Annotated in this window: 56 protein-coding genes (2 of these 56 cut by a window edge); 29 read left to right on the top strand and 27 right to left on the bottom strand. The window is 64.4% G+C overall.

Translation table 11 applies throughout. The features are described 5' to 3' along the window. From aroB to pilM, 6 genes are all read right to left on the bottom strand, one after another. A protein-coding gene (gene aroB, locus AC2CGW_RS20340; protein WP_186708690.1) for a 3-dehydroquinate synthase crosses the window boundary here: on the bottom strand, positions 1 to 526 show its beginning. It extends 572 nt beyond the left edge of the window; 526 of the gene's 1,098 nt are visible here — the first part of the coding sequence; the start codon lies at positions 524 to 526; the stop codon falls past the left edge of the window. A gap of 97 nt (positions 527 to 623) precedes the next feature. After that, positions 624 to 1,142: a shikimate kinase AroK gene (aroK, locus tag AC2CGW_RS20335; protein WP_186665619.1), complete on the bottom strand. Its 519-nt coding sequence runs from the start codon at positions 1,140 to 1,142 to the stop codon at positions 624 to 626. A 4-nt stretch (positions 1,143 to 1,146) separates the two neighbouring features. After that, the gene (locus AC2CGW_RS20330) at positions 1,147 to 2,385 is read right to left on the bottom strand and encodes a type IV pilus secretin PilQ (RefSeq protein WP_484574513.1); all 1,239 of its coding nucleotides are present in this window, start codon (positions 2,383 to 2,385) and stop codon (positions 1,147 to 1,149) included. Further along, positions 2,339 to 3,349: a pilus assembly protein PilP gene (locus tag AC2CGW_RS20325; protein ID WP_411383456.1), complete on the bottom strand. Its 1,011-nt coding sequence runs from the start codon at positions 3,347 to 3,349 to the stop codon at positions 2,339 to 2,341. Before AC2CGW_RS20325 ends, AC2CGW_RS20330 begins: the two co-directional genes overlap by 47 nt. A gap of 2 nt (positions 3,350 to 3,351) precedes the next feature. Continuing rightward, positions 3,352 to 3,885, bottom strand: a complete 534-nt coding sequence (locus AC2CGW_RS20320; protein WP_186665617.1) for a PilN domain-containing protein — start codon at positions 3,883 to 3,885, stop codon at positions 3,352 to 3,354. Continuing rightward, positions 3,882 to 4,757, bottom strand: coding sequence for a type IV pilus biogenesis protein PilM (pilM, locus tag AC2CGW_RS20315; protein WP_186721475.1), 876 nt, complete (start codon positions 4,755 to 4,757; stop codon positions 3,882 to 3,884). The genes AC2CGW_RS20320 and pilM overlap by 4 nt, the downstream gene beginning before the upstream one ends. A 173-nt stretch (positions 4,758 to 4,930) precedes the next feature. On the opposite strand from pilM, the gene AC2CGW_RS20310 reads away from it, so the two are divergent. After that, positions 4,931 to 7,381, top strand: a complete 2,451-nt coding sequence (locus AC2CGW_RS20310) for a penicillin-binding protein 1A (protein WP_411384515.1) — start codon at positions 4,931 to 4,933, stop codon at positions 7,379 to 7,381. Between the two features lie 129 nt (positions 7,382 to 7,510). Here AC2CGW_RS20310 and AC2CGW_RS20305 read toward each other — a convergent pair whose 3' ends face one another. From AC2CGW_RS20305 to rpmE, 3 genes are all read right to left on the bottom strand, one after another. Next, positions 7,511 to 8,779, bottom strand: coding sequence for a malic enzyme-like NAD(P)-binding protein (locus AC2CGW_RS20305; RefSeq protein WP_186665614.1), 1,269 nt, complete (start codon positions 8,777 to 8,779; stop codon positions 7,511 to 7,513). A gap of 175 nt (positions 8,780 to 8,954) precedes the next feature. Beyond that, positions 8,955 to 9,782 carry a thermonuclease family protein gene (locus AC2CGW_RS20300; RefSeq protein ID WP_186665613.1) on the bottom strand — a complete coding sequence of 276 codons (828 nt, stop codon included), beginning with the start codon at positions 9,780 to 9,782 and terminating at the stop codon, positions 8,955 to 8,957. 2 nt (positions 9,783 to 9,784) lie between these two features. Continuing rightward, entirely contained in the window at positions 9,785 to 10,000 is a 216-nt protein-coding gene (gene rpmE, locus AC2CGW_RS20295; RefSeq protein ID WP_186665611.1) for a 50S ribosomal protein L31, read from the bottom strand. Between the two features lie 167 nt (positions 10,001 to 10,167). On the opposite strand from rpmE, the gene AC2CGW_RS20290 reads away from it, so the two are divergent. The 3 genes from AC2CGW_RS20290 (at position 10,168) to AC2CGW_RS20280 (ending at position 14,965) form a co-directional block, all read left to right on the top strand. Next, the gene (locus tag AC2CGW_RS20290) at positions 10,168 to 12,387 is read left to right on the top strand and encodes a primosomal protein N' (RefSeq protein WP_186665610.1); all 2,220 of its coding nucleotides are present in this window, start codon (positions 10,168 to 10,170) and stop codon (positions 12,385 to 12,387) included. 132 nt (positions 12,388 to 12,519) lie between these two features. Continuing rightward, positions 12,520 to 14,256: an arginine--tRNA ligase gene (gene argS, locus AC2CGW_RS20285; protein WP_186665609.1), complete on the top strand. Its 1,737-nt coding sequence runs from the start codon at positions 12,520 to 12,522 to the stop codon at positions 14,254 to 14,256. A 1-nt stretch (position 14,257) separates the two neighbouring features. Next, on the top strand, positions 14,258 to 14,965 hold the full coding sequence (locus AC2CGW_RS20280) for an SPOR domain-containing protein (RefSeq protein ID WP_288376469.1): 708 nt from the start codon (positions 14,258 to 14,260) through the stop codon (positions 14,963 to 14,965). A gap of 47 nt (positions 14,966 to 15,012) precedes the next feature. On the opposite strand, the gene AC2CGW_RS20275 is transcribed toward AC2CGW_RS20280, so the two are convergent. After that, on the bottom strand, positions 15,013 to 15,432 hold the full coding sequence (locus AC2CGW_RS20275) for an NINE protein (protein ID WP_288376468.1): 420 nt from the start codon (positions 15,430 to 15,432) through the stop codon (positions 15,013 to 15,015). Between the two features lie 168 nt (positions 15,433 to 15,600). Here AC2CGW_RS20275 and AC2CGW_RS20270 point away from each other — a divergent pair, with 168 nt between their 5' ends. Then, positions 15,601 to 16,233, top strand: coding sequence for a C40 family peptidase (locus tag AC2CGW_RS20270; protein ID WP_186665606.1), 633 nt, complete (start codon positions 15,601 to 15,603; stop codon positions 16,231 to 16,233). Between the two features lie 82 nt (positions 16,234 to 16,315). Here the strand turns inward: AC2CGW_RS20270 and AC2CGW_RS20265 are convergent, their stop codons facing one another. Further along, complete coding sequence (locus tag AC2CGW_RS20265; protein WP_186665605.1) at positions 16,316 to 17,317, bottom strand: type IV pilus twitching motility protein PilT; 1,002 nt, start codon at positions 17,315 to 17,317, stop codon at positions 16,316 to 16,318. A gap of 65 nt (positions 17,318 to 17,382) precedes the next feature. On the opposite strand from AC2CGW_RS20265, the gene AC2CGW_RS20260 reads away from it, so the two are divergent. The 9 genes from AC2CGW_RS20260 (at position 17,383) to AC2CGW_RS20220 (ending at position 23,946) form a co-directional block, all read left to right on the top strand. Continuing rightward, positions 17,383 to 18,069, top strand: coding sequence for a YggS family pyridoxal phosphate-dependent enzyme (locus AC2CGW_RS20260; protein ID WP_186665603.1), 687 nt, complete (start codon positions 17,383 to 17,385; stop codon positions 18,067 to 18,069). 38 nt (positions 18,070 to 18,107) lie between these two features. Beyond that, a complete protein-coding gene (gene proC / locus AC2CGW_RS20255; protein ID WP_288376466.1) occupies positions 18,108 to 18,926 on the top strand; it encodes a pyrroline-5-carboxylate reductase in 819 nt (272 codons plus the stop codon). A 10-nt stretch (positions 18,927 to 18,936) separates the two neighbouring features. Then, the gene (locus AC2CGW_RS20250; protein WP_288376464.1) at positions 18,937 to 19,527 is read left to right on the top strand and encodes a YggT family protein; all 591 of its coding nucleotides are present in this window, start codon (positions 18,937 to 18,939) and stop codon (positions 19,525 to 19,527) included. A gap of 88 nt (positions 19,528 to 19,615) precedes the next feature. Next, a complete protein-coding gene (gene metX / locus AC2CGW_RS20245) occupies positions 19,616 to 20,755 on the top strand; it encodes a homoserine O-succinyltransferase MetX (protein WP_186665597.1) in 1,140 nt (379 codons plus the stop codon). Positions 20,756 to 20,762: 7 nt separating this feature from the next. Beyond that, positions 20,763 to 21,383 carry a methionine biosynthesis protein MetW gene (metW, locus tag AC2CGW_RS20240; protein WP_186665596.1) on the top strand — a complete coding sequence of 207 codons (621 nt, stop codon included), beginning with the start codon at positions 20,763 to 20,765 and terminating at the stop codon, positions 21,381 to 21,383. 24 nt (positions 21,384 to 21,407) lie between these two features. Further along, entirely contained in the window at positions 21,408 to 21,842 is a 435-nt protein-coding gene (locus AC2CGW_RS20235; protein ID WP_186665594.1) for a DUF4426 domain-containing protein, read from the top strand. Continuing rightward, positions 21,839 to 22,435, top strand: a complete 597-nt coding sequence (gene rdgB, locus AC2CGW_RS20230; RefSeq protein ID WP_186665592.1) for an RdgB/HAM1 family non-canonical purine NTP pyrophosphatase — start codon at positions 21,839 to 21,841, stop codon at positions 22,433 to 22,435. The genes AC2CGW_RS20235 and rdgB overlap by 4 nt, the downstream gene beginning before the upstream one ends. After that, positions 22,432 to 23,610, top strand: a complete 1,179-nt coding sequence (gene hemW, locus AC2CGW_RS20225) for a radical SAM family heme chaperone HemW (RefSeq protein WP_186721486.1) — start codon at positions 22,432 to 22,434, stop codon at positions 23,608 to 23,610. The genes rdgB and hemW overlap by 4 nt, the downstream gene beginning before the upstream one ends. A 9-nt stretch (positions 23,611 to 23,619) precedes the next feature. Then, positions 23,620 to 23,946, top strand: coding sequence for a DUF3392 family protein (locus tag AC2CGW_RS20220; protein ID WP_054891168.1), 327 nt, complete (start codon positions 23,620 to 23,622; stop codon positions 23,944 to 23,946). A 42-nt stretch (positions 23,947 to 23,988) separates the two neighbouring features. Here the strand turns inward: AC2CGW_RS20220 and trmB are convergent, their stop codons facing one another. The 4 genes from trmB to AC2CGW_RS20200 form a co-directional block, all read right to left on the bottom strand. Next, positions 23,989 to 24,711 carry a tRNA (guanosine(46)-N7)-methyltransferase TrmB gene (gene trmB, locus AC2CGW_RS20215; RefSeq protein ID WP_186665587.1) on the bottom strand — a complete coding sequence of 241 codons (723 nt, stop codon included), beginning with the start codon at positions 24,709 to 24,711 and terminating at the stop codon, positions 23,989 to 23,991. A gap of 9 nt (positions 24,712 to 24,720) precedes the next feature. Beyond that, the gene (locus AC2CGW_RS20210) at positions 24,721 to 25,533 is read right to left on the bottom strand and encodes a thiazole synthase (RefSeq protein ID WP_186665585.1); all 813 of its coding nucleotides are present in this window, start codon (positions 25,531 to 25,533) and stop codon (positions 24,721 to 24,723) included. Between the two features lie 53 nt (positions 25,534 to 25,586). After that, on the bottom strand, positions 25,587 to 25,787 hold the full coding sequence (gene thiS / locus AC2CGW_RS20205; protein ID WP_186721488.1) for a sulfur carrier protein ThiS: 201 nt from the start codon (positions 25,785 to 25,787) through the stop codon (positions 25,587 to 25,589). Positions 25,788 to 25,889: 102 nt separating this feature from the next. Then, the gene (locus AC2CGW_RS20200; RefSeq protein WP_054891165.1) at positions 25,890 to 26,261 is read right to left on the bottom strand and encodes a DUF423 domain-containing protein; all 372 of its coding nucleotides are present in this window, start codon (positions 26,259 to 26,261) and stop codon (positions 25,890 to 25,892) included. 64 nt (positions 26,262 to 26,325) lie between these two features. On the opposite strand from AC2CGW_RS20200, the gene mtgA reads away from it, so the two are divergent. Next, positions 26,326 to 27,036, top strand: a complete 711-nt coding sequence (gene mtgA / locus AC2CGW_RS20195; RefSeq protein WP_186665584.1) for a monofunctional biosynthetic peptidoglycan transglycosylase — start codon at positions 26,326 to 26,328, stop codon at positions 27,034 to 27,036. A gap of 79 nt (positions 27,037 to 27,115) precedes the next feature. Here the strand turns inward: mtgA and rpoH are convergent, their stop codons facing one another. From rpoH to ftsY, 4 genes are all read right to left on the bottom strand, one after another. Further along, on the bottom strand, positions 27,116 to 27,970 hold the full coding sequence (rpoH, locus tag AC2CGW_RS20190; protein WP_186665582.1) for an RNA polymerase sigma factor RpoH: 855 nt from the start codon (positions 27,968 to 27,970) through the stop codon (positions 27,116 to 27,118). 110 nt (positions 27,971 to 28,080) lie between these two features. Next, complete coding sequence (ftsX, locus tag AC2CGW_RS20185) at positions 28,081 to 29,106, bottom strand: permease-like cell division protein FtsX (RefSeq protein WP_186721490.1); 1,026 nt, start codon at positions 29,104 to 29,106, stop codon at positions 28,081 to 28,083. After that, positions 29,103 to 29,774, bottom strand: a complete 672-nt coding sequence (ftsE, locus tag AC2CGW_RS20180; protein ID WP_484574488.1) for a cell division ATP-binding protein FtsE — start codon at positions 29,772 to 29,774, stop codon at positions 29,103 to 29,105. The genes ftsX and ftsE overlap by 4 nt, the downstream gene beginning before the upstream one ends. Further along, on the bottom strand, positions 29,771 to 31,216 hold the full coding sequence (gene ftsY / locus AC2CGW_RS20175) for a signal recognition particle-docking protein FtsY (RefSeq protein WP_484574487.1): 1,446 nt from the start codon (positions 31,214 to 31,216) through the stop codon (positions 29,771 to 29,773). Before ftsY ends, ftsE begins: the two co-directional genes overlap by 4 nt. A 230-nt stretch (positions 31,217 to 31,446) precedes the next feature. On the opposite strand from ftsY, the gene AC2CGW_RS20170 reads away from it, so the two are divergent. From AC2CGW_RS20170 to AC2CGW_RS20145, 6 genes are all read left to right on the top strand, one after another. Beyond that, positions 31,447 to 32,802, top strand: coding sequence for a M16 family metallopeptidase (locus AC2CGW_RS20170; RefSeq protein WP_054891160.1), 1,356 nt, complete (start codon positions 31,447 to 31,449; stop codon positions 32,800 to 32,802). Then, positions 32,795 to 34,294, top strand: coding sequence for a M16 family metallopeptidase (locus AC2CGW_RS20165; RefSeq protein WP_288376452.1), 1,500 nt, complete (start codon positions 32,795 to 32,797; stop codon positions 34,292 to 34,294). Before AC2CGW_RS20170 ends, AC2CGW_RS20165 begins: the two co-directional genes overlap by 8 nt. Next, positions 34,294 to 34,887: a 16S rRNA (guanine(966)-N(2))-methyltransferase RsmD gene (rsmD, locus tag AC2CGW_RS20160; protein WP_186665570.1), complete on the top strand. Its 594-nt coding sequence runs from the start codon at positions 34,294 to 34,296 to the stop codon at positions 34,885 to 34,887. The genes AC2CGW_RS20165 and rsmD overlap by 1 nt, the downstream gene beginning before the upstream one ends. 77 nt (positions 34,888 to 34,964) lie before the next feature. After that, on the top strand, positions 34,965 to 36,269 hold the full coding sequence (locus AC2CGW_RS20155; protein ID WP_484574486.1) for a M16 family metallopeptidase: 1,305 nt from the start codon (positions 34,965 to 34,967) through the stop codon (positions 36,267 to 36,269). After that, on the top strand, positions 36,262 to 37,599 hold the full coding sequence (locus AC2CGW_RS20150; protein WP_484574485.1) for a M16 family metallopeptidase: 1,338 nt from the start codon (positions 36,262 to 36,264) through the stop codon (positions 37,597 to 37,599). Before AC2CGW_RS20155 ends, AC2CGW_RS20150 begins: the two co-directional genes overlap by 8 nt. A 58-nt stretch (positions 37,600 to 37,657) precedes the next feature. Further along, positions 37,658 to 38,650 carry a hydrolase gene (locus AC2CGW_RS20145; protein WP_186665565.1) on the top strand — a complete coding sequence of 331 codons (993 nt, stop codon included), beginning with the start codon at positions 37,658 to 37,660 and terminating at the stop codon, positions 38,648 to 38,650. 12 nt (positions 38,651 to 38,662) lie between these two features. Here AC2CGW_RS20145 and AC2CGW_RS20140 read toward each other — a convergent pair whose 3' ends face one another. After that, complete coding sequence (locus tag AC2CGW_RS20140) at positions 38,663 to 39,517, bottom strand: sulfurtransferase (protein WP_186711559.1); 855 nt, start codon at positions 39,515 to 39,517, stop codon at positions 38,663 to 38,665. A gap of 34 nt (positions 39,518 to 39,551) precedes the next feature. Then, positions 39,552 to 40,217 carry a TetR/AcrR family transcriptional regulator gene (locus AC2CGW_RS20135; protein ID WP_186666097.1) on the bottom strand — a complete coding sequence of 222 codons (666 nt, stop codon included), beginning with the start codon at positions 40,215 to 40,217 and terminating at the stop codon, positions 39,552 to 39,554. A 139-nt stretch (positions 40,218 to 40,356) separates the two neighbouring features. On the opposite strand from AC2CGW_RS20135, the gene AC2CGW_RS20130 reads away from it, so the two are divergent. From AC2CGW_RS20130 to ggt, 4 genes are all read left to right on the top strand, one after another. Then, complete coding sequence (locus AC2CGW_RS20130) at positions 40,357 to 41,787, top strand: coniferyl aldehyde dehydrogenase (protein ID WP_484574484.1); 1,431 nt, start codon at positions 40,357 to 40,359, stop codon at positions 41,785 to 41,787. A 129-nt stretch (positions 41,788 to 41,916) separates the two neighbouring features. Continuing rightward, positions 41,917 to 42,396 carry a pantetheine-phosphate adenylyltransferase gene (coaD, locus tag AC2CGW_RS20125; protein WP_063541647.1) on the top strand — a complete coding sequence of 160 codons (480 nt, stop codon included), beginning with the start codon at positions 41,917 to 41,919 and terminating at the stop codon, positions 42,394 to 42,396. A gap of 155 nt (positions 42,397 to 42,551) precedes the next feature. Beyond that, a complete protein-coding gene (locus AC2CGW_RS20120; RefSeq protein WP_011531711.1) occupies positions 42,552 to 42,803 on the top strand; it encodes a YfhL family 4Fe-4S dicluster ferredoxin in 252 nt (83 codons plus the stop codon). Then, positions 42,803 to 44,485: a gamma-glutamyltransferase gene (gene ggt / locus AC2CGW_RS20115; RefSeq protein WP_484574483.1), complete on the top strand. Its 1,683-nt coding sequence runs from the start codon at positions 42,803 to 42,805 to the stop codon at positions 44,483 to 44,485. Before AC2CGW_RS20120 ends, ggt begins: the two co-directional genes overlap by 1 nt. Positions 44,486 to 44,530: 45 nt before the next feature. Here the strand turns inward: ggt and mutM are convergent, their stop codons facing one another. Both mutM and AC2CGW_RS20105 read right to left on the bottom strand, forming a co-directional pair. Then, a complete protein-coding gene (gene mutM / locus AC2CGW_RS20110) occupies positions 44,531 to 45,343 on the bottom strand; it encodes a bifunctional DNA-formamidopyrimidine glycosylase/DNA-(apurinic or apyrimidinic site) lyase (RefSeq protein ID WP_063541651.1) in 813 nt (270 codons plus the stop codon). 3 nt (positions 45,344 to 45,346) lie between these two features. Beyond that, positions 45,347 to 46,165 (bottom strand): HDOD domain-containing protein, encoded by an 819-nt coding sequence (locus tag AC2CGW_RS20105; RefSeq protein WP_186666095.1) that lies wholly within the window; start codon positions 46,163 to 46,165, stop codon positions 45,347 to 45,349. A gap of 231 nt (positions 46,166 to 46,396) precedes the next feature. Between AC2CGW_RS20105 and AC2CGW_RS20100 the strand changes: the two genes are divergently transcribed. After that, a complete protein-coding gene (locus tag AC2CGW_RS20100; protein WP_186665558.1) occupies positions 46,397 to 47,593 on the top strand; it encodes a class I SAM-dependent rRNA methyltransferase in 1,197 nt (398 codons plus the stop codon). 20 nt (positions 47,594 to 47,613) lie between these two features. Here the strand turns inward: AC2CGW_RS20100 and AC2CGW_RS20095 are convergent, their stop codons facing one another. After that, positions 47,614 to 47,778, bottom strand: a complete 165-nt coding sequence (locus AC2CGW_RS20095) for a hypothetical protein (protein ID WP_484574482.1) — start codon at positions 47,776 to 47,778, stop codon at positions 47,614 to 47,616. 116 nt (positions 47,779 to 47,894) lie between these two features. Beyond that, positions 47,895 to 48,233 carry a hypothetical protein gene (locus AC2CGW_RS20090; protein ID WP_186711554.1) on the bottom strand — a complete coding sequence of 113 codons (339 nt, stop codon included), beginning with the start codon at positions 48,231 to 48,233 and terminating at the stop codon, positions 47,895 to 47,897. Between AC2CGW_RS20090 and ilvD the strand changes: the two genes are divergently transcribed. Then, positions 48,232 to 50,073, top strand: a complete 1,842-nt coding sequence (gene ilvD, locus AC2CGW_RS20085) for a dihydroxy-acid dehydratase (protein WP_054891146.1) — start codon at positions 48,232 to 48,234, stop codon at positions 50,071 to 50,073. The two genes, AC2CGW_RS20090 and ilvD, sit on opposite strands and share 2 nt — an antisense overlap. 194 nt (positions 50,074 to 50,267) lie before the next feature. Here ilvD and AC2CGW_RS20080 read toward each other — a convergent pair whose 3' ends face one another. Next, positions 50,268 to 51,323: an HAD family hydrolase gene (locus AC2CGW_RS20080; protein WP_202883555.1), complete on the bottom strand. Its 1,056-nt coding sequence runs from the start codon at positions 51,321 to 51,323 to the stop codon at positions 50,268 to 50,270. A 243-nt stretch (positions 51,324 to 51,566) separates the two neighbouring features. Here AC2CGW_RS20080 and AC2CGW_RS20075 point away from each other — a divergent pair, with 243 nt between their 5' ends. Further along, positions 51,567 to 52,958, top strand: a complete 1,392-nt coding sequence (locus AC2CGW_RS20075; RefSeq protein ID WP_484574481.1) for an L-cystine transporter — start codon at positions 51,567 to 51,569, stop codon at positions 52,956 to 52,958. A gap of 56 nt (positions 52,959 to 53,014) precedes the next feature. Here AC2CGW_RS20075 and AC2CGW_RS20070 read toward each other — a convergent pair whose 3' ends face one another. Next, entirely contained in the window at positions 53,015 to 53,530 is a 516-nt protein-coding gene (locus tag AC2CGW_RS20070; RefSeq protein WP_186665550.1) for a dihydrofolate reductase, read from the bottom strand. Between the two features lie 54 nt (positions 53,531 to 53,584). Between AC2CGW_RS20070 and AC2CGW_RS20065 the strand changes: the two genes are divergently transcribed. Beyond that, on the top strand, positions 53,585 to 54,946 hold the 5' portion of the coding sequence (locus AC2CGW_RS20065) for a DUF2868 domain-containing protein (protein WP_186721943.1). It continues 30 nt past the right edge of the window; 1,362 of the gene's 1,392 nt are visible here — the first part of the coding sequence; the start codon lies at positions 53,585 to 53,587; the stop codon falls past the right edge of the window.

Here is a 54,946-nt window from a genome sequence, read left to right as displayed (position 1 = left end):
GCTCGCGGGGTGGCAGGGTACGCAGGCTGGTGGTGTCGATCAGCACCGCGTTGGGCTGATAGAAGGCACCGACCATGTTCTTGCCCAGCGGGTGGTTGATGCCGGTCTTGCCACCAACGGACGAATCCACCTGGGACAGCAGCGTGGTCGGCACCTGGATGAAGTCGACACCTCGCTGGTAACAGGCCGCGGCAAATCCAGCCATGTCGCCGATCACTCCGCCGCCCAGCGCGACCACAGTGGTGCGCCGATCATGGCGGGCCGTGAGCAGGGCATCGAAAATCAGCTGAAGGGTTTCCCAGTTCTTGTGGGCTTCGCCGTCAGGCAGCACCACTGGTAGCACCGACCAGGCGCCGAGCGTCTTGCTCAGCCGCTCGAGATACAGGGGCGCGACGGTTTCGTTGGAGACGATGGCGACCTGCCGTCCGGCAATGTGCGGCGCCAGCAGCTCGGGCTGGTCCAGCAGGCCCTCGCCAATGTAGATCGGATAGCTACGTTCGCCCAGATCGACCTTCAATGTCTGCATGTATCCCCACAATATGCTTTGGCGCGGCCTTGCCTGAGCGGCCAGCGCGGTAACGTTCAACGTCGCCCCGGCGTTGGTCGCCGAGGATAGTCCCGGCTCAGCGGGGCGGCAACTGCTGCAAACGCTCGAGAATATCGAGCACGACCATGCGCGGTGGCCGTTCGTCGGTTTCCACCACGAGGTCGGCGATCTCGCGATAGAGCGGGTCGCGGGTTTCCAGCAATGCACGAAGCGTGGCTTCCGGGTTGGCGGTCCGCAGCAGTGGGCGGTTGCGATCACGCGCAGTGCGGCCAACCTGCTGTTCCACCGAAGCATGCAGGTAGATGACACGCCCGCCCTTGTACAACGCCTGGCGATTGGCTTCGCGCATCACCGCGCCGCCACCGGTTGCGACAACCACGCCGTCGAGCTCGCAGAGCTCGGCAATCATCGCCTGCTCACGATCACGGAAGCCCGGCTCGCCTTCCTTGTCGAAGATCCACGGGATGTTGGCGCCGGTTCGCAGCTCGATTTCCTTGTCGGAATCCTTGAACAGCAGGCGCAGCTCTTTGGCCAAAAGGCGCCCGATGGTGCTCTTACCGGCGCCCATGGGCCCTACAAGTATCAAATTTCGCACAGAATCAACGACTCACAGCTATCGCCCGGTCACCCATGATACGCGGAGTCAGGAAGACCAGCAGCTCAGATTTTTTCTCTTGTAATGCATCGCGTCGAAACAGCCGTCCAACATACGGCAGATCGCCAAGAAATGGCACCTTGTCCACCACATTGTTATGCGACGTCGAGTACACGCCACCAATCACAATCGTCTCGCCATCGGCCACTCGCACCTTGGCGTTGACCTCGTTCTTGCGGATCGGCGGCACATCGTTGAGGGCATTGAGGTAGTCCGGCTCGTCCTTGGTCACCCGCACCGCCATGATGACCTTGCCATCCGGGGTGATCTGCGGCGTGACCTCCAGTGACAGCGATGCCTCGCGGAATGCCACCGAGGTTGCACCGCTCTTGCTCGACTGCTGGTACGGCACTTCGGTGCCCTTGAGGATCCGCGCGGTTTCCTTGTCGGCAGTGACCACCTTGGGCTGGGAGATGATCTCGCCATTGCCGCTTTTCTCCATGGCACTGAGCTCCAGGTCAAGCAGCACATCGCCACGCACCAGCCCCACTCCTACGCCAGAGGTCGCCCCCTGCGCGCCGAGATCGACAAACAGCTCACCGGCGGGCCGCCCTGGCATACCACCCAGCCCTGCTCCCCAGCGAATCCCGAGCACGTTCTCATAATCGACGTTGGCCTCGACGATCCGGGCCTCGATCATTACCTGGCGCACCGGCACATCCAGGTGCGCCACCAGTTGCCGCAACTCGGCCAGGCGCGCGGCAGACTGGGTGGCGATCAGGGTGTTGGTCCGCGAGTCCACGCTCAAGCTGCCGCGCCCTGCTGCGGGGTCGTCATCCGCCAGGCTTTCCAGCAACAGTTTCGCCAGGTCGGCCGCATCGGCGTGATGGATCGGCAGCAACTCCCGACGCAGCGGCTGCAACTGCGCCTCGAGTGCCTGGTCGATGCGCGCCTCGCGCGACTGCTCGGCGAGCTCGGCAGCGGGCGCGACCAATAGCACGTTGCCCTCCTCGCGCCTGGCCAGCCCCCGGCTGCGCAACACCAGGTCCAGCGCCTGGTCCCAAGGCACCTCGTGCAGCCGCAGGGTGACATTGCCCCGCACCGTGTCACTGGCCACCAGGTTGATGCCGGCATAATCGGCTAGCACCTGCAGTACCGCACGGACCTCGACGTCCTGGAAGTTCAGCGAAAGCGGCTCACCTTTGTACAGGGGCTCCGCCATTGCCCGTAGCGCCAGCAGCATCGCCATGATGCCGATCAACAGTCTCTTCACGTTCGCTCCTTGCGCCTGTGCGCCTGCTTAACGTCAGGTAGCTCGAATGCTGTTGCCACTCGCCACCATTGAACAGCCGCTCGCTGATCTCGACCTGATCCTGGTCGACCTGTATCACTTCACCCTCTTCACGACCCAGGCGGTCCCCCTTGGCAACCCGGTAAACACGCCCGGCCCAGCGCACCAGCGCCTGGGTTTGCCCTGCGCGGGACAGGCTGCCAACCATCTCCAACTGCTCCAGTGGCACCCCCGCCAAACCCTCCGCATGCCGACGCGACGACCAGGGTGCAAACGGGTCCAGCTCCGGCGCCCGACCGATCGGACCCGCGGGCTCATCGGCCAGCGAAGCGGGCACCGGCAACGTCTCGCCGGCATGAAATGCCTGCACTGACACTTGAAGCTGCAATAGCCCCGGCCGGTCTGCTGCAGGCTCCAGTTGCAAACGGGTCACCTGCAGCAGGCGCAACTGCCCCAGCCACTCGCCCAGCCAGGGACGCAGGGCGGCATAGCGCCCACTCACCTGCATCTGCAAGGGCACCTGGCGGTAACCCTGCGCCTCGACGCCTTCTTCCACGTCGAGGCGCTCGAAAACCAGGCCGTAGGTGCGTCCCGAAACCGCCAACTGGTCGAGCAGATCGCTCATGCTCTCGCCACCCGACAATCGCCAGCGCGCATCCCGCAGCCGCTTCTCCTCGCTGGCCAGCGCCGCCTCGGCGTCATCCAGCGCCAGGACCTGTTGCTCCCGCGCCTGCAACAGCCGCCGCTGCTCGACTTCACTCGCCACGCCTTGACGGTAGGCTGCGCGCACCTCCTGCAGACGAAGCTGATAGCCGCAGGCCAGGACCAGCAACACACCAGCGGCCACGACCGCGCCCCTGTACATACGCGAGCGCCCGGCCATCTCGTGCCAGCCCAGCACCTCTGCAATGCGCATGCTCAGGAGGCCACCACCCGGGCAACGAGTAAAAATGCGTCGCCACCCGCGCGCGCGATGACGTGCTTGAGCTCAAGGTCCAGGAGTACCGGCGAGCGCTGCAGGTCGCGCATGAACTGGGCCAGCACAGCAGCAGAAACCGCCAGGCCATTGACCTGCAGACGATCGCCCTGCACGTCCAGGCGGGTCAGTTGCATCCCTTGCGGCATCGCCAGCTCGATCTCGATCAACAGCTGCGGCACGCCGTGCTGCGACGAGCGCAGCCCACCCAGCGCATCCACCTGACTACGCAGGCCCGCGTGCGCCTCGCGCAGTTGCTCGAGACGTGCCACTTGCCCATCCAGCCACTGCAACTGCTGCTGACGCTGCACACCGGCAGCGGCTTGCTGCTTCAGGCGCAGATGGGCGAACCGATCGACCAGCATGACCACGACAAAAGCTGCGAACAGACTGCCCAGAAACACCAGCTGGAAGTTGCGCAGCGCCACCAGACGCTGGCGCTCACGCCAGGGCAGGAGATTCAGGCGCAGGTTCATTGCGCACCTCCCAGGGCGAGGCTGAGGGGCAGGACCAGGGCACTGCAGTGGTCTGGCAGCGAACCCGCGTGGACACCCTGCGGGCAAACCTGCTCACAGGGGAACCCGAAATGCCGCGCCAGCGACCGCACGCAAGCATCCGTCGCCGCCCCGCCGCCGACCATCAACCCGGCAGTCAGCTCGAAGGGGCGATCCCCCTCCAGCAAGCTCTCGACGCGCGTCAGAAATTCGGTCGTCCCTACGCCAGGCTCGATCCTCTGCGCCTTGCGCCAAGGCATGGGGCCATCGGGCCAGCCATGCAGGGTCAGACTGTCGGCCTCGACCTGCAGCAGTGGCCGACAGTACTCCACGGCCTGCAAACGACGCAGCGCCAGGCCGTCCAGCTCGACGACAACCACCTCCAGGCCTGCCGCCTCGAATGGCTGCAACAGAGGCTCCAGAAAGCTCTGGCGAGCGGCCCCGACCAGTACATCGAGCATGTCCGGTGCCTGCTGCGAAGTACCAAGCACCTGAAAGTCCAGGGCCAGATCGTCAATCGGGAACGGGAAAAGCCGCTCGGCATCAGCCAGCAGACGCGCCTCTCGTTCGGACTCCGCCAGCGCGGCGGGCAACTGGCCCACCTTGCAGATCACCTGCGAGCCGGGCACGGCCAGCGCAACCCGTCTAGACCGGCTACCACAACGATGCCACGCCTGACGCAGGGCCATCGCCTGCACTTCGGTATCGACACCGCCCCGCTGGATCGGCTCGACCGCCCAGGCAGTCAGCTCATGGCGCCCTCGTCGCCGCTGTAATTCAACAATCCTCACCGAATCGGAGGCAATTTCCACCCCCAATACTGAACCGGCATCCCTGCCAAAGCGTCCAAGCATCGCTGCTCCTTTTCATGACCGTGGCAAACCCTTGCCATCCGGGGCGATTGCGCCCCTTGCCCCGACCGACCGATGACCCGGCGGGGCGAAAATGCTTATAATGCCCAGCGTTTTTCCCCGGCCGCCGGGCCTGCGTGCACTCCACTTCTCAACCTGGACACCCAAAAGCCTTGATACGCCTGCTGAAGTTCTTCTGGTGGTCTTTCGTCGCCGTCATCTGCGCGCTCGTGCTCGGTCTGAGTGGTGCGTTTCTGTATCTTAGTCCCAGCCTGCCTTCGGTCGACTCGCTCAGAAGCATCCAGTTGCAGATCCCCCTGAGGGTGTACAGCAGCGACGGCAAACTGATTGCCGAGTTTGGCGAAATGCGCCGCTCGCCGATCCGTTTTGCGGAAATTCCCCCACAGTTCATCCAGGCGCTTCTGTCAGCCGAAGACGACAATTTCCTCAATCACTACGGGGTCGATCCGAGCAGCCTGATGCGCGCCGCGACCCAGTTGGTGAAATCCGGTCATATCCAGACCGGCGGCAGCACCATCACCATGCAGGTGGCGAAGAACTTCTTCCTCACCAGCGAGCGCAGCTTCTCGCGCAAGACCAACGAGATCCTCCTGGCGCTGCAGATCGAACGCGAGCTGACCAAGGACGAAATCCTCGAGCTGTACGTCAACAAGATCTACCTGGGCAACCGCGCCTACGGTATCGACGCCGCCGCGCAGGTGTACTACGGCAAGTCGATCCGCGATGTCAGCCTGGCGCAGATGGCGATGATCGCCGGCCTGCCGAAAGCCCCTTCGCGCTTCAACCCGCTGGCCAACCCGGTGCGCGCCAAGGAGCGCCGCGACTGGATCCTCGGCCGCATGTACAAACTCGGCAAGATCGATGAGGCCAGCTACCAGGCCGCCCTCGCCGAGCCGCTGAACGCCAGCTATCACGTACCGACACCTGAGGTGAATGCGCCGTTCGTCGCCGAAATGGCCCGCGCCGAAATGGTCGGCCGCTACGGCAGCGATGCCTATACCGAAGGTTTCCGGGTGACCACGACCGTGCCCAGCGACACGCAGGAAATCGCCAACAAGGCAGTCCTCAACGGCCTCTCCCAATACGACGAGCGCCACGGCTACCGTGGTCCCGAAGCGCGCTTCCCAGGCAAGACCCGCGCCGCCTGGCAGCAGGAACTGGGCAAGCAACGCACCCTCGGCGGCCTGGAACCGGCCATCGTCACCCAGGTGGACAAGACCGGCCTGAAAGTCATGACCCGCGGTGGCCAGGACGAAGACGTGGCCTGGGACACCATGAAGTGGGCCCGTCCGTTCATCAACAGCAATGCCCAGGGTCGCACGCCTCAGTCGCCGGCCGACGTCGCGCAGATCGGCGACCTGGTGCGCCTGCAACGCCTGGACGACGGCAAGCTCAAGTTCAGCCAGGTGCCGGGCGCCCAGAGCGCACTGGTCACGCTTGACCCGAACAACGGTGCAATCCGCGCCCTGGTCGGAGGATTCTCGTTCGAGCAGAGCAACTACAACCGCGCCATGCAGGCCAAGCGCCAGCCAGGCTCCAGCTTCAAGCCCTTCGTCTATAGCGCTGCGCTGGACAACGGCTACACCGCCGCCAGCCTGGTCAACGACGCACCGATCGTGTTCGTCGACGAATACCTCGACAAGGTCTGGCGTCCGAAGAACGACACCAACACCTTCCTCGGCCCGATTCGCATGCGCGAGGCGCTGTACAAGTCGCGCAACCTGGTCTCGATCCGCCTGCTCCAGGCGATGGGGGTCGACCGCACCATCGACTACATTGCCAAGTTCGGCTTCAACAAGCAGGACCTGCCGCGCAACCTGTCGCTGGCATTGGGTACCGCAACGCTCACCCCGATGGAGATCGCCACCGGCTGGAGCACCTTTGCCAACGGCGGCTACAAGATCAACCCATACCTGATCGAGCGCGTCGAAAGCCGCAACGGCGAAACCCTGTTCACCGCGAACCCGGCACGCGTCCCCCAGGGCAACCAGGACCAGGCCGGCATCGCCGCGCCCGAAGAGCCGATCACCACGCTCCCACAACCGGGCACCGCGCCTTCGGCACTGGGCCAGATCGCCCCGCCACCGCAAACGCCGGCCATCGCCGAGCGTATCGTCGATGGCCGTACCACCTACATCCTGACCAGCATGCTGCAGGATGTGATCAAGCGTGGTACGGGCCGTCGCGCCCTGGCCCTGGGCCGCAGCGACATCGCGGGCAAGACCGGTACGACCAACGAATCCAAGGACGCCTGGTTCTCCGGCTACAACGCCGACTACGTGACCACGGTCTGGGTCGGTTTCGACCAGCCTGAAACACTTGGTCGCCGAGAATATGGCGGCACCGTTGCACTGCCGATCTGGATGGACTTCATGGGCCCGGCACTCAAGGGCAAGCCTGAACACGCACCGGCAGAGCCTGAGGGCATCCTCAGCCTGCGCGTGGATCCGGTCAGCGGTCGCGCGGCGACGCCAAGCACGCCAAACGCCTACTTCGAGCTGTTCAAGGCCGAGGATTCCCCACCGTCGGTGGATGAGCTGGGCAACGGTGCAGCACCGGGCAGCCCGCTGCCGGCCGATGAAGCGGCGCCGATGGATCTGTTCTGAGTGGTGATTTGAACCTGTAGCAGCGGCCTTGTGCCGCTTCTACAGGTGGAGCGGCCATCTGTAGAACAGCGGCCAATAAAAAGCCCCGACTCTCGCGAGCCGGGGCTTTTTCATGTCGCTACAACGGGATCAGCCGTTGAACACGTCATCCACGCTCTTGAGCGGGTAGTGCTTCGGATACGGCAGGGTCGCCACACCGGATTCGATGGCGGCCTTGGCCACGGCATCGGAAACGACGGTGATCAGGCGAGCGTCCAGTGGCTTCGGAATGATGTACTCACGACCGAACTCCAGACCTTCGACGCCGTAGGCCTCGCAGACTTCCTTCGGAACCGGCAGCTTGGCCAGGTCTTTCAGGGCGACGGCGGCGGCGATCTTCATTTCTTCGTTGATGCGCTTGGCGCGAACGTCCAGGGCACCACGGAAGATGAAGGGGAAGCCCAGTACGTTGTTGACCTGGTTCGGGTAGTCGGAACGACCGGTGGCCATGATCACGTCGCTGCGAGTGGCGTGAGCCAGCTCTGGAGCGATTTCCGGATCCGGGTTCGAGCAGGCGAACACGATCGGGTTGGCAGCCATCGACTTCAGGCCTTCCGGGCTCAGCAGGTTCGGGCCGGACAGGCCAACGAACACGTCAGCACCTTCCAGCGCGTCAGCCAGAGTGCGCTTGTCGGTGGCGTGGGCGAACTGCGCCTTGTACTGGTTCAGGTCGTCGCGGCCAGCGTGGATCACGCCGCTACGGTCGATCATGTAGATGTTCTCGACCTTGGCACCCATGCTGACCAGCAGCTTCATGCAGGAGATGGCGGCAGCGCCGGCACCCAGGCAGACGATCTTGGCGTCTTCGAGCTTCTTGCCTGCGATTTCCAGGGCGTTGATCATGCCGGCCGCCGTCACGATGGCGGTGCCGTGCTGGTCATCGTGGAAGACCGGGATGTCGCACTGTTCGATCAGGGTGCGCTCGATCTCGAAGCACTCAGGTGCCTTGATGTCTTCGAGGTTGATGCCACCGAAGGTGATGGAGATGCGGCGAACGGTGTCGATGAAAGCCTGTGGGCTTTCCGACTCGACTTCGATGTCGAACACGTCGATACCGGCGAAACGCTTGAACAGAACACCCTTGCCTTCCATGACTGGCTTGGAGGCCAGCGGGCCGAGGTCACCCAGGCCGAGGATGGCAGTACCGTCGGAGATCACAGCGACCAGGTTGCCCTTGCCGGTGTATTTGTAGGCCAGCTCCGGATCACGGCCAATTTCGCGTACCGGCTCGGCGACGCCTGGGCTGTAGGCCAGGGCAAGGTCACGGGCGGTGGCGGTTGGCTTGGAGAGTTCGACGCTCAGTTTCCCCGGGCGAGGTTGAGCGTGATATTCGAGAGCGGCGGTTTTCAAGTCTGACATGGTGGGCATTCCGCTTGTTTACTGTTCTGACGGACCGCCGAGGATACGCAAAGAGCCGGGAAGCGACAAGACTGCCCGGTCACATGTGTCAAGGCCCTTGGCCTACGACTTTACGCTACAACCCGCGGGGCTTACGACCTTGAGTGTGTACAATCCGGGATCATAATGTCTACAACTATTTTTTCCCCGAAATCCGCTCCAACATGCTCGGATCGGTCAGTGGCAACAGCCAGCGTCGCTGGCCAGGCTTGAGCCCGCCCTTGCGGGAACGATCCAGCACCCAGCCGCGCGCCTCGACCTGATGCCCCTTGAGATTATCGAAGAAACTGTCGGGGAAGGCGCGTTGCAGACGAGCGGGGACCTGCAGCACCACAGCCTCGTCAAGCTCCAGCCAGACGCCGCCTCGATTGCGATCGATCGCGCTGACCCTGCCGCCGATCACGGCGAATCCGGATTGCCTCAGGCGCCCTGCAGCGATGACCGGCGACTGCCGCCAGAGCCCGAGGCCACCCGCGCGCGCGACCTGCTCGGCCTGTTGTTGGCAACCGACCAGACGGACGTTGGGTGCCACCGCAACGCGATAGGCCAAGCCTTCACTGAGCAACTGCGCTTCAAGATTGTCGCCATTACGGCCATAGATGTGCGCCAAGGTGCGCCCGTACTTGTCCCTGGGCTCCACACCCGGCACCAGCCCCACCTGGCCATCACTGGCCTGCACCAATGCCTCCAGCCGCCGCCTGGCCGCCTCGGCATAGGGTTCGCTGGTGCGCCCCTTGCGCCCGATCTCCGGTGCATTGATGCCAATCAGCCGTACGCTGCGGCCATCCCCCAGACGCACGGTATCGCCATCGACGACCTGACGCACCGTCACCGACTGCACCGCCTCGGGTACCGGGCAGAAGGCCTGCGCGGAAACATGCCAGATTGCGCCCACAAAAAAGGCGCCCACGAGGGGCGCCTTCTTTTGCAGCAATGCGAAACCCGAAGGGCTCGCCGTGCGCATGATTACTTCTTGGTACCGAACATACCGAAGCGATCGGCGAACTTCTGTACGCGACCACCGGTGTCCAGGACCTTCTGCTTACCGGTGTAGAACGGGTGGCAGAGGTTGCAAACGTCGATCGCCAGGGTGTCGCCCAGGGTCGAACGGGTTTCGAATTTGTTGCCGCAGCTGCAGGTGACAGCAACTGCTTCGTAGTTCGGATGAATATCGGCTTTCATGGTCACTTCCTCGAGCTGCGTGCCGCCACCCAACACCAATTGTTGAATACCGCACGTAATTAGGCGGCGAATAATACCAGACCTTCAGGCCAGCGCAAGTTGTCGCTTGCACCGACCGTCGTCTGCTAGGCTCGTGCGATTCCCGACCAGCTACGAAGACTTGCCGCGTGTCCGACGTCATCCTGCGCCTTGCCCTGCCCTCGCCCCTGCGTCGCCTGTTCGACTACCGGGCCCCGGCCGCCATGGCACGTCAGCAACTGACACCAGGCATGCGCATCCGCGTACCGTTCGGCCGGCGCGAGATGATCGGTGTACTGGTGGAGGTCTGCGAGCAGAGCGAAGTACCTGCCGACAAGCTCAAGCCGGCGAGCCAGTTGCTCGACCCGGTCTCGCCGCTGCCTCCGGCGCTGTTCAAGCTGTGCCTGTGGACCGCCCACTACTACCAGCACAGCCTGGGCGACACCCTGAGCTGGGCGCTGCCGGTGCTGCTGCGTCAGGGCGAGGCGGCTGAAGTTCGCCAGGAGCGCTTCTGGCATGCCACCCCCGGCGCGCGTCTGGACGACCCACGCATCGCCCGCGCGCCGCGCCAGAAAGAGGCCTTGCAGGCCCTCGCCCAGCACCCTCATGGCGTGGCCCACAGCGTGCTGGCCAAACTCGGCCTGAACAAGGATAGCCTCGACCTGCTGCTGGCCAAGGAACTGGTGCAGGTCGAGGTGCGTCGGCATCTGCCGGCACCACGCCATGACCGCTGGCTGGCCCAGCCGGAACTGCCGCTCAACGACGAGCAGAGCGCCGCCTTCCAGGCCGTACGTGCAGGCTTCGGCAGCTTCCATGCCTTCCTGCTGGCCGGTGTCACCGGCAGCGGCAAGACCGAGGTCTACCTGCAGCTGATTCGCGAAACCCTGGAAGCCGGAAAGCAGGCGCTGATCCTGATCCCCGAAATCAACCTCGGCCCGCAGACCCTGGCGCGCTTCGAGCAGCGCTTCAATGCCCGCATCGCCCTGCTGCACTCGGCGGTCAACGACCGCGAGCGCCTGGACGCCTGGCTGGCGGCCCGCGATGGCGAGGCCGACATCATCATCGGCACACGTTCGGCACTGTTCACGCCCATGAAGAACCCGGGCCTGATCATCATCGACGAAGAGCACGACGGCTCCTACAAACAACAGGAAGGGCTGCGCTATCACGCCCGCGACCTGGCCGTGGTTCGCGCACACCAGGAGAACATCCCGATCCTGCTGGGGTCGGCGACACCTTCGCTGGAAAGCCTGCACAACGCCCACAGCGGGCGCTACGGCCTGCTGCGCATGAACCAGCGGGCCGGCGGCGCCCGCCCGCCACGCTTCATGCGCCTGGACGTGCGCAGCCTGCCGCTGGACAGCGGCATCAGTGGCCCGCTGCAGCAGGCCATCGGCCAGACCCTGGCAGCCGGCCAGCAAGTGCTGGTGTTCCTCAACCGCCGCGGCTTCGCCCCGACCCTGCTGTGCCACGACTGTGGCTGGCTGTCGGAATGCCCGCGCTGCGATGCACGCATGACCGTGCATCAGCGCTCCGGCGTACTGCGCTGCCACCACTGTGGTTATGACGAACGCCTGCCCCTGCAATGCCCGCAATGCGCCCACGTCGACCTGCGCCCAGTCGGTGCCGGCACCGAGCGCGCCGAAGAGCGCCTGAAAACCCTGTTCCCCGATTACCCCGTCCTGCGCGTGGACCGCGACAGCACGTCGCGCAAGGACGCCATGCATCATTTGTTCACCACCATCCAGCGCGGCCAGCCGAGCATTCTGGTCGGCACACAGATGCTCGCGAAGGGGCATCACTTTCCGCGGGTAACCCTCGTGGCCATCCTCGATGCCGATGGCGGACTGTTCTCGGGTGATTTCCGCGCCAGCGAGCGCATGGCGCAACTGATCGTTCAGGTCGCCGGCCGTGCCGGGCGGGCCGAGGAGCCTGGCAAGGTGATCGTGCAGACCCACCTGGCCGAGCATCCACTGCTGGTGCAACTGACCGAGCAGGGCTATTTCGCCTTCGCCGAGCAGGCCCTGAGCGAGCGTCGCGCCGCTGGCCTGCCGCCCTTCTCGCACCTGGCCCTGCTGCGCGCCGAAGCGCACAAGCCCGGGCAGGCGGAAGCCTTTCTCGACGAGGCCTGCGCCGCCGCAGAGGCCGTGCTGGCCGAGCAGGGCTTGACCGGCATCGAGTTGCTTGGCCCGGTACCAGCCCCCATGGAGCGCCGCGCCGGGCGCTTCCGCGCGCAGCTGTTGATCCAGGCCAATGCCCGGGCGCCGCTGCATCGACTGATCAGTAGCTGGTTGCTAGTGTTGGAACAGATGCCGTCGGGGCGGCAGGTGCGCTGGTCGCTGGATGTGGACCCGGTCGATCTCTACTGAAGCCATGAAAGCCAGCGCAATCCTGCGCGAGCCGTAAAGGTTGGCAATCAAGCCCCGGCCACGGATAATGTTCAGTTTTTCCACCTGCGCATCGAAGCGCTGCACCGCGCTTGCGGTCGAAAAGAGAACCCGATGAAAGACACCATTCGCCAGCTGATCCAGCAAGCCCTCACCCAACTCGTCAACGAAGGTGTGTTGCCTGAAGGCCTGACGCCAGCGATCCAGGTGGAAAACGCCCGCGACAAGACCCACGGCGACTTCGCCAGCAACATCGCCATGATGCTGGCCAAACCGGCTGGCATGAAGCCGCGCGACCTGGCCGACAAGCTGATCGCCGCCCTGCCTGCCAGCGCCGACATCAGCAAGGTCGAGATCGCCGGCCCCGGCTTCCTCAACTTCTTCCAGAACACCGACGCCCTGGCCAACCGCCTGAACGCGGCACTTGCAGACGCCCACCTGGGCGTGCGCAAGGCCGGCGCAGCGGAAAAAGTGGTCATCGACATGTCGGCGCCAAACCTGGCCAAGGAGATGCACGTCGGCCACCTGCGCTCGACCATCATCGGCGACAGCGTTGCGCGTGTACTGGAGTTCCTCGGCGACGAAGTGATCCGCCAGAACCACGTGGGCGACTGGGGCACTCAGTTCGGCATGCTGCTGGCCTACCTGGAAGAAAATCCCATCACCAGCGACGAGCTGTCGGACCTGGAAAACTTCTACCGCGCGGCGAAGAAGCGCTTCGACGAATCCGAAGACTTTGCCAACCGCGCCCGTGGGCTGGTGGTCAAGCTGCAGGCCGGCGACCCCGAGTGCATGGCGCTGTGGACGCGCTTCAAGGATATCTCGCTGTCGCACTGCCAGAAGACCTACGAACTGCTCAACGTCAAGCTGACCATGGCCGACGTGATGGGTGAAAGCGCCTATAACGCCGACCTCGCCAACGTGGTGGCCGACCTCAAGGCCAAGGGCCTGCTGGTCGAAAGCCAGGGCGCGCAGTGTGTATTCCTTGAAGAGTTCAAGAACACCGAAGGCGAACCCCTGCCGGTGATCGTGCAGAAGGCCGACGGCGGCTATCTCTACGCCACCACCGACCTGGCCGCGGTGCGCTACCGCAGCAATGTGCTCAAGGCCGATCGCGCCCTGTATTTCGTCGACCAACGCCAGGCGCTGCACTTCAACCAGGTGTTCGAAGTGGCTCGCCGCGCAGGCTTCGTCGGGCACCCGATGAAAATGGAGCACATGGGCTTCGGCACCATGAACGGCGCCGATGGTCGCCCGTTCAAGACCCGCGACGGCGGCACCGTGAAGCTGATCGACCTGCTGAGCGAAGCCAAGGAACGCGCCTACGCGCTGGTCAAGGAAAAGAACCCGAGCCTGGCGGAAGACGAATTGCGTCATATCGGTGAAGTGGTCGGGATCGGCGCGGTGAAGTACGCCGACCTCTCCAAGCACCGGACCAGCGACTACAGCTTCAACTTCGAACTGATGCTCAACTTCGAAGGCAACACCGCGCCGTACCTGCTCTACGCCTACACCCGCGTGGCCGGTGTGTTCCGCAAGCTGGGCAAGGGCTTCGACGAAGTCGAGGGCGACATCGTGCTGCAGGCTGCTCACGAGCAGGACCTGGCCGCTCGCCTGGCGCAGTTCGGCGAAACGCTGAACAACGTCGCCGAAAAAGGCACGCCACACGTGCTGTGCAGCTATCTCTACGACCTGGCCGGCCTGTTCTCCAGCTTCTACGAGAACTGCCCGATCCTCGCCGCCGAAACCGCCGAACAGCAGCAGAGCCGCCTGCGCCTCGCCGCGCTGACCGGCCGCACCCTCAAGCAGGGCCTGGAACTGCTCGGCCTGGAAACCCTGGAGCGCATGTAAGTTGGCTGCCAAGAAAAAACCCGCGCCCAAGCGCGGCGCCAGCCGTCACCAGCCACCCGCCAAACAGCCGATCCCGGGCTGGGTGTGGCTGGCGGTCGGCCTGACCGTAGGCGCATTCATCGTCTTCCTGATGAAGCTCGAGCCCGGCGGCGACGACATCAAGCGTGCCAAGCCTGAACAGCAGAAGCCCGCCAAGGTCGCCGAGGCGACCAAAGGCACCGCGCCGACCACGCCGCAGCCGATCAAGCCCAAGTACGACTTCTACACGCTGCTGCCGGAGTCGGAAGTGATCGTGCCGCCCGAGGCGGTACCGGAAAAAACGCCGCCCGTGCCTGCCCAGCCGGCACAGCCCGCCACGCCGGTCACGCCAGCGGAAGCGGCAAAGATCGACACCGCCCGCGCCCAGGCGGCACTGCTGGGCCAGACACCACCACCCGCACCACCGGTGATCAAACCCGCGGCCACGACACAGTTCTTCCTCCAGGCCGGCTCATTCCGCAAGGAGGCTGACGCCGACAAGGTGCGCGCGCAGATCATCCTGCTCGGCCAGGTGGTCAAGGTGGAATCGGGAACCGTGAAGGACGAGACCTGGTACCGCGTGCTGGTCGGCCCGTTCAGCAACCGCGAGCAGTTGACCGTGGCGCAGAAGCAGCTGGCCGGGGCAGGCTTCAACAACCTGCTGTTGCAGCAGCGACAGACCCGCCAATAACGAAAAAGGCCTTGCCGCACTGCGACAAGGCCTTTTTTCCAACGGCGTCAGCGCCGCCCGCTGTTGACCTCGGACACCTGGGTGTTGAGGGTCCAGAAGTCATACAGCACGCCAATCAGGAACAGACCGCCGGTAAACAGGTAGATCAGTGCACTGATCCACTTGCCCTGGTAGAGCCGGTGAATGCCGAAGATACCCAGGAACGTCAGCAGCAGCCACGCCACGCTGTAGTTCACCTGCCCTGGCTGGAACCGCAGGTCAGCCTCGCGGTCCATGGACGGGATCAGGAACAGGTCGATCAGCCAGCCGATACCCAGCAAGCCCAAAGTGAAGAACCAGATGGTCCCGGTGATCGGCTTGCCGTAGTAGAAACGGTGCGAGCCGGTGAAGCCGAAGATCCACAACAGGTACCCGATGACCTTGCTGTGCGTGTCATGAAGCGGCGCACCCTGTTGATACGTATTCATTCAAAACCCTCGTGGGATAGCCGAAAATTTTCTAACGAAAAATGTGACTTTTTCGTTTTGCCCCGACGTATGGTACCCAGCCACACGACCAACGGATCAGGATTTGATCAAAAAGCTGTTATAAAGTTGCGCGCCGACACCTATAAACATCCATAAAGAGCTTCAACTATGCCGCCTTTCTTCAAGACATGGCTGACCCTCTGCCTATTGTTACCCCTGGCCGCCCACGCCACCAACCGTGAGCAACGACTTCCCAACGGATTCACCGGCTACACCACCAACGCCGATGCTTCCGTGAAACGCGCTCCAGCCAAGCAGGTCAGCCTGCGCGCGCGCCCGGCCAATGCCGCCAAGAACCACGCGCTCCAGGTCGCGGCGATGTCGCCCAAGCAGAGCAGCGAAGTACTCAGCCGCGCGGTCAATGTGCTCGGCACCCCCTACCGTTGGGGCGGCAGCACGCCCGGCAAGGGCTTCGACTGCAGCGGCCTGGTCAAGTATGCGTTCAACGATGTCGCCGATGTCGACCTGCCGCGCACGTCCAATGCCATGGCCCAAGGGCATGGCGTCAAGGTGGCGCGGGACGACCTCAAGCCGGGCGACCTGATCTTCTTCAACATCAAGAGCCGTCGGGTCAATCACGTTGCCATCTACCTGGGCAACGACCGCTTCATCCACGCGCCGCGTACTGGCAAGCGGGTGAGCATCGACAGCCTCGAGAAGCCTTACTGGCAGAAGCATTACGTGGTTGCCAAGCGGGTGCTGCCCAAGGAGCAACAGGCGCTGCGCCTGGCCAAGCGCTGATCTGGATACTCAGGGGCTCACTGGACTCTTCGCGGGCAAGCCCGATCCCACGAAGAGCGGTGAGGTATCTGTAGGGCTTGCCTCACCCTGCCCCCTGAATCACCCCTCGCGCCACCAGCGCCTGCATCGCCCCTTCCATCGTCACCATCCCCTGCGCCGCACCGGTCTGCATCACCGACTGCAACTGCGCCACGCGCCCCTCGCGAATCAGGTTGCGCACCGCAGGCGTCGCCACCAATACCTCCCGCGCCGCCACGCGACCGCCGCCCACCCGCCGCACCAGCACCTGCGCCACCACCAGACGCAACGACTCGGCCAGCATGGCGCGCACCAGTGGCTTCTCTTCGGCGGCGAACACATCCACCAGACGATCGACACTGCTCGCGGCTGTTCGCGTATGCACCGTGGCCAGCACCAAATGCCCGGTCTGCGCCGCTCGCAGCGCCAGACGGATGGTTTCCAGGTCACGCAATTCACCGATCATGATCACATCCGGATCCTGGCGCAGGGCACTGCGCAATCCCTGGGCAAAGTCACGGCTATGGCGACCGATCTCACGCTGATTGATCAGGCAACGCTCGGCGCGGTGTACGAATTCCACCGGATCCTCCAATGTGAGGATATGGTTTGAGCGCTCACGATCAAGCTGCGCGATCAACGCAGCCAGGGTACTGGACTTGCCACTGCCGGTCGGACCACCTACCAGCACCAGGCCATCACGGCTCTCGGCAATGGCTCGAAACACTTCCGTGAGGTCGAGTTCTTCGACCGTCGGCACCTGTGCAGGTATCAGCCGCAAGCTCGCGGCCAGCCCCCGATACTGTCTGTACAGGTTCAGACGAAAACGCCCAAGCCCAGGCAAATCAAGGGCCAGGTCGATTTCGTCACCTGCCAGCCATTGGTGCAGATGAGGCGCATCGAGCCAAGCCGCCATGCCTTGCTCGATCATTTCACTTTGCAGCACGGGCAACGCCAGGCGCTGCAATTCGCCGTCCAGACGCCACAGCGGCGCCTCGCCCGCAGCCAGGTGCAGGTCCGAAGCCCCCGCCGCCACGGCCCGGGCCAGCAGGTCGGTCACATCCATGAGACTCCCCAAAGGCCATCAAGCAGGTAGAATGCCGCACACCACTGAGCTGCCGGCATCGATCCATGTCCACCCTAGCAGACAACCTTCGCGCTATCAGCGAACGCATCGACAACGCGGCCCGAGCCGCCGGACGCGACACCGCCAGCGTGCACCTGCTGGCCGTGAGCAAGACCAAGCCCGCCAGCGCCATTCGCGAAATCCACGCCGCTGGCGTACGCGACGTCGGCGAGAACTACCTGCAGGAAGCCCTGGCCAAGCAGGATGAATTGCGCGACCTGCCCTTGATCTGGCACTTCATCGGCCCCATCCAGTCGAACAAGACCAAGGCCATTGCCGAACACTTCGACTGGGTACACAGCGTGGATCGCCTGAAAATCGCCCAACGCCTGAGCGAGCAGCGCCCCAGCGGCCTGCCGGCGCTGAACGTCTGCCTGCAGGTGAACGTCAGCGGCGAAGACAGCAAATCCGGCTGCACCCCGGTCGACCTGCCGGCACTGGCCCAGGCCGTGGCCAAGCTGCCCAACCTGCGCCTGCGCGGGCTGATGGCGATTCCCGAGCCCAGCGACGACCGCGCCACCCAGGAGGCCGCCTTCGCCTGCCTGCGCCAGTTGCAGGAAAGCCTCGGCCTTGGCCTGGACACGCTGTCCATGGGCATGAGCCACGACCTGGAGGCGGCCATCGCCCAGGGTGCGACCTGGGTCCGTATCGGCACCGCCCTGTTCGGCGCCCGCGACTACGGGCAGCCCTGATTCCATGCTTTACTCACTCTCTCCTTCAAGGACCTGACATGAGCAAGACTCGTATTGCCTTCATCGGCGCCGGCAACATGGCCGCCAGCCTGATCGGCGGCCTGCGCGCCCAGGGCCTGGACGCCGCGCAGATCCGCGCCAGCGACCCGGGTGCCGAGACCCGCGCCCGGATCAATGCCGAGCACGGCATCGAAACCTTCGAAAACAACGCCCAGGCCATCGATGGCGCGGATGTGATCGTGCTGGCGGTCAAGCCACAGGTCATGAAGGCCGTGTGCGAAACCCTGAAGCCAAGCCTCAAGGCCGGCCAACTGGTGGTGTCCATCGCCGCCGGCATCACCTGCCAGAGCCTGCAGAGCTGGCTGGGCGAGATCCCGGTGGTGCGCTGCATGCCCAACACGCCATCGCTGCTGCGCCAGGGCGCCAGCGGCTTGTACGCCACTGCACAGGTCTCCGGCGAACAACGCCAGCAGGCAGAGCAACTGCTGACTGCGGTCGGCACCGCCCTGTGGCTGGAACAGGAACAGCAACTGGACGCCGTGACCGCGGTCTCCGGCAGCGGCCCCGCGTATTTCTTCCTGCTGATCGAGGCCATGACCGCTGCGGGCGAAAAGCTCGGCCTGCCGCGTGAAACCGCCTCGCAACTGACCCTGCAGACCGCCCTGGGCGCCGCGCACATGGCGGTTTCCAGCGATGTCGATGCCGCCGAACTGCGCCGTCGCGTCACCTCTCCAGCCGGGACCACCGAAGCGGCGATCAAGTCGTTCCAGGCCAACGATTTCGAAGCCATCGTCGAGCAGGCGCTGCGGGCTGCGGCCACGCGCTCCGCCGAGCTGGCCGAACAATTGGGCAAATAAGGAGCTGTCGATGAATGCATTGTCCGGCGCCGCGATCTTCGTGGTGCAAACCCTGGTCAGCCTGTACCTGGTGATCGTCCTGCTGCGCTTCGTGCTGCAACTGGTCAAGGCCGACTTCTACAACCCGCTGAGCCAGTTCGCCGTGCGCGCCACCCAGCCGCTGCTCAAGCCGATCCGCCGGGTCATTCCCAGCATCGCTGGCCTGGATACCTCTTCGCTGCTGCTGGCGATCGTGATCCAGGCACTGCTGATGGCCTTCGTGCTGATGGTCACCTACGGCACCTTCGGCGACATCCTGCACCTGCTGATGTGGGCGATTCTCGGCATCACCTCGCTGTTCCTGAAGATTTTCTGGGTCGCGATGATCGTCATGGTGATCGTCTCCTGGGTCGCGCCGAACAGCCACAATCCCGCCGCCGAACTGGCCTACCAGATCAGCGAGCCGGTGCTGGCGCCGTTCCGTCGCCTGGTGCCCAACCTCGGCGGCATGGATATTTCGCCGATCTTCGCCTTCATCGCCATCCAGGTGATCCAGTCGTTCCTGATGCCACAACTGGCTGCCTATGCCGGCATGCCGCAAGAGCTGTGGCGGATGATCTGACCCACCGCGCCATCCAGCGGCAGCCTTTGCTTGCCGCTGGGGGTAGCGCTCTTTAGACTTACGCCTCCGTCAAGCGTGAGCAGGGTCGATGTCCACTGTCTTTCCCGAAGATTCCGTCGGTCTGGTAACCCCCCAGATCGCCCGGTTCGATGAACCGCTGGCCCTGGCCTGTGGCCGCGCCCTGGCCTCGTACGAACTCATCTACGAAACCTATGGCCAGCTCAACGCCAGCGCCAGCAATGCCGTGCTGATCTGTCACGCACTGTCCGGTCACCACCACGCCGCCGGCTACCATGCCGACACCGACCGCAAGCCGGGCTGGTGGGACAGCTGCATCGGCCCGGGCAAGCCGATCGATACCAATCGTTTCTTCGTGGTCAGCCTGAACAACCTGGGCGGCTGCAATGGCAGCACCGGCCCGAGCAGCATCAACCCGGCCACCGGCAAGCCCTATGGCGCGGACTTCCCGGTGCTGACCGTGGAAGACTGGGTACACAGCCAGGCCCGCCTGGCCGACCGCCTCGGCATCCAGACCTGGGCCGCCATCGTCGGCGGCAGCCTCGGCGGCATGCAAGCGCTGCAGTGGACCATCACCTACCCCGATCGCGTACGCCACTGCGTGGACATCGCCTCGGCACCCAAGCTGTCGGCACAGAACATCGCCTTCAACGAAGTGGCACGCCAGGCTATCCTCACCGACCCCGAATTCCACGGCGGCTCGTTCCAGGACCAGGGCGTGATCCCCAAGCGCGGGCTGATGCTGGCGCGCATGGTCGGGCACATCACCTACCTGTCCGACGATTCGATGGGCGAGAAATTCGGCCGCGAGCTCAAGAGCGACAAGCTCAACTACGACTTCCACAGCGTCGAGTTCCAGGTCGAGAGCTACCTGCGCTATCAGGGCGAGGAGTTTTCGGGGCGCTTCGACGCCAACACCTACCTGCTGATGACCAAGGCGCTGGACTACTTCGACCCGGCCGCCGCCCACGATGGCGACCTGGCCGCCACACTGGCGCATGTCACGGCGCACTACTGCATCATGTCGTTCACCACCGACTGGCGCTTCTCGCCAGCCCGCTCGCGCGAGATCGTCGATGCCCTGATGGCTGCGCGCAAGAACGTCTGCTACCTGGACATCGACTCGCCCTACGGCCACGACGCCTTCCTCATCCCGACCCCGCGCTACATGCAGGGTTTCGCGAACTACATGAACCGCATCACCCTCTGAGGACCGCATGAGAGCCGACCTGGAAATCATCCACGACTGGATCCCCGCCGGCAGCCGGGTACTCGACCTGGGCTGCGGTAACGGCGAACTGCTGGCCTCGCTGCGTGATCGCAAGAACGTCACCGGCTATGGCCTGGAAATCGACGCCGACAACATCGCCGAGTGCGTGAGCAAGGGCGTCAACGTCATCGAACAAGACCTGGACAAAGGCCTGGGCAACTTTGCCAGCAACAGCTTCGACGTAGTGGTCATGACCCAGGCCCTGCAGGCGGTGGAGTACCCCGACCGCATTCTCGACGAAATGCTGCGGGTCGGTCGCCAGTGCATCATCACCTTCCCCAACTTCGGCCACTGGCGCTGCCGCTGGTACCTGGCCACCAAGGGGCGCATGCCGGTGTCGGACTTCATGCCATACACCTGGTACAACACCCCGAACATCCACTTCTGCACCTTCGAAGACTTCGAGAACCTGTGCCGCGAGCGCAACGCCAAGGTGCTCGACCGCCTCGCTGTCGACCATCTGCACCGCAACGGGTGGGGCGGCCGGCTTTGGCCTAATCTTCTGGGAGAGATCGGCATCTATCGGGTCAGCAGTCCTGGGCTGCAAGAGCATCAGGTCGCGGTCTGATCCACCTATCGGAGGAATGGCACCATGCGTCGTCTCGCACTTTTGCTGATCAGCCTGTGCCTGGCATGGCCAGTGCTGGCTGCCGATGCCGCCCGTCCCGAGCGCAAGCAGGACTTCGGCGACGTCACGGTGCACTACAGCGCCTTCACCTCGAGCATGCTGCAGCCGGACATCGCCGCAGCCACCGGCCTTGTCCGCAGCAAGAACCAGGGCGTGCTCAACATCGCCGTGCTCAAGGCCGGCAAGCCTGGCACAGCGGTGGTCAGCGGCACGGTCAAGGATCTCACCGGCCGCAGCAGCCCGCTGTCGTTCAGGCAGATCACCGACCAGGGTGCGGTGTACTACATCGCCCAGTTCAAGATCGCACAGGCTGAAACCCTGACCTTCGACCTCAACATCGAAACCGGCGGCGTCAGCCACACACTCAGCTTCAACCAGGAAGTGTTCCCAGGCGAATGATGAATTTCCAGCAACTCGTATTGGCCAGCCACAATGCCGGCAAACTGAAAGAACTCCAGGCCATGCTTGGCGGTTCCGTGCAACTGCGCTCGATCGGCGAATTCAGCCAGGTCGAGCCGGAGGAGACCGGCTTGTCATTCGTCGAGAACGCCATCCTCAAGGCTCGCAACGCCGCGCGCCTCTCCGGCCTGCCGGCACTGGCCGACGACTCGGGCCTGGCGGTGGACTTCCTGGGCGGCGCACCGGGCATCTACTCGGCCCGCTACGCCGACGGCAAGGGTGATGCGGCGAACAACGCCAAGCTGCTCGACGCCCTGAAGGATGTGCCCGAGGGGCAGCGTGGCGCGCAGTTCGTCTGCGTGCTGGCCCTGGTACGCCATGCCGACGACCCTCTGCCGATCCTCTGCGAAGGCCTGTGGCACGGCAGCATCCTGTTCGAGGCCAGCGGCGAGCATGGCTTCGGCTATGACCCATTGTTCTGGGTGCCGGAGCGCAACTGCTCCAGCGCCGACCTCGCACCGCTCGAGAAGAACCAGCTCAGCCATCGCGCCCGCGCCATGGCCCTGCTGCGTCAGCGTCTGGGCCTGGCATGACCGAACAGCCGTCCCTGCAGCCGGCGGGTCTGATCCTTCCAGAACTCCCGCCGCTGTCGCTGTACATCCACATTCCCTGGTGTGTGCGCAAGTGCCCCTATTGCGACTTCAACTCGCACCAGGCCGGCCCGACGCTGCCCGAAGACGACTACATCGACGCGCTGCTCGCCGACCTGGAGCAGGAACTGCCTGCGGTGCAGGGCCGCCCGATCAGCACGATCTTCTTCGGCGGCGGCACGCCAAGCCTGTTCAGTGCCGCCTCGCTAGGTCGCCTGCTGCGCGGTATCGAGCAACGTATCCCGTTCGCCCCGGAGATCGAGATCACCCTCGAAGCCAACCCCGGCACCTTCGAGCAGAACAAGTTCAAGGCCTACCGCCAGACCGGCATCAACCGTCTGTCCATCGGTGTGCAGAGCTTCCAGCCGGCCAAGCTGGAAAAACTCGGGCGTATCCACAACGGCGATGAAGCCGTGCGCGCGGCAGACATGGCCCGCGCGGCAGGTTTCGACAACTTCAACCTGGACCTGATGCACGGCCTGCCGGACCAGTCGCTGGACGAAGCGCTGGGTGACCTGCGCCAGGCCATCGCACTCGCGCCTACGCACTTGTCGTGGTACCAGCTCACCCTGGAGCCGAACACCGTATTCTGGAACCAGCCGCCCGAACTGCCCGAGGACGACATCCTCTGGGACATCCAGGAAGCCGGCCAGACGCTGATGGCCGACCACGGCTATCGCCAGTACGAAGTTTCGGCCTACGCCCAGCCAGGACGCGCCGCACGGCACAATCTCAACTATTGGCGCTTTGGCGATTTCATCGGCATCGGCGCGGGGGCGCACGGCAAGCTGTCGTTCCCGGACGGGCGTATCCTGCGCACCTGGAAGACCCGCCTGCCCAAGGACTACCTCAACCCGGCGAAGCCCTTCAAAGCGGGCGAGAAGCTGCTGCCCGCCGATGAGCTACCGTTCGAATTCCTGATGAATGCCCTGCGCCTGACCGATGGCGTGGAGGCCGAGCTGTTCACCCGACGCACCGGCCTGCCGCTGGCACGGTTGGCAGAAGCTCGCCGTGGGGCCGAACAAAAGGGCCTTCTGCAGGTCGAACCCGATCGACTGGCGGCCACACCGCGGGGCCAGCTGTTCCTCAACGACCTGCTGCAGTACTTCTTGAATTAAGGATGACCCATGGACCTGGTACTTGACCTGCTCTCGACCGTTTCCCGCTGGAGCCGCAGCAACCTGTCGGAGATTTCCCTGGCACTAGTAGGGTGCTTGCTGGTGTTGTTCGGCACCGACCTCAAGGGCTGGGTCGACCAGCGCCTGGGCGGCCTCGCCGGTGCCCTGCGCGTGCCGTTCATGGCGCTGCTGGTGATGATCGGCAGCGGTGCGGCGCTGATCTATGCCACGCCCTGGGTGGTGAAGGCGCTGGCGCAATTCAACAACTATGCGTTGGCGCCAGTGCTGCTGGTGGTGCTGGTACTCATCGGGGTGGTAGCCGACCGCCGCGGGTAACAGGCCGCAAAATGAAAAAACGCCCATTCCAGGGCGTTTTTTTCAGTCCAGCTTCTCGAACTTGAGGTCCCAGACCCCGTGCCCGAGCCGCTCGCCGCGGCGCTCGAACTTGGTGATCGGACGCTCCTCGGGGCGTGGCACGTAAGCACCATCCGCCGCCTGGTTGCGATAGCCTGGCGCGACCTTCATCACCTCCAGCATGTGCTCGGCATAGGGTTCCCAGTCGGTGGCCATATGGAACACGCCGCCCACCTTGAGCTTGCGCCGTACCAGCTCGGCGAACTCGGGCTGGACGATGCGGCGCTTGTGGTGTCGCGCCTTGTGCCAAGGATCGGGGAAGAACAGCATCAGGCGGTCGAGGCTGTTGTCGGCGACACAGCGGTTGAGCACCTCGATGGCATCGCAGTCGTACACCCGCAGGTTCTTCAGCCCTTGGGTCAGCACGCCGTTGAGCAGCGCACCAACACCTGGGCGGTGCACTTCCACGCCGATGAAGTCCAGCTCAGGCGAAGCAGCGGCCATCTCCAGCAGCGAGTGGCCCATGCCGAAGCCGATCTCCAGGGTGCGCGGCGCCGAGCGCCCGAACACCTGGTCGTAGTCTACCGGGCTCTCGGCCAACGGCAGGATGAACAGGGGGCCGCCCTGGTCCAGGCCGCGTTGCTGGCCTTCGGTCATGCGGCCTGCGCGCATCACGAAGCTCTTGATGCGGCGGTGCGGGCGCTCTTCGCCGTCGGCAGTGATCGGCGTTTCTTGCGATTCAGTCATCGGGGGCTCTTACTTGATCAGACCTTCCAGCGGCGAGGACGCGCTGGCATAGAGTTTCTTAGGCATGCGCCCGGCGAGGTACGCCATGCGGCCGGCAAGGATCGCGTGCTTCATGGCCTCGGCCATCAGCACCGGTTGCTGCGCGTGGGCGATTGCCGAGTTCATCAGCACCGCTTCGCAGCCCATTTCCATGGCGATGGTGGCGTCGGAGGCGGTACCCACGCCGGCATCGACCAGCACCGGTACTTTCGATTCTTCGAGGATGATCTGCAGGTTGTACGGGTTGCAGATCCCGAGACCGGTGCCGATCAGGCCAGCCAGTGGCATCACCGCGATGCAGCCGGCTTCGGCCAGCTGACGGGCGATGATCGGATCATCGCTGGTGTAGACCATCACGTCGAAACCTTCCTTGACCAGCACTTCGGCGGCCTTGAGGGTTTCGATGACGTTGGGGAACAGGGTTTTCTGGTCGGCCAGCACTTCCAGCTTCACCAGGGTACGGCTCTCGTGGGACTTGTGCCCTTCGAGCAGCTCACGGGCCAGGCGGCAGGTACGCACCGCTTCAACGGCATCGAAGCAGCCTGCGGTGTTCGGCAGGATGGTGTACTTGTCGGGCGACAACACGTCGAGCAGGTTCGGCTCGCCCGCATTCTGGCCGAGGTTGGTGCGGCGCACGGCTACGGTGACGATCTCGGCACCCGAGGCCTCGGTGGCCAGGCGGGTTTCTTCCATGTCACGGTATTTGCCGGTACCCACCAGCAGGCGCGACTGGAAAGTGCGCCCGGCCAGGACGAAAGGCTTGTCGCTGCGAACGTTGCTCATCGATGTTCCTCTGCAAAGGTTACGGGGCTTACGGGTGACTAGCCGGGGCGCGCTCAACCGCCGCCGATGGCGTGGACCACTTCGACCTGGTCACCCTCGTTCAACAGGGTGCTTTCGTGCTGGCTGCGCGGCACGATGTCCAGGTTCAGTTCCACCGCCACACGACGCCCGACCAGCTCCAGCCGGTCCAACAGGGCCGCGACGCTCTCGCCCGCAGGCAGTTCGTAAGGTTCACCGTTCAGTTGAATGCGCATGCGCACGGCCACCATCGTTCATTGGGGCCCGCATTCTAGCCCCGATCAGCCTTGCAACCCAAGGGCGACGCGCGCCATTAGTCGCGATTCTCGACCGCTTGGTCAGCCCAGGCGCCAGGCTGCCAACCCCAGGCACAGCCAGCCGGCGAGGAAGCACAGGCCGCCGATGGGGGTGATGATGCCAAGCTTGCCCAACCCGGTGAGGGTCAATACGTAAAGGCTGCCGGAAAACAGCAGGATACCGACTGCGAACAGCCCGCCCGCCCAACCGACCAGGCGGCCCGGCAAGTGCACCGAAAGCAGTGCGACCGCCAGGATCGCCAGGGCGTGGACCAGTTGATACGTAACGCCGGTGTGGAAGATCGCCAGGTAATCGGCGGTAAGACGGTTCTTCAGGCCGTGTGCGGCAAAGGCACCCAGGGCCACACCCGTAAAGCCAAAGAACGCGGCGAGCATCAGGAAGCTGCGAAGCATGGGACGACTCCTCGAGAGGGGTCTGTATAATGGCCCGTTCCATCGGTCCGGCCAAGCTATCGACATGCTGTCATCCCTGATCCGCCGTCTCGCCCGCGCCCTGCTCTGGTTCGCCGCCGGCAGCATCGTGCTGGTGCTGGTGCTGCGCTGGGTGCCGCCACCGGGCACCGCACTGATGGTCGAACGCAAGGTGCAGTCCTGGTTCAGTGGTGAGCCGATCGACCTGCAGCGCGACTGGACACCCTGGGATGAGATCTCCGATGACCTCAAGGTAGCCGTCATCGCGGGCGAGGACCAGCGTTTCGCCAGCCACTGGGGGTTCGACATCCCCGCGATCCAGGCCGCGCTGGCCCATAACGAGCGCGGCGGCAGTATCCGCGGCGCCAGCACACTCTCCCAGCAAGTGGCGAAGAACCTGTTCCTGTGGTCCGGGCGTAGCTGGTTTCGCAAAGGTCTGGAAGCCTGGTTCACCGGCCTGATGGAGCTGTTCTGGTCGAAAGAGCGAATCCTCGAGGTCTATCTAAACAGCGCCGAATGGGGCCCGGGCGTATTCGGCGCTCAGGCAGCGGCGCGCTATCACTTCGGCGTCGACGCCAGCCGCCTCACGCGCCAGCAGGCCAGCCAGCTTGCGGCAGTGCTGCCCAGCCCGCTCAAGTGGAGCGCCAGCCGCCCGAGTACCTATGTCGCCAGCCGGGCGGGGTGGATTCGACGGCAGATGAGCCAGCTCGGGGGCACCAGCTACCTGATGCAACTGGAGAGCGCGCGCAAGCCTTGATGCTCCTGACGCCCCACGTTACCAACAAAAAAGCCGCCTGCCCCGCGAGGGACAGGCGGCTTTTCAGTCAGGGCGCCGATCAGACCGTGATCAGTGCCTTGACCTTGCTCATCGCGTTCTTCTCGAGCTGACGAATCCGCTCGGCCGACACACTGTACTTCTCTGCCAGCTCGTGCAGCGTGGCCTTTTCCTCGGCCAGCCAGCGCTGATAGAGAATGTCGCGGCTGCGCTCGTCCAGGCCACTGAGCGCCTCATGCAGGTTGCTGTTGGAGTTATCGCTCCAATCGGCATCCTCCAGCTGCATGGCCGGATCGTAGCGGTGATCTTCAAGATAGTGCGCAGGCGACTGGAAGGCGCTGTCGTCGTCGGCATCGGCTGCCGGGTCGAAGGCCATGTCCTGACCGCTCAGGCGGCTTTCCATCTCGCGCACTTCCCGAGGCTCGACGCCCAGGCTTTCGGCGACACGGTGCACTTCGTCGTTGTTCAGCCAGGCCAGACGCTTCTTCTGGCTGCGCAGGTTGAAGAACAGCTTGCGCTGCGCCTTGGTGGTGGCGACCTTGACGATGCGCCAGTTGCGCAGGATGAACTCGTGGATCTCGGCCTTGATCCAGTGCACGGCGAAGGATACCAGGCGCACACCCATCTCGGGGTTGAAGCGCTTGACCGCCTTCATCAGGCCGACGTTGCCTTCCTGGATCAGGTCGGCCTGGGCCAGACCGTAGCCGGCGTAGCTACGGGCGATATGTACGACGAAACGCAGGTGGGCCATCACCATTTGCCGAGCGGCCTCAAGATCCTGCTCATAATAGAGACGCTCGGCCAGTTCACGCTCCTGCTCGACCGTCAGCAGCGGAATGCTGTTGACCGTGTGCACGTAGGCTTCCAGGTTTGCACCGGGCACCAGGGCATAGGCAGGTTGCAACGAAGTGGTCATTCAAGTACCTCCGACTCACTGGACTCGTGCCTTGTGGGCACTGCCATCATTGACCCGGAACCACGAAACAAGTTCCTGGATGAAAAAAAGTCAATGCTGGCAAGAAAGCATTATCGCGGTGCAAGCTCGTTCAAGTGGCGAGCGACCGCAATCCAAGCACCGATATACCCCAAGAGTACTGCACCAATCAAGAGTGACAGACCATCGGAGCCTGGCACCCCACCCAGGGCGAAGTCACTGTTGTACAGCCCGGAAAGCCCGACAACCGCGTCGTTCAGCCAGTTCAGGCCAAACGCCAGGATACCCCAGGCCAGCACGCCCGCACCCAGGCCATACAAGGCTCCCATGTAGAGGAAGGGGCGGCGTACGTAGCTGTCGGTGCCGCCGACCAGCTTGATCACTTCGATCTCGACACGGCGGTTCTCGATGTGCAGGCGAATTGTGTTACCAATTACCAAAAGCAGTGCGGAAATCAGCATGACCGCCAGGCCGAAGACAAAACGGTCACCCAACTTGAGAATCGCCGCCAGGCGCTCGACCCAAACCAGATCCAACTGCGCCACTTCGACCCGCGGCAACTCCGACAGGCGCTGACGCAAGGCTTCGAGCGCCGGCTTGTCGACTTCGGTCGGCGTCACCACCACCACACCGGGCAGCGGGTTGTCCGGCAACTCGCGCAAGGCCTCGCCCAGGCCGGATTGCTGCTGGAACTCCTGCAGCGCCTGCTCGCGGCTGACATAGGTCGCCTCGGCCACGCCGGGCATGCCCTTGATCTCATCGCGCAGCGCTTCACCCTCCTTGCTGCCCGCGTCAAGCTTGAGGTAGAGCGAAATCTGCGCCGCGCGCTGCCAGGAGCCGCCGAGCTTCTCGACATTCTTCAGCAGCAGCGACAGGCCCATGGGCATGCTCAGCGCCACAGCCATCACCAGGCAGGTGAAGAAGCTGCCGATCGGCTGCTTGCCCAGGCGGCGAAGGCTGTCGGCAAGGCTGGCGCGATGGCTTTCCAGCCAGGCGTTCAACAGAGTGCGGAAATCCGGGCCATCGTCGTCGTGGCCGCCGCGCTGTTTTTCCGGTTTCGTGTCGGCGGCCTTGGGCGCAACACGCTCGGAGACCTTTGGCGTACGCGTAGTGCTCATTGTCCGGCCTCCCCATCGCCGATCAGTCGTCCGCGCTGAAGCGTCAGCATGCGGTGACGCATGCGCGCGATCAGCGCCAGGTCGTGGCTGGCGATCAGCACCGTGGTGCCCAGGCGGTTGATGTCTTCGAACACGCCCATGATCTCTGCGGCCAGCCGCGGGTCGAGGTTACCGGTGGGTTCGTCCGCCAGCAGCAGCGCCGGCTGGTGAACGATGGCGCGGGCGATGCCCACACGTTGCTGCTGCCCGGTCGACAGATCAGCAGGGAACAGCTCGCCCTTGTCCGACAGCGACACGCGCTCCAGCGCCGAATCCACGCGCTTGGCGATCTCCATCTTGGACAGGCCGAGGATCTGCAGCGGCAACGCGATGTTGTTGAACACGGTGCGGTCGAACAGCAACTGGTGGTTCTGGAACACCACGCCAATCTGGCGGCGCAGGAACGGGATCTGCGCATTGCTGATCTGGCCCAGGTCCTGGCCGGCCAGCAGCAGCTTGCCGCTGGTCGGACGCTCCATCGCCAGCAGCAGGCGCAGCAAGGTGCTCTTGCCCGCGCCGGAGTGGCCGGTGACGAACAGGAATTCGCCCCGGCGTGCCCGGAAGCTCAGCTCATGCAGGCCGACATGGCCATTGGGGTAGCGCTTGGCGACCTGCTCGAATCGGATCATGGGTGCTCACGCTCGGCAAACAGGGCTTTGACGAAGGGTTCGGCCTCGAAGGTGCGCAGATCGTCGATACCCTCACCGACCCCGATGAAGCGGATCGGCAGGCTGAACTGCTTGGCCAGGGCGAAGATCACACCGCCCTTGGCGGTGCCGTCCAGCTTGGTCAGGGCCAGGCCGGTCAGCTCGACGCTCTGGTTGAAGTACTTGGCCTGGCTGATGGCGTTTTGTCCGGTCCCTGCGTCCAGCACCAGCAGGACCTCATGCGGCGCGTCGGCATCCAGCTTGCCGATGACCCGACGGACCTTTTTCAGCTCCTCCATCAGGTTATCCTTGGTGTGCAGACGCCCGGCGGTGTCGGCGATCAGCACGTCGGCGCCACGGGCCTTGGCGGCCTGTACGGCATCGAAGATCACCGAGGCCGAGTCGGCGCCGGTGTGCTGGGCGATCACCGGGATCTGGTTGCGCTCGCCCCAGACCTGCAACTGCTCCACCGCAGCCGCACGGAAGGTGTCACCGGCAGCGAGCATGACCTTCTTGCCTTCGAGCTGCAGCTTCTTGGCCAGCTTGCCGATGGTGGTGGTCTTGCCCGCGCCGTTCACGCCGACGACAAGGATCACATAGGGCTTGCTCTGGGCTTCGATCTTCAGAGGCTGCTCGACCGGGCGCAGCAGCGCGGCCAGCTCTTCCTGCAGCGACTTGTACAGCGCATCGGCGTCTGCCAACTGCTTGCGGGCGACTTTCTGCGTGAGGTTCTGGACGATCAGCGAAGTGGCCTCGACGCCCACGTCGGCAGTGAGCAGGCGAGTTTCGATCTCGTCGAGCAGGTCGTCGTCGATGACTTTCTTGCCCAGGAACAGGCTGGCCATGCCTTCGCCAATGCTGGCGCTGGTCTTGGACAGGCCCTGCTTGAGGCGGGCGAAGAAGCCGGGCTTGGACTGCTCGGTGGCGGCAACGGCGGCTTCTGGCTCGGCCAGGGCAGGCTCGGGCGCCACCGGTGCAGGCGTGACAACTACTGGCTCAGGCTCGATGACAACCGCCGCCACAGGTTCAGGGATCGCGACAGGGCGCTCGGGAATGGCTGGCGGTTCGCTCGGTTCCAGGTCAGGGACCAGCGCCACGGGTTCCTCGGCGACAGGCAATACCAGATTGCTGACTGGTGGAGGGGTTTCGACCTCGACAGGCTGCGCAGGCGTGGCCTGGGGAGTCTCTGCCGGTGCTGGCACTTCATCTGGCACAACCGGCACATCGGCGACAACCGGCTCGAGCGCAGCGACAACGGCCTGCTCGACGGGCGTGGATGGCGCTACCGGCTCGTTAACGGGCTGCTCGGGGGCTTGCGGCTGTTCGGCGACAGGTTGCTGCGGCTTCTTGCGAAACCAGCCGAACAGGCCTTTCTTTTCACCGGCCTCGGCCGGCGCTTTCTTGTCGTCGTTGGAACCAAACATGGAAGACGGCTATCTCAGGGTGGCGATGCACCATTATTGGGCATCGGGAATTCTCTATACGCAGAACAGACTCTCTTGAAGCCGGCTGGTTCATGCGCAACGTTTTGTCGTAGTGTCCTGTGGGCCAGAACGGCGACAGGCATGGTCGCCAGGCAACCGGATCAGTATCCTAGCACCTCCTGGCCCGCCTACGCTAAACCCCGCGGGCCGTCGTACAGGTTAACCATCGTATGAATGCTCTAGCCCGCCGCGCCGCTGGCCTGTTGCTCGGCACGCTCTGCCTGCCGCTTGCGGCCCTGGCCGCCGATACGCAACCGACCCACGAATTCATCCTCGACAACGGCCTGAAGGTCGTGGTGCGCGAAGACCATCGCGCGCCAGTGGTGGTATCGCAGATCTGGTACAAGGTCGGCTCCAGCTACGAGACACCCGGCCAGACCGGCCTCTCCCACGCCCTCGAGCACATGATGTTCAAGGGCAGCGCCAAGGTCGGTCCGGGCGAGGCCTCACGCATCCTGCGCGATCTCGGTGCCGAAGAGAACGCCTTCACCAGCGATGACTACACCGCTTATTACCAGGTGCTGGCCCGCGACCGCCTGCCGGTGGCCCTGGAGCTCGAGGCCGACCGTCTGGCCAGTCTGCGCCTGCCGGCCGACGAGTTCAGCCGCGAAATCGAGGTCATCAAGGAAGAGCGCCGCCTGCGCACCGACGACCAGCCCAACGCCAAGGCCTTCGAGCTGTTCCGCGCCATGGCCTACCCCGCCAGCGGCTACCACACCCCGACCATCGGCTGGATGGCCGACCTCGAGCGGATGAAGGTCGAGGAACTGCGCCACTGGTACGAATCCTGGTATGCACCGAACAACGCCACGCTGGTGGTGGTGGGCGATGTCACCGTCGATGAGGTCAAGGGCCTGGCGAACAAATACTTTGCCGCCATCCCCAAACGCGCCATTCCTCCCGCCAAACTGCCACTGGAACTGGCCGAGCCCGGCCAGCGCCAGCTCACCCTGCACGTGCGCACCCAACTGCCGAGCCTGATCTACGGCTTCAACGTCCCGGGCCTGGCCACCGCCAAGGACCCACGCAGCGCCCAGGCCCTGCGCCTGATCTCGGCGCTGCTCGACGGCGGCTACAGTGCGCGCATGCCGGCACGCCTCGAGCGCGGCCAGGAGCTGGTGGCCGGTGCCTCGAGCAGCTACAACGCCTTCACCCGGGGTGACAGCCTGTTCCTGATCTCGGCCACCCCGAACGTACAGAAGCAGAAAACCCTCGCCGACGTCGAGAAAGGCGTCTGGCAGTTGCTGGACGAGCTCAAGAACACGCCACCCACCGCCGAGGAGCTGGAGCGCGTGCGCGCCCAGGTCATCGCCGGCCTGGTCTACGACCGCGACTCGATCAGCAGCCAGGCCACCACCATCGGTCAGCTGGAAACCGTGGGCCTTTCGTGGAAGCTGATCGACAGCGAGCTGGACGACCTCAAGCGCGTCACGCCGCAGGACATCCAGGACGCCGCACGCACCTATTTCACCCGCGAACGCCTGAGCGTTGCCCACGTTCTGCCCGAGGAGTCCGCTCATGAGTGATCGCCGCGCCCCCCGCTATACCCTGTTCGGCCTCGGCATCCTGGCTGCGATCGTGGCGCTGGCCCTGCTGCTGGCCCGCCCGGCGCAACCGGACAATGCCGCCGGTCAGCCCGACAGCAACGCCGCACGCCCGGCCAATACCCTGCAGTCGCTGGCCGAGCTCGACGGCAAATCCCCCAGCCGGCGCCAACTGAACATCCAGAACTGGACCACAGCCGAAGGCACGCGGGTCCTGTTCGTCGAAGCCCGAGAGCTGCCGATGTTCGACCTGCGCGTGACCTTCGCCGCCGGCAGCAGCCAGGACGGCAGCGTCTACGGTCTGGCCGCCCTGACCAACGCCATGCTCAACGAGGGTGTGGCCGGCAAGGACGTCACCGCGATCGCCCAAGGCTTCGAGGGGCTCGGTGCCGACTTTGGCAACGGCTCGTATCGCGACATGGCCGTGGCCACGCTGCGCAGCCTGAGCGCCCCGGACAAACGCGACCCGGCGCTGAAGCTGTTCGCCGACGTGGTCGGCAAGCCAACCTTCCCTGAAGACGCCCTCAAGCGCATCAAGAACCAGTTGCTGGCCGGTTTCGAGTACGAGAAGCAGAACCCCGGCAAGCTGGCCGGCAAGGCGCTGTTCGCCAACCTCTACGGCAGCCATCCCTACGCTCACCCCAGCGACGGCACCGCCGAAAGCATCCCGGGTATCACCCAGGTACAACTGCGCGACTTTCACGCGAAGGCCTACGCTGCCGGCAATGCCGTGATCGCCCTGGTCGGCGACCTCAGCCGCAGTGAAGCCGAAACCATCGCCGCGCAGCTCTCCGCCACCCTGCCCAAGGGCCCGGCACTGGCCAGCCCTGGCGAACCGTCGCAGCCCAAGCCGGGCGCGACTCATATCGATTTCCCGTCCAAGCAGACCCACCTGATGCTCGCCGAACTTGGCATCACTCGCCAGGACCCTGACTGGCCGGCGCTGTCGCTGGGCAACCAGATCCTGGGTGGCGGCTCTTTCGGCACCCGCCTGATGAGCGAGGTGCGGGAAAAACGCGGCCTCACCTACGGTGTGTACTCGGTATTCAGCCCGATGCAGGTGCGCGGCCCGTTCATGATCAACCTGCAGACCCGCGCCGAACTCAGCGAAGGTACGCTCAAGCTGGTCCAGGACATCCTCGCCGACTACCTGAAGAACGGCCCGACCCAGCAAGAGCTCGACGATGCCAAACGTGAGCTGGCCGGCAGCTTCCCGCTCTCGAATGCCAGCAACGCGAGCATCGTTGGCCAACTGGGCGCCATCGGCTTCTACAACCTGCCGCTGACCTGGCTCGAAGACTTCATGCAACAATCCCAGGCGCTGACCGTCGAGCAGGTCAAGACGGCGATGAACAAGCACCTGGCGGTGGACAAGCTGGTGATCGTCACCGCAGGCCCGAGCGTGCCGCAAAAGCCGCTGCCACCGCCCACAGACAAACCGTCCGAGCAGCCGCTCGGCGTACCGGAGCACTGATGGCAAGACCGTCCAACCCCGCCCAGCCCCAAAGCAAGGGGGCTGGCCACCTGCGCATCATCGCCGGCGAATGGCGCAGCCGTCGCCTGGCGGTGCCCGATGGGGAAGGCCTGCGCCCGACACCCGATCGCGTGCGTGAAACCCTGTTCAACTGGCTGGCCCCCTACATCGAAGGCGCCCGCGTGCTGGACGCCTTCACCGGCAGCGGAGCCCTGGTGCTCGAAGCCCTTTCGCGCGGTGCCGAAGATGCCGTGGCACTGGACAGCAACCCTGCAGCCATCGCCAACCTCAAGCACAACCTCGAGCTGCTGCGCTGCCCCCGTGGGCAGATCCTGCAGATTGACGCCCTGCGTTATCTCGGCGGCCCGGCCAAGCAGCAGTTCGATGTGGTATTCCTCGACCCGCCCTTCCACAAGGACCTGCTGGCCAACGTCTGCAACCTGCTGGAGGAGCATCAGTGGCTGCACGAACAGGCCTGGGTCTATACCGAGAGCGAAACAGCGCCATCCAACCTGCCGATGCCCGGCAACTGGCGCCTGCACCGGGAAAAGAAGACCGGACAGGTGCATTACGCACTGTGGCAGCGGGGGTAACACCGGTTAATTAATTACCGCCTCCCCACCTCACCGATCATCGAGGCTGCTCCTGCCAACTCAATCAGGAGCAGCCCATGCCTCTAGCCCTTCCGAGCACCGCCGCTCGCGCCTCACACCTGCAGCACGCCACCCTGGCCAATGGCCTGCGCATCTACCTTCAAGAAGATCACCGCGCACCTCTGGTCAGCGTACAACTGTCCTTACACGTCGGTGCCAGCCATGAGCCAGCCGGCAATTCGGGGCTTTCCCATGCCTTGGAACACTTGGTATTCGATGGCAGCAGCAAACTGGCCCAGGGCGAGTACATTTCCTTCATGAACCGACTGGGCGCTTCGCCAAATGCCTTCACCGACAGCGACAACACCTATTTTCCGTTGACCCTGCCGGCCAGCCGCCTTGAAATCGCCCTGGAGGCCCTGGCCGACATCACGTTCCGCCCGACGCTTGAAGCGTCGGCCTTCACCAAGGTCCTGGAGATCGTCAAGGCAGAGCGGCGCAGCCATGTAGAGGGGACAGCCCTGGGCCGTGCCCTTGAGGCACACAAAACATTTTGTTATGGCAACGGAGCATACGCCACTCCCGTCATCGGGCGCCCAGAAGACCTGGACGCGCTGACAATCGACACCGCACGCGACTGGCACCGGCATTGGTATCACCCGAACAACGCCACGCTCGTGGTCGTCGGGGCCACGGACATGCCTCGCTTGCGCGAGCTGGTCGAGCGCCATTTTGGCGCCTTCGAGGCTGCCGAACTTCCGCCACTCAAGCCGCTGGAAAGAACCGCAGCATCTGGGCGGCGCACGCAGACACTGCGTCTCAAGGGGCTGACAGAGGGATTGCTGGTGAGCTTCGGCGTCCCCAGCCTGGCCACAGCGCCCTCCAACGAGGAGGCTTGCGCACTGCAGTTGCTGCCGAAATTGCTGGGCAAAGGTGCTAGCGCCTTCCTGCGCCAGCGACTGTTGAGCGACGAACTCATCTTGCTCAACTTGTCAGTGGACTATGACGCATTCAAACGCGCAGACAGCCTCCTGGAAATTCGGGCCCATACCAACACGTCCATAGGCACGCCTGCCCAGGCGCTCGACAGGATCATGCAGGAAATCGCCACGCTCCATCGCACCCCCTTCACTGAAAGGGACCTCAATCGCGCCAAGGTGCAATTCATGTCGAACAAGGTCTTTGCCCGCGATGACATCGCCAACCAGGCAGAGACCATCCGCCGCTACGCCGTCTGTGGCCTGGACCCGCACCTTTTGGAGCAGGAGCGACAAACGCTCGAAGCCGTGACCGTAGAACAGGTTCGCCAGGTGGCAAGCCTTTATCTGACCGAGGACCGGCTGATGGCCACCTTCATGCTCGAGGAGACGAATGATGAATGACATCCCGACAGGACTCACTAGCGCACAAGGCCTGAACCTCAATGCATTCGAGCAGATCAGCACCTCGGTGCAATCATGGCGGAACGATAACGGCACACGCGTGATGTTCGTGGAAACGCGGGGGCTGCCGATAGTGGATATCAAACTACGCTTCAAGGCAGGCACCTCGGCCGACCAGGACCACCATGGCCTCGCGGCCGTGACCTTGCACATGCTCGACAAAGGCAGCGACGGTCTGGAGGCGGCCGAACGGGACAGGCGGATGCAGGAACTGGGGGCCATCGTCAGCAAGGATATACGCCTCGATCACGCAACGTTCTCCCTGCGCACACTAAGTGCACCTGAAATTCTCACCCCCGCCGTGACACTGCTCGCCTCCATGCTCGCCCACCCCGACTTCCCGGCCGACGCACTCAAAACAATTAAGACCCGAGTCAACGCTCAGGACGGGGCGTGGCGAAAATCGCAACACTGGCAACCAGTAATCGAGCTGTATCACCACCTCTACCAAGGCCACCCCTATGAAAGCGTCTTGAGCACCCCTGAGCACGTCGACGCATTGACCGTCGATGACCTGAAGGCATTCCATCGCAAGGCGTATTGCGCGAGTAACCTGGACATCGCGATTGTCGGCGATCTATCCCGGGAGGCGGCCGTCGCCCTGGCGCAGGACATCAGCTCGGCATTGCCCCAGGGGTGGACGGCCGCACACCTGCCACCGGTTCCCTCGTCAGTGGCGGCAACACGGCACCTGCCCTGGAGCGTACCCAACATCCTCGCTCAGTTGACACTGCCCATGAACGTGCCGCCCACCGAGGCCGAACATCTCCCGCTGCAGTTGGCCAACGAAGTGTTAGGTGGCGGCTTCAGCTCCCGCCTCATGCAAGAGCTCCGGCAACGCCTGGAACTGACCTACCACATCGACTCGGACTTCACAGCATCCAGCACCGCTGGCAGGTTATCGATCAGATGGGACGTCAAACCGCAGCATCTCCAGACCAGTGTCGAGCTGGTGGACGCCCTGTTGCTGGCATTTGCTCAGGAAGGGCCAACGCTGGAAGAACTGCAACTGGCGCAACAGAGGCTCGCAGGTAAATGCCTCAAGGAGGTCGCCACGAATGGCCAGCTTGCCGAGCGCTTGGCCTACCTTGCCAGTCACGACCTGCCAGACGACTACCTCGACACCTACACCGATCGGTTGCGCGAACAAACACCTGCAGTCGTCCACGAGGTGATCCGACGTCGATTCGACCTGGACCGCAAGATACTGATCACTGTGGGCGGGCCTGCCGACCAGCAACCACTCGCACCCTCGCCCAGCGACCAATAGCACAGGCATGACGGCGGGGTTTCATGGCATTCTAGGCAGGCACATCACGAGTTCCAGCATGTCCAGCCACGCCTTCACCTTTCGCCCCGCCGTCGGGCTGTCCAATCCGCACCTGCAGACCCTGTGGGGGCCGCTCTGGCGCAAGCCCCCAAGGCTTGAGCGCAGCCGCGAACGCCTGTGGCTGGCCGACGGCGACTTCCTCGACATGGACTGGCACGGCCCGCATCAGGCAGACACGCCGCTGGTGCTGATCCTGCACGGCCTGACCGGTTCCTCCGACTCCCCTTACGTAAAAGGCCTGCAGCAAGCGCTGCAGGCGCGTGGCTGGGCCAGCGTCGCGCTGAACTGGCGAGGCTGCTCCGGCGAGCCCAACCTGCTTGCCCGCAGTTATCACTCCGGCGCCAGCGAAGACCTGGCCGAAACCATCCGCCATCTGCGCGCGCAACGACCATTGGCGCCGCTGTATGCCGTGGGCTACTCGCTGGGCGGCAACGTGCTGTTGAAGTACCTGGGCGAAAGTGGCTCGGCCAGCCAGCTCGAAGCGGCGGTGGCCGTGTCTGTGCCGTTTCGCCTGGATCAATGCGCCGACCGCATTGGCATGGGTTTCAGCAAGGTCTACCAGGCGCACTTCATGCGCGAGATGCTGGCCTACGTGCAGAACAAGCAGCGGCACTTCCAGGCCCGTGGCCACAGCGAAGGGCTGGCCGCGCTGGAGCGCCTGGGGCCGCTACGCAACCTGAGGACCTTCTGGGATTTCGATGGCCGGGTGACCGCGCCGCTCAACGGTTTCAGCGATGCCCACGACTACTACCGCCGCGCATCGAGTCGCTATTACCTGGGGGAAAACCGCACACCGACGCTGATCATCCACGCACAGGACGATCCGTTCGTGTTCGGCCACAGCCTGCCGGTGGCGCAGGAGCTGGCACCGCAGACTCATTTCGAATTGCACCGCCGTGGCGGGCACGTGGGCTTTGTCGACGGCAGCCTGCGTAATCCGGGGTATTACCTCGAACGCCGGATTCCGCAGTGGTTGCTGGAAGGACGCTGACGCTGGGTCGCCTCAGTCGCCGGTAGCGACACCATGCTTGGGATCGTTGATCCATTCGCTCCAGGATCCTGCGTACAGGCGTCCCAGCGGGTATCCCGCCAGTGCCAGGGCAAACAGGTTGTGGCAAGCCGTGACGCCAGAACCGCAATACGCGACCAACTGTTCCGGCGCACGCCCCGCCAGCTTCTCGGCGAAGCGCTGCTTGAGCTGCTCGACCGGCAGGAAACGCCCGTCCGCACCGAGGTTGTCGGTGAACGCCGCGCACTGCGCGCCGGGAATGTGCCCGGCAACAGGGTCGATCGGCTCGACTTCACCGCGAAAACGCGGCAAGGCGCGGGCGTCGATCAAGGTCAGATCGGCGCTGCCCAGGCGCTTGGCCAGGTGCTCGGCATCGATCAGCAGCTTCGCATCGGCCTTACCCTCGAAGTTGCCCTCGTGGTGCACTGGCGGGTCCAGGCTCAACGGCAGGTGCGCGGCATGCCAGGCCTTGAGGCCGCCGTCGAGGATGAACACCGCATCGCGCTTGCCCAGCCAGGCCAGCAGCCACCAGGCGCGGGCTGCGAAGGCACCAGGGCCGTCGTCGTACAGCACCACCTGGCTGTTATTATCCAGGCCCCACTTGCGCAGGCGCTCGATCAGAAGGCTAGGCTCAGGCAGTGGGTGACGGCCGGTCTGCCCCTTGACCACAGGCCCGCTCAGGTCGCGCTCCAGGTCCGCGAAATGCGCACCGGCGATATGCCCCTCGGCATAGCTGCGCTGGCCGTAGTCCACATCCTCCAGGGCGAAGCGACAGTCGAGGATCACCAGCCCCGGCGAGTCCAGACGCTCGTCCAGCTGCTGCGGGGTGATCAGTTGCGCAAGGGGCATGACAATCTCCTATCGATGGCTCGAAAGGCCCGGATCAATGTTCCAGGGCCTGGTTGAACGGAACGTGAAATTCGCTGCACAGCGCATCCACGGCGGCGCGGGAGCTGGCGGTGACGAACCCCAGCTCCAAAACCAGCACCTGATAGACGCCGCGCTTGAAGGCTTCTTCACCCAGGTGCGCGGAATGCTCGCGGGTGGTGCTGAGAAAACGCACCCAGGAGGTGAGCACGATCCAGGCATTGATGGTCAGCGACTCGATCTGGGTCGGCAGCATGTTCAAGATGCCCGCTTCGACGAAGCCACGATAGATCGCCTGACCCTGCTGCAGGCAACGCTGGGAGAAGCGCCGGTAACGTGCGGCCAGCTCCGGGTCGCTCTCCAGCAGGTGCTCGAGGTCGCGGTGCAGAAAGCGATAGTTCCACATCGCCGCGAGCAATGCCTTGAGGTAGAAGCGCTTGTCCTCGACGGTGGCCGCCCGGCCTTGCGGCGGGCGCAGGAAGCTGTCCACCAGCTCTTCGTACTGGCTGAACAGCAACGCGATGATCGCCTGCTTGTTGGGGAAGTGGTAGTACAGGTTGCCGGGAGAGATTTCCATGAACGCGGCAATGTGATTGGTGCTGACGCTGCGCTCGCCTTGCTGGTTGAACAGTTCGAGGCTGCTTTGCACGATGCGCTCACGGGTCTTCATGCGCGGGGCCATGCGGGTATCCAGGTCTGCGGGCTTCGTATGACGAGCCATCTTACGGTTTATTCCACGGGCGGTGCACCCCGCGGACATTCACAGATCGACGCCGATTAGAGTATAAGCTCGAGAACTCGCCCCTCTGCGCGGAGCTGCCATGCGTTCGTCCACAGCCATGCCTCTTGAGCCATCCGACCTTGTTCTTGAGCAGTTGTTCGCCGAGCAACGCCAGGCCTTCGCAGGCAACCCCATGCCGCCCGCCGCGCAGCGTATCCAGTGGCTGAAAAGCCTGCGTGAGGCCCTGGTTGCAAACCAGCAGGCGCTGATCGAAGCCGTCGATGCCGACTTCGGCGGGCGCAGTGCCGATGAAACCCTGCTGGCCGAGCTGCTGCCATCCGTGCAGGGCCTGCGCCATGCCGAGCGTCATGTGCGGCGCTGGATGAAACCTGCCCGGCGCCGCGTCGGCCTGGCCTTCCAGCCGGCCAGCGCGCGAGTGCTGGCGCAACCACTGGGGGTGGTGGGCATCATCGTGCCGTGGAACTACCCGCTGTTTCTGGCTATCGGCCCGCTGACCGGTGCCCTGGCGGCGGGCAACCGGGTGATGCTCAAGCTCAGCGAGGCCACACCACGTACCGGCCATGCCCTCAAGCAGTTGCTCGAGCAGGTTTTCCCTGGCGACCTGGTGAGTGTGGTGCTGGGCGAGGTCGAGGTCGGCCAGGCCTTTGCCCGCCTGCCCTTCGATCACCTGCTGTTTACCGGCGCCACCAGCATCGGCCGCCAGGTCATGCTGGCCGCCGCGCGCAACCTCACGCCGGTCACGCTCGAGCTGGGCGGCAAGTCGCCCGCCATCGTCTCCCACGACGTGCCACTGGCCAGTGCCGCCGAGCGCATTGCCTTCGGCAAGACCCTCAATGCCGGGCAGACCTGCGTGGCACCCGATTACGTGCTGGTCCCGCGTCAGCGCCTGGACGACTTCGCGCAGGCCTATCGACGGGCGGTGCAGCGCCTTTTCCCACGCATCGCAGACAACCCCGACTACAGCGCGATCATCAACCCGCGCCAGTTGCAGCGCCTCGAGCGCCTGCTCGCCGACGCCCGCGACAAAGGCGCCCAGGTACTCGACCTGTACCCCGACGAGCCGCGCCAGGGCCGCAGGCTGCCACCTCATCTGCTGCTGGATGTGAACGACGACATGCAGGTGATGCAGGACGAAATCTTCGGCCCATTGTTACCGCTGGTCGCCTATGACGCGCTGGATGAGGCCCTGGCCTACATCAATCAGCGCCCACGCCCGCTGGCGCTGTACTACTTCGGTTACGACCGCAGTCAGCAGGCGCAGGTGCTGCAGCACACACACTCCGGCGGGGTGTGCCTGAACGACACCCTGCTGCATGTCGCCCAGGACGACTTGCCCTTCGGCGGCATCGGCCCCTCTGGCATGGGTCATTACCATGGTCGCGAAGGTTTCCAGACCTTCAGCAAAGCCAAGGCGGTACTGGCCAAACAGCGTATCAACGCCGCCCGGCTGATCTACCCGCCTTACGGAAAAGCCCTGCAGCGCCTCGTATACAAGCTGTTCATCCGCTAAGCGCAAAGGGCGCATGACAGCCAATGGCCGTACTGTCTATAGTGCCATCATCCGGTCGCATGACTTGGCCGGGCAGCAGTCGCTGCGCTACCATCCGACTCCCCAACGCACTCCAGCCAGGATGACGCGATGAACCGAGTGTTGTACCCGGGCACTTTCGACCCCATTACCAAAGGCCATGGCGATCTGGTCGAGCGCGCCTCGCGGCTGTTCGATCACGTGATCATCGCCGTGGCGGCCAGCCCCAAGAAAAACCCCCTGTTCCCGCTGGAACAACGGGTCGAGCTGGCCCGCGAGGTCACCAAGCACCTGCCCAATGTCGAAGTCATCGGCTTCTCCTCCCTGCTGGCGCACTTCGCCAAGGAACAGGGCGCCAACGTGTTCCTGCGGGGCCTGCGTGCGGTGTCCGACTTCGAGTACGAGTTCCAGCTGGCGAACATGAATCGCCAACTGGCGCCGGACGTCGAGAGCCTGTTCCTCACGCCGTCGGAGCGCTACTCGTTCATTTCCTCGACGCTGGTCCGCGAGATTGCGGCGCTGGGCGGGGATATCACCAAGTTCGTCCACCCGGCGGTGGCCGAGGCGTTGACCGTACGCTTCAAGAAGTGATCGCAGCGGCCTGAGTTCGGCTTTGTACGCCACGTCGCCAACCGGCACTTGCGCGACAAAGCCTCGCGCCCGCGTGCACTGCGGGCGTTAATGCGGCACAATTGTGCCCATTGCTTTGATACATGCCCGGGCGCCGAGCCCCGGCCGGAGTCCCAATGTCCCTGATCATCACCGACGATTGCATCAACTGCGACGTCTGCGAACCCGAGTGCCCGAACGCCGCCATCTCGCAAGGCGAAGAGATCTACGTGATCGACCCGAACCTCTGCACCCAGTGCGTGGGCCACTATGACGAACCCCAGTGCCAGCAGGTTTGCCCGGTTGACTGCATCCCGCTGGATGAAGCCCATCCGGAAACCGAAGACGAGCTGATGGCCAAGTACCGCCGGATCACCGGCAAGGCCTGATGCCGTTCGTCGCCGCGATTGGCCGCGCATTGCTCGGCGCCGCACTGGCGCTGCTGGCCACCGCCGCCCTGGCGGACGGGCCCGGGCGCGCCGCCATTGCCAGCCCCCACGCCGATGCCACTGCAGCGGCACGAGAGGTTCTGGAGCAGGGCGGCAACGCGTTCGATGCCGCCATCGCCATCAGCGCCACGCTGGCGGTGGTCGAGCCCTATGGCTCGGGGTTGGGCGGCGGCGGTTTCTTCCTGCTGCGCGAGCAGTCCGATACTGCGCACTACCGCTTCCTGGATGCCCGCGAGCGCGCGCCGGGTGCCGCCACCCCAGGCATGTACCTGGAAGACGGCAAGGTCCGGCAGGGGCTTTCGATCAACGGTGCGCTGGCGGCGGCCATCCCAGGTCTGCCCCAGGCGCTGGCAGATCTCGCGGCGACCCACGGCAAACTGCCGCTCAGGGACAGCCTCGCGCCAGCCATCCGCCTCGCCAACCAAGGCTTTGCCGTAGACCGCATCTACCGCGATCGCGCGACCATGCGCCTGAACGCGCTGCGTGACGACCCGGAAAGCGCCCGGCTGTTCCTGCGCGAGAACCAGGTCCCCGCCCTGGGCAGCGTGATCCGCCAGCCGGAACTGGCCGCCACCCTGCAAGCAATGGCCGATCGGGGGCGCGACGGTTTCTACCGTGGGACGGTTGGCCGCCAGCTTGTCGAGGGTGTGCGCCGCGCTGGCGGTGTCTGGACCCTCGACGATCTCGCCAACTACCGCACGGTCTGGCGCCAGCCACTGCGCTATCCCCTGGCAGACCAGCGCGAGCTGATCAGCAGCCCACCGCCATCTGCCGGCGGCGTGGCCTTGGCGCAGAGCCTGGCGATGCTCCAGCGCCTGCCTTGGCAGAGCGCAGAACCCGTGCAACGCAGCCACTATGTGGTAGAAGTCCTGCGCCGCGCCTACCGCGATCGCGGCCTGCTCGGCGACCCGGACTACGTCACCAACCCGATCAACCGCCTGCTGGCACGCCACTATCTGACCGGACTTGCCGACAGCATCGACGTGCACGATGCCACGCCCAGCAGCGCCCTGCCGCCCGCGCCCGCCTGGCGCGAGGGCGACCACACCACTCACTTCAGCGTGATCGATGCCACAGGCAATGCCGTGTCGGCCACGCTGTCGGTCAACCTGCCCTTCGGTGCAGCCTTTACCGTACCCGGCAGCGGCGTGGTGCTGAACAACGAGATGGACGATTTCGCCGCCGACCCCACAGGCAGCAACAGCTACGGCCTGGCCGGCAGCCAGGCCAATGCGGTGGCCGCGGGCAAGCGCCCACTGTCGAGCATGAGCCCAAGCTTCATCGAAAGTCCGTCACAGTTCGCCAGCTTCGGCACGCCCGGCGGCAGCCGAATCCCGAGCATGGTGCTGCTGTCGATGCTCGGCTTTCTCGAAGGGCGGCCGGTGAACGAATGGCCGGCGATCCCCCGCTATCACCATCAGTACTTGCCAGATGTGATCGAGCACGAGCCCGGCACCTTCGATGAGAGGCAGAAAGCCGCGCTGCGTGCACGCGGCTATGAGCTCAAGGATGTGCAGCGCAGCTATGGGAACCAGCAGGTGCTGTACTGGGACAAACGCGCCGGGACGCTCGAGGCGGCCAGCGATCCGCGCGGGGTCGGTGAGGCCGCAGTGCTGGAGTGACCCGCAAAGCTGCGGCGCGCTGAATGGCTGTTCGCCGAACGAATCTCAGCGCTGACAGCGCGGGCAGAACACGCTAGCGCGCTGCCCCAGCTTCACGTCCCGCAGCTCGGTCCCGCACACCTTGCAGGCCTCACCGCCACGCCCATACACGAACAGTTCCTGCTGGAAATACCCCGGCTGCCCATCGCCACCGATGAAATCGCGCAACGTGGTGCCACCACGCTCGATGGCCGCCGCCAGCACGCGCTTGATCTCGATCGCCAGCTTCAGATAACGCGCCCGGCTGATCCCGCCCGCCTCGCGGCGTGGATCGATGCCCGCGGCGAACAGCGCCTCGGTGGCGTAGATGTTGCCCACCCCCACCACCACGGCGTTGTCCATGATGAACGGCTTGACCGCCATCGACCGCCCGCGTGACAGCTGGAACAACCGCTCGCCGTCGAACAGGTCGGTCAATGGCTCCGGCCCCAGGCGCACCAGCAGCTCGTGACCCAGCGGGTCCTGGCTCCAGAGCATGGCGCCGAACCGACGCGGGTCGGTGTAGCGCAGCATCAGCCCCGACTCCAGCTCGATGTCCACATGTTCATGCTTGGCCGCCGGCAGCCCGAGCTCGACCAACCGCAGGTTGCCAGACATCCCCAGGTGGCTGATCAAGGTGCCCACCTCGGCGTTGATCAGCAGGTACTTGGCCCGCCGCTCGACGCTGACGATGCGCTGCCCGGACAGGCGCACATCCAGATCCTCGGGGATCGGCCAGCGCAGGCGCCGGTCACGCACCACCACGCGGCTGACCCGCTGGCCTTCCAGGTACGGCGCGATCCCGCGCCGGGTGGTCTCGACTTCTGGCAACTCAGGCATGGATCAGTGGCCACTCATTTCACGGATGTTCTGCTTGAGGCTCTCGAAGTCGTACTCCGACAGCCCGATGTAGTCCAGCACCAGCGGCCCGACGACGTTCCACTCGTGGTCGACGCTCTGGTTGCCCAGCACGCGGTACGACGCACAGATGTGTTCGGCCATTTTCAGCACCGCCAGCAGGTTCTTCAGCTGGGTCTGGGTGTTGCGTGAAGACTCGTCGCGGAATACCGCCAGGGCGTTGTGGTGGTTGGCGATGGCCGCGCTGATATGCTCCGGCAGGCGCCACGACTTGGCGGTGAAGTAGCCCACCACCGAATGATTGGTGTTGAACGCGCGGTTCTCGGTGTCCACCACCCGCGTTTGTTCGTCGGCCTTGGCGTAGGCGTCCTCCAGCACTTCCATGTAGGTCGGGAAGCGCTTGAGCATCAGCGGCACGCCGCAATCATGGAACAGGCCAAGCGTGTAGGCCTCGTCCACCGCCTGGATGCCGGTGCGCTTGGCCAGGGTCAGGCAGGTCATCGCGACGTCCTGGGCGGTGTCCCAGAAGCGGTTGAGGGTGACGATGGTTTCGTCGCTCATCTCGCCCTTGATCGACTGCGCGTTGATCAGGTTGATGATCGAGCGGCTGCCCAACAGGTTTACGGCGCGCTGGATCGAGCCAATCTTGTTGGCCAACCCGAAATGCGGGGAGTTCACCAGCTTGAGCAGTGCACCGGACAGACCAGGATCCTGCGCTATCAGCTTGGCGATCGTCTCCAGGTCCGGATCGGGCATGTACTGCTCGAACTGCAGGTCCACCATGATCTGCGGCTGCGGCGGAATGGTGATGCCTTGCAAGGCTTGCTGGATCTGTTCGGCGGAAAGTTCCTGGGACATGGGTACACACTCGGAAATGACGAGAGATTCTAACCCTGTACTCCTGCAGGGCACCAACCACTGGATCGTTCCCTGGGCGGTTAACTTTAGCCGCGATGAGGCCGACACTTCATCCAGCCCACCAGCGAACCCCAGGCCAACGCGGTATACTCCCGCTCTTTTTTCCGGAGCGACGTCATGTCCCTGCCCAGCCTTCGCCTCAAAGCCAATGCCGACCGCCGCCTGCGCGCCGGCCACCTGTGGGTCTACAGCAATGAAGTCGATGTCGCCGCGACTCCGCTGCAAGGCCTGAAGGCCGGGCAGCAGGCGATCCTCGAGGCGGCCAACGGCAAGCCGCTGGGCGTGGTGGCGGTGAGCCCGAACAACCTGATCTGTGCCCGCCTGCTGTCGCGCGATGCCAAGCTGCCGCTGGACAAGTCGCTGCTGGTGCACCGCCTGAACGTCGCCCTGTCACTGCGTGAGCGCCTGTTCGACAAACCCTGCTACCGCCTGGTCTACGGCGACTCCGACCTGCTGCCGGGCCTGGTGGTCGACCGCTTCTTCGACATTCTCGTGGTGCAACTGGCCTCGGCCACCATGGAAGCTCACAAGGATGAGGTGATCGCTGCCCTGGTACAGGTGCTCAAGCCCAGTGGCATCCTGTTCAAGAATGACTCCGCCGCGCGCGACGCCGAGGGCCTGGGCCGCTATGTCGAGACTGTTTATGGCGAAGTGCCAGACTGGGTCGCGCTGGAAGAGAACGGCGTGAAGTTCGAAGCGCCGGTACGTGAAGGCCAGAAGACTGGCTGGTTCTACGACCACCGCATGAACCGTGCGCGCCTGGCGCCCTACGTCAAGGGCAAGCGCGTGCTCGACCTGTTCAGCTACATCGGTGGCTGGGGCGTACAGGCCGGGGCCTTCGGCGCCAGCGAAGTGTTCTGCGTCGATGCCTCGGGCTTTGCCCTGGATGGCGTCGAGCGCAATGCCGCGCTCAACGGCATTGCCGAAAAGCTGACCTGCATCGAAGGCGACGTGTTCGAGGCCCTGCGCGAACTCAAGGCCGCCGAAGAACGCTTCGACGTGATCATTGCCGACCCACCCGCCTTCATCAAGCGCAAGAAGGACCTGAAGAACGGCGAGGCCGCCTACCGCCGCCTCAACGAGCAGGCCATGCGCATGCTCAACAAGGACGGCATCCTGGTCAGCGCTTCGTGCTCCATGCACCTGCCCGAAGATGACCTGAACAACATCCTGCTGACCAGTGCCCGCCACCTGGACCGCAACCTGCAACTGCTCGAGCGCGGCGGCCAGGGTCCGGACCACCCAGTGCACCCGGCAATCGCCGAAACCCGCTACATCAAGAGCATCACCTGCCGGTTGCTGCCCAACAGCTGACCCACCTGCCTGGGGCTGGCCTACAGCCCCAGGTCATGCAATGTGTGGTGATTGTTGGCGATGATGTTGGCGATCAGCGACTCCCCCGGGAAGTCGGCCATGATGATGCCCACGGTCCTGACCGTTGGCTGCGGGCCGTTGAAATCCTCGATATCGTCCCGCGCCAGGGAGTGAAACAGGCGCATGACTCAAGTCCTTTGCGAGCGCAAGAAGACGTCAGGCTAATGACCCGGCGGACAGCCGGGCACTAGATAACTATCGACCGACCATGACTGCAGCGCTGCCTTGGCAAAAACCCTGCTCAGATATCCAGCACCATGCGGCGCGCGATGGTAGCTGCAGCCAGGCCAGGAAAATACCGCTGGAAGGGCATTTGGGAGATGTCCTGCATCACCCTGTCCAAATGACGAAAAGCACCGTCCAGACACATCGTCATTCCCTCGTCGCGCCAGCGGTGTAGAATCGGCCTATTCATCGCCAGACATCCCCAGGCGGGTTTATGAGCTCTGGCCAAGCACGCGGCGATCCCGCGCTGTCTTCGGCCCCATCCGTGCCAGCGGCAACCGGCCTTCGGCGCAAAGGACAAGAGAAGCTCACTCCCCTTTCCAGAGACCTGATTAAGCCGCCAGGAGTGCTTCATGCCTGATTATCGTTCCAAGACTTCCACCCAGGGCCGCAACATGGCGGGTGCCCGCGCACTGTGGCGCGCCACCGGGATGAAGGACGAAGACTTCAAGAAACCGATCATTGCCATCGCCAACTCGTTCACCCAGTTCGTCCCGGGCCACGTGCACCTGAAGGACCTGGGCCAGCTGGTCGCCCGCGAGATCGAGCGCGCCGGTGGCGTGGCCAAGGAATTCAACACCATCGCCGTCGACGACGGCATCGCCATGGGCCACGACGGCATGCTGTACTCGCTGCCGAGCCGCGAGATCATCGCCGACGCCGTCGAGTACATGGTCAACGCCCACTGCGCCGACGCCATCGTCTGCATCTCCAACTGCGACAAGATCACCCCCGGCATGCTGATGGCTGCCCTGCGCCTGAACATTCCAGTGATCTTCGTCTCCGGCGGCCCGATGGAAGCCGGCAAGACCAAGCTGGCCAGCCACGGCCTGGACCTGGTCGACGCCATGGTCATCGCCGCCGACTCGACCGCCAGTGACGAAAAGGTCGCCGAGTACGAGCGCAGCGCCTGCCCGACCTGCGGTTCGTGCTCCGGCATGTTCACCGCCAACTCGATGAACTGCCTGACCGAAGCCCTGGGGCTCGCCCTGCCGGGCAACGGCTCCACCCTGGCCACCCACGCCGACCGCGAGCAGCTGTTCCTCACCGCCGGACGCACCATCGTCGAGCTGTGCAAGCGCTACTACGGCGAGAACGACGAGTCGGTACTGCCGCGCAACATCGCCAACTTCAAGGCGTTTGAGAACGCCATGATGCTCGACATCGCCATGGGCGGTTCGACCAACACCATCCTGCACCTTCTGGCTGCCGCCCAGGAAGCGGAGGTCGACTTCGACCTGCGCGACATCGATCGCCTGTCGCGCAAGGTGCCACAGCTGTGCAAGGTGGCGCCGAACATCCAGAAGTACCACATGGAAGACGTCCACCGCGCCGGCGGCATCTTCAGCATCCTCGGCTCGCTGGCCCGTGGCGGCCTGCTGCACACGGACCTTCCGACCGTGCATAGCCGCAGCATGGAAGAGGCCATCGCCAAGTGGGACATCACCCAGACCGATGACGAAGCCGTGCACACCTTCTTCAAGGCAGGCCCGGCCGGTATCCCGACCCAGACCGCGTTCAGCCAGTCGACCCGCTGGGAAACCCTCGACGACGACCGCGAGAACGGCTGCATCCGCAGCTTCGAACACGCCTACTCGCAGGAAGGTGGCCTGGCCGTGCTCTACGGCAACATCGCCCTGGACGGCTGCGTGGTCAAGACCGCGGGCGTCGACGAGTCGATCCATGTGTTCGAAGGCACCGCGAAGATCTTCGAAAGCCAGGACAGCGCCGTGCGCGGCATTCTCGCCGACGAAGTGAAGGCCGGCGACATCGTGATCATCCGCTACGAAGGCCCGAAAGGCGGTCCGGGCATGCAAGAGATGCTCTACCCGACCTCGTACCTGAAGTCCAAGGGCCTGGGCAAGGCCTGCGCCCTGCTCACCGACGGCCGCTTCTCCGGCGGCACCTCGGGCCTGTCGATCGGCCATGCTTCGCCGGAAGCGGCCTCGGGCGGCGCCATCGGCCTGGTCAAGGACGGTGACAAAGTGCTGATCGACATTCCGAACCGCTCGATCAACCTGCTGGTCAGCGACGAAGAGTTGGCCGCACGCCGTGTCGAACAGGACAAGAAGGGCTGGAAACCTGCCGAAGTGCGTCCACGCAAGGTCACCACTGCACTGAAGGCCTACGCCCTGCTGGCGACCAGCGCCGACAAGGGCGCTGTGCGTAACAAGGCGATGCTCGACGGGCTGTGAGGCTTTGAGGGTGTGAAAGAAGAACCGGCGCCTTGAGCGCCGGTTTTTTTATGCCTGTGGGAAAGTGTCGGCCCTTTCGCGGGCAAGTCGGGGCGCCGAACCGCCACTCCCACAGGAGGGGTGGTCACCCTGTAGGAGCGGCGGTTCGGCGCCCCGACTTGCCCGCGAAGAGGCCGGCATAGGAGCTACAACGCTTACTGAATCTGCTCCGGCGTCACGATCACCCAGTTCTTGTCCGCCGTCACCGGCAACCCTTCCTTAGCCTGCGCCGCCGCATGCTTGGCGATCATTCCGTTCAGTTGGTCCATGTACTTGGCCTTGCGGTTTATCCACAGGTGGATGCCGCCCTTGCCCACGTCGACCCCATGAAACTGCATGTAGCCGTCGCTGGTCGGCGTATCGCCGCCTACCAGCACCGGTCGCTTCCACTCATCGATGTAGGTCAGGATGGCTGCCTGCTTGCCAGCCATCCAGGTGGCGGGTGTCCACAGATAGGGCGTCAACTCCAGGCCCTCGTTGGCCTTGGCATCATAGTGGCCTTCGCTGATCTGCTTGCGCGCCGTGGTCAGCGCGCCGCTGGCGCGGTCCTTGAGCAGCAGGCTGACGCCGATCACGTTCTGCGGCTTGACGTTGTAGCCATACTTGGGATCGGACGCGACCATGCGCACCAGCTCCTCGGACGCGGCCGAGATCACGTAGACCTCGATGCCGTTCTCCATCAGCTTGTTGTACAGCTCGGCCTGGCCGGTGAAGACCTTCGGCGGCTGCACCTCGATACTCTTGACCTGATCGCCTTCGAAGTAGGTGCTGGGAACCGGCTTGTTCGAGGCCATCAGCTCATCGACCTGAACCTTCAGTTCCTTGAGCGTGAAGCCCGAGAACACCTGCGCCACCCAGGGGTAGCAGACCATGTCATCGATTTCGCACAGGCGATAGTAGTAGCTGAACAGGCTCTCCTTGTGCTCGGCGGTATCCTTGAACGGGATCAGCTTCAGCGAAGGATCGAGCTTGTCGCGGGTCAGCAGGCCCTTGTTCTCCATGAACGGCAGCAGCGCTTCCTCGAGGTCGTAGCGATAGCTGGTGTTGTCCATGTCGAAGACCGCGTAGTTACCCTTGTGGGCATTGGCAGCGATCATCGTGTCGAGCTGTTTGGCGGCCTCGGCGGGCCAGTGCTTGAGTTCGGTAGCCGCCCAGGTGCTGGCACTGAGCAGTAGGGCGAGACCGCCCGCGAGGAGTTTCGGAGCAGACATCATGTGCGTTCTCCAGAGACATGGCCGCTCAAGCCTAGACCGCCTGCATGACAGGCAGACGTCTGGCACCGACCTCGAAAGAGCTCGAAACGGCATGTTCATTGCCAACCGCGACATCCCGTTATTCCATAAACGACTATCTAAATTACATTTAGATATAAATTCGTTTGTTTTCATACTGTTAGCATTTCCGTTCGCAATCGCTCACAGAGGCGATTCCTACTTTTGCTTCACGGAGCTTCAATGAACCTGCCGCTTTCCCTCAACCTGCTGGCGTTCCTGGCCCTGCTGCTGGGCCTGGCGCAAACCCGTCGCACCGACTGGAGCCTGGCGAAAAAAGTGCTGCTTGGCCTGGTGCTGGGCGTCCTGTTCGGCCTGGTGCTGCACAGCCTGTACGGCGCAGGTCATCCGGTGCTCAAGGCGACCATCGCCTGGCTCGACCTGGTCGGCAACGGCTATGTCGGCTTGCTGCAGATGATCGTCATGCCGCTGATCTTCGCCTCGATCCTCAGCGCGGTGGCACGTCTGCACAACGCCTCGGCCCTTGGCCGGATCAGCGTGCTGAGCATCGGCACCCTGCTGCTGACCACAGCCATTGCCGCACTGATCGGCATCGCCCTGACCAACCTGTTCGGCCTCAGTGCCGAGGGCCTGGTGGCAGGCGTCCAGGAAACCGCGCGCCTGCAGGCCATCAACAGCGAGTACGCAGGCAAGGTCGCCGACCTCAACATACCGCAACTACTGCTGTCGTTCATCCCCAGCAACCCGGTGGGCGACCTGGCCCGGGCCAAGCCGACCTCGATCATCAGCGTGGTGATCTTCGCCGTGTTCCTCGGCCTTGCTGCCCTGCAACTGATCAAGGACGACAAGGACAAGGGCGAGCGCGCCCTGTCGGCCATCGACGTGCTGCAGGCCTGGGTCATGCGCCTGGTGCGCCTGGTGATGAAGCTCACGCCTTATGGCGTCCTGGCGCTGATGACCAAGGTGGTGGCCAGCTCGAACCTCGATGACATCCTCAAGCTGGGCAGCTTCGTGGTGGTGTCGTACATCGGCCTGGGGCTGATGTTCGTGGTGCACGGGGTGATCCTGGCGTTCACTGGCGTCAGCCCGCTGCGCTTCTTCCGCAAAGTCTGGCCGGTGCTGACCTTTGCCTTCACCAGCCGCTCCAGCGCCGCCAGCATCCCGCTGAACATCGAGGCACAGACGCGCCGCCTGGGCGTGCCACAGTCGATCGCCAGCTTCAGCGCATCGTTCGGCGCGACCATCGGCCAGAACGGTTGCGCCGGCCTGTATCCGGCAATGCTGGCGGTGATGGTGGCGCCGGCCGTGGGCATCGACACCTTCGATCCACTGTGGATCGCGACCCTGGTAGCCATCGTCACCCTGAGCTCGGCAGGGGTTGCCGGGGTCGGAGGCGGCGCGACCTTCGCCGCGCTGATCGTGCTGCCGGCCATGGGCCTGCCGGTCGAGCTGGTGGCGCTGCTGATCTCGGTCGAGCCGCTGATCGACATGGGCCGCACCGCGTTGAACGTGAATGGCTCGATGACCGCAGGCGTGGTGACCAGTCAACTGCTCAAGCAGACCGACCAGCAAGTACTGGCCGGGGACGAGCATGCCGAGCTGAGTCACTCCTGAGCAACACTTGCCGGGCATTCGTGGGGGCGGGCTCACCCGCTCCCACAGGACAGGCTCTATCGCTTGTCCCACACCTCGAAGTGATACACCGGCTTGCCTTCCTCGACCTGCCGTTCGGTCGATACCAGCGCCCACTGCGCCGCGTCGAACGCCGGGAACCAGGCATCCCCTTCAGGCGCCAGCTCCACCCGCGTCAGGTACATCCGGCTCACCAGCCCCTTCTCCAGCGCCTGCCCGTATAGCTGCGCCCCGCCGATCAGCATCAGCTCATCAACCCCTTGCTCGCGCGCCCACTGCTCGGCACGCGCCACTGCCGCGTCCAGCGAGGCGAATACCTCGGCGCCTGCCAGCGTCAACCCGGGCTGGCGGCTGACGACGATGTTCAGGCGCCCAGGCAGCGGTCGCCCGAGCGAATCCCAGGTCTTGCGCCCCATGATGATCGGCTTGCCCAGGGTGGTGGCCTTGAAGTACTTGAAGTCCCCCGGCAGGTGCCAGGGCATGGAGTTGTCGATGCCGATCACGCGGTTCTCGGCGAGCGCCGCGATCAGGCTGAGGGGGAGTGATGTGTTCATGCCAGCGAGGATAGCACCCGGCACGTGGGTTATGCTTGGGCCTCGACCCGTGCAATGGAAGACCTTGTGACTGCACCGACCGAACTGGACAAACGCTGGCTCACCGAAGCGGTGCGCCTGCGCGAAGAACACGCCGGGCCCCTGGAAGACCAGGAAGCCAACCGCCGCGCGCGCCAGCAAGGCGGCGACCTGGCGGCACGCATCGAGCATCGCGCACTGTGGCTGGCCGAGCGCGACGGCATGACCCAGGCCCTGCGCCACTGGAAGCAGGGGGCACGCCTGGCCCTGCTGGCCCTGATGATCATCGCCGTACTCAGCGGCGCGGGCCTCGGTCTCGCGGCGCTGGGTGACGGCCAACGCCCGGTGAATGTGTTCTGGGCGCTGGGCAGCCTGCTGGGCCTGAACCTGGTGTTGCTGATCGGCTGGGCCCTGGGCTTCTTCTTCGCGGGCGAGCAGGGCGCGGCCTTGGGCCGGCTCTGGCTATGGCTCAGCGAACGCTTCGCCCGTGATGCCAAGGCCGCGCACCTGGCCCCCGCCCTGCTGGTGCTGCTGCAGCGCAAGCGCCTCAATCGCTGGCTGCTCGGCCTGCTGGTGCATGGCCTGTGGCTGCTGGCGATGAGCGCGGCGCTGGGCATGCTGCTGGCGCTGCTGGCGACCCGACGTTACGGCTTCGTCTGGGAGACCACCCTGCTCGCCGCCGAACCCTTCATCGCCCTGACCAACGCCCTCGGCGCCCTGCCCTCGCTGCTGGGTTTCAGCATTCCCGACGAAAGCATGATCCGCGCCAGCGGCGCGACTTTGCCGAGCCTGGACATCGCCCGTCAGGCCTGGGCCAGCTGGCTGCTCGGCGTGGTGCTGGTGTACGGCCTGCTGCCACGTCTGCTGCTGGCCATCCTGTGCCTGTGGCGCTGGCGCCAGGGCCGCAGGCAACTCGCCCTGGACCTCAGCCTGCCAGGCCATGCCCAGCTGCGTGAAGCGCTGATGCCACGCAGCGAGCGCATCGGTGTCCAGGACGCCGCCCCCGAGCACCTGCCGCAGTTCGAGGCCGGCCAACTGGAAACCGGCAGCAGCGGCGCCCTGCTGGTGGGCCTGGAGCTGGACGACCAGCGCAACTGGCCGCCCAAGCTGCCGCCCACGGTGACTAACGCCGGTGTACTCGACAGCCGCGAATCGCGCAACAAACTGCTCGAGCAGCTCAGCCGCTTTCCTCCGGCGCGCCTGGCCATCGCCTGCGATCCGCGCCGCTCGCCTGATCGTGGCAGCCTGGCGCTGCTCGCCGAACTCGCGCGCAACGCAGGCGCCACACGCATCTGGTTGCTCCAGGCCTTGCCTGGCCAGGCACTGGACGCCGCCCGCCTGGGCGACTGGCACGAAGCCCTCGATCGCCTCGGCCTGCCCCACGCCGACACCTCGCCC

Source organism: Pseudomonas sp. SYWMCR5 (assembly GCF_057197165.1).
Note: the sequence above shows the minus strand (reverse complement) of the source record. Positions and strands in the feature narration are given on the sequence as shown.

Excerpts from the sequence above, each read along its gene's own strand:
- AC2CGW_RS20100 (WP_186665558.1), top strand. The coding sequence starts at position 46,397 with ATGTCCCTGCCCAGCCTTCGCCTCAAAGCCAATGCCGACCGCCGCCTG.
- AC2CGW_RS20210 (WP_186665585.1), bottom strand. The coding sequence starts at position 25,533 with ATGAGCAACGTTCGCAGCGACAAGCCTTTCGTCCTGGCCGGGCGCACT.
- mutM (WP_063541651.1), bottom strand. The coding sequence starts at position 45,343 with ATGCCTGAGTTGCCAGAAGTCGAGACCACCCGGCGCGGGATCGCGCCG.
- coaD (WP_063541647.1), top strand. The coding sequence starts at position 41,917 with ATGAACCGAGTGTTGTACCCGGGCACTTTCGACCCCATTACCAAAGGC.
- AC2CGW_RS20080 (WP_202883555.1), bottom strand. The coding sequence starts at position 51,323 with ATGTCTGCTCCGAAACTCCTCGCGGGCGGTCTCGCCCTACTGCTCAGT.
- ftsY (WP_484574487.1), bottom strand. The coding sequence starts at position 31,216 with ATGTTTGGTTCCAACGACGACAAGAAAGCGCCGGCCGAGGCCGGTGAA.
- AC2CGW_RS20170 (WP_054891160.1), top strand. The coding sequence starts at position 31,447 with ATGAATGCTCTAGCCCGCCGCGCCGCTGGCCTGTTGCTCGGCACGCTC.
- rpoH (WP_186665582.1), bottom strand. The coding sequence starts at position 27,970 with ATGACCACTTCGTTGCAACCTGCCTATGCCCTGGTGCCCGGTGCAAAC.
- AC2CGW_RS20130 (WP_484574484.1), top strand. The coding sequence starts at position 40,357 with ATGCGTTCGTCCACAGCCATGCCTCTTGAGCCATCCGACCTTGTTCTT.
- AC2CGW_RS20260 (WP_186665603.1), top strand. The coding sequence starts at position 17,383 with ATGTCCACCCTAGCAGACAACCTTCGCGCTATCAGCGAACGCATCGAC.
- AC2CGW_RS20090 (WP_186711554.1), bottom strand. The coding sequence starts at position 48,233 with ATGAAGCACTCCTGGCGGCTTAATCAGGTCTCTGGAAAGGGGAGTGAG.
- argS (WP_186665609.1), top strand. The coding sequence starts at position 12,520 with ATGAAAGACACCATTCGCCAGCTGATCCAGCAAGCCCTCACCCAACTC.
- thiS (WP_186721488.1), bottom strand. The coding sequence starts at position 25,787 with ATGCGCATTCAACTGAACGGTGAACCTTACGAACTGCCTGCGGGCGAG.
- ggt (WP_484574483.1), top strand. The coding sequence starts at position 42,803 with ATGCCGTTCGTCGCCGCGATTGGCCGCGCATTGCTCGGCGCCGCACTG.
- AC2CGW_RS20235 (WP_186665594.1), top strand. The coding sequence starts at position 21,408 with ATGCGTCGTCTCGCACTTTTGCTGATCAGCCTGTGCCTGGCATGGCCA.
- metX (WP_186665597.1), top strand. The coding sequence starts at position 19,616 with ATGTCCACTGTCTTTCCCGAAGATTCCGTCGGTCTGGTAACCCCCCAG.
- AC2CGW_RS20095 (WP_484574482.1), bottom strand. The coding sequence starts at position 47,778 with ATGCGCCTGTTTCACTCCCTGGCGCGGGACGATATCGAGGATTTCAAC.
- AC2CGW_RS20070 (WP_186665550.1), bottom strand. The coding sequence starts at position 53,530 with ATGAACACATCACTCCCCCTCAGCCTGATCGCGGCGCTCGCCGAGAAC.
- rsmD (WP_186665570.1), top strand. The coding sequence starts at position 34,294 with ATGGCAAGACCGTCCAACCCCGCCCAGCCCCAAAGCAAGGGGGCTGGC.
- ilvD (WP_054891146.1), top strand. The coding sequence starts at position 48,232 with ATGCCTGATTATCGTTCCAAGACTTCCACCCAGGGCCGCAACATGGCG.
- AC2CGW_RS20140 (WP_186711559.1), bottom strand. The coding sequence starts at position 39,517 with ATGCCCCTTGCGCAACTGATCACCCCGCAGCAGCTGGACGAGCGTCTG.
- ftsX (WP_186721490.1), bottom strand. The coding sequence starts at position 29,106 with ATGAGCACTACGCGTACGCCAAAGGTCTCCGAGCGTGTTGCGCCCAAG.
- rdgB (WP_186665592.1), top strand. The coding sequence starts at position 21,839 with ATGATGAATTTCCAGCAACTCGTATTGGCCAGCCACAATGCCGGCAAA.
- AC2CGW_RS20075 (WP_484574481.1), top strand. The coding sequence starts at position 51,567 with ATGAACCTGCCGCTTTCCCTCAACCTGCTGGCGTTCCTGGCCCTGCTG.
- proC (WP_288376466.1), top strand. The coding sequence starts at position 18,108 with ATGAGCAAGACTCGTATTGCCTTCATCGGCGCCGGCAACATGGCCGCC.
- mtgA (WP_186665584.1), top strand. The coding sequence starts at position 26,326 with ATGCTGTCATCCCTGATCCGCCGTCTCGCCCGCGCCCTGCTCTGGTTC.
- AC2CGW_RS20150 (WP_484574485.1), top strand. The coding sequence starts at position 36,262 with ATGAATGACATCCCGACAGGACTCACTAGCGCACAAGGCCTGAACCTC.
- AC2CGW_RS20165 (WP_288376452.1), top strand. The coding sequence starts at position 32,795 with ATGAGTGATCGCCGCGCCCCCCGCTATACCCTGTTCGGCCTCGGCATC.
- AC2CGW_RS20325 (WP_411383456.1), bottom strand. The coding sequence starts at position 3,349 with ATGCGCATTGCAGAGGTGCTGGGCTGGCACGAGATGGCCGGGCGCTCG.
- AC2CGW_RS20250 (WP_288376464.1), top strand. The coding sequence starts at position 18,937 with ATGAATGCATTGTCCGGCGCCGCGATCTTCGTGGTGCAAACCCTGGTC.
- AC2CGW_RS20330 (WP_484574513.1), bottom strand. The coding sequence starts at position 2,385 with ATGCTGCTGGCGCTACGGGCAATGGCGGAGCCCCTGTACAAAGGTGAG.
- trmB (WP_186665587.1), bottom strand. The coding sequence starts at position 24,711 with ATGACTGAATCGCAAGAAACGCCGATCACTGCCGACGGCGAAGAGCGC.
- AC2CGW_RS20275 (WP_288376468.1), bottom strand. The coding sequence starts at position 15,432 with ATGAATACGTATCAACAGGGTGCGCCGCTTCATGACACGCACAGCAAG.
- AC2CGW_RS20220 (WP_054891168.1), top strand. The coding sequence starts at position 23,620 with ATGGACCTGGTACTTGACCTGCTCTCGACCGTTTCCCGCTGGAGCCGC.
- pilM (WP_186721475.1), bottom strand. The coding sequence starts at position 4,757 with ATGCTTGGACGCTTTGGCAGGGATGCCGGTTCAGTATTGGGGGTGGAA.
- ftsE (WP_484574488.1), bottom strand. The coding sequence starts at position 29,774 with ATGATCCGATTCGAGCAGGTCGCCAAGCGCTACCCCAATGGCCATGTC.
- metW (WP_186665596.1), top strand. The coding sequence starts at position 20,763 with ATGAGAGCCGACCTGGAAATCATCCACGACTGGATCCCCGCCGGCAGC.
- AC2CGW_RS20135 (WP_186666097.1), bottom strand. The coding sequence starts at position 40,217 with ATGGCCCCGCGCATGAAGACCCGTGAGCGCATCGTGCAAAGCAGCCTC.
- AC2CGW_RS20200 (WP_054891165.1), bottom strand. The coding sequence starts at position 26,261 with ATGCTTCGCAGCTTCCTGATGCTCGCCGCGTTCTTTGGCTTTACGGGT.
- AC2CGW_RS20265 (WP_186665605.1), bottom strand. The coding sequence starts at position 17,317 with ATGGATGTGACCGACCTGCTGGCCCGGGCCGTGGCGGCGGGGGCTTCG.
- rpmE (WP_186665611.1), bottom strand. The coding sequence starts at position 10,000 with ATGAAAGCCGATATTCATCCGAACTACGAAGCAGTTGCTGTCACCTGC.
- AC2CGW_RS20120 (WP_011531711.1), top strand. The coding sequence starts at position 42,552 with ATGTCCCTGATCATCACCGACGATTGCATCAACTGCGACGTCTGCGAA.
- hemW (WP_186721486.1), top strand. The coding sequence starts at position 22,432 with ATGACCGAACAGCCGTCCCTGCAGCCGGCGGGTCTGATCCTTCCAGAA.
- AC2CGW_RS20155 (WP_484574486.1), top strand. The coding sequence starts at position 34,965 with ATGCCTCTAGCCCTTCCGAGCACCGCCGCTCGCGCCTCACACCTGCAG.
- AC2CGW_RS20270 (WP_186665606.1), top strand. The coding sequence starts at position 15,601 with ATGCCGCCTTTCTTCAAGACATGGCTGACCCTCTGCCTATTGTTACCC.
- AC2CGW_RS20305 (WP_186665614.1), bottom strand. The coding sequence starts at position 8,779 with ATGTCAGACTTGAAAACCGCCGCTCTCGAATATCACGCTCAACCTCGC.
- AC2CGW_RS20320 (WP_186665617.1), bottom strand. The coding sequence starts at position 3,885 with ATGAACCTGCGCCTGAATCTCCTGCCCTGGCGTGAGCGCCAGCGTCTG.
- AC2CGW_RS20300 (WP_186665613.1), bottom strand. The coding sequence starts at position 9,782 with ATGCGCACGGCGAGCCCTTCGGGTTTCGCATTGCTGCAAAAGAAGGCG.
- AC2CGW_RS20145 (WP_186665565.1), top strand. The coding sequence starts at position 37,658 with ATGTCCAGCCACGCCTTCACCTTTCGCCCCGCCGTCGGGCTGTCCAAT.